This is a genomic window from Celeribacter ethanolicus (genome assembly GCF_001550095.1).
Lineage (GTDB): Bacteria > Pseudomonadota > Alphaproteobacteria > Rhodobacterales > Rhodobacteraceae > Celeribacter > Celeribacter ethanolicus.
The window spans coordinates 111,713-166,733 of the sequence record NZ_LRUC01000006.1; the positions used below are offsets into that span (position 1 = coordinate 111,713).

A 55,021-nucleotide genomic window follows, 5' to 3' on the forward strand; every position below is an offset into this window, starting at 1 on the left:
CTGGACGATGGGTTGGTAGGCCAGCATCACCTGTTTCTTGCGAAGCGCCTCCTGAACCATTTCCATCGTGTTGCGGTCCCGGTTGGCAACCGCCACGGAGAGCGGACTTCCGAATTCATTGTCGTCATAGCCAGAATCGATCATCCCGTCACCTTGTCTCGCTTTGGTCGTGCAAGGACCACTTTCGCGCGGTTGGGATAACGGCGGGTAAATTGGCGAATTTATCTAAAAAGAACGTCAAAATAGAATTAAATTGCCAAAGCCTTGTTTGCGCGACAGGTTTCGCATGAGACGAGGAAAGCGTCGCGTGATCGCTCGGATTTTCCAAGAATTCTATCTTCTTTCTCACTGTGACGTTTGGGTCGTCTTCTTTCGCCAGGGCGTGCCAAGCGACCGATCTGAAATTTTCAGATCCGCGGCACGGATTAACCAGATCGCAATCTCGTTCTGGTCCACTGCGATCAAACCGACAGAACAGGACTGGCGATGACGCTCCAATATTCCGACGCGCATATGGCGGAAAAGGCCGACGAAGCGGCTTTCGACATCGAAGAGCTCTTTTTTTCCCGCACGGACGCGCGCGGGGTGATTGCGGCTGGCAACGAGGTGTTTCGCCGGATTTCCGGGTATTCATGGGACGAACTCGTTGGCGCTCCACACAAGATTATCCGGCATTCGGATATGCCCAAGGGCGTGTTCTACATCCTTTGGGAACGCATCAAGCAGGGGATGGCCACCGGCGCTTATGTGAAAAACCGCGCCAAGGACGGGCGATATTACTGGGTCTATGCCGTCGTCTCCCCGATCGAGGGGGGCTTTGTCTCCGTTCGGATGAAACCGACGTCGGCGACATTCGAGGGAGCGAAGGCCGCCTACAAGGCTTTTCTGAAACTCGAACAGAGCGAGGGGTTAAGCCCCGAGGAGAGCGCGGTCGCCATTCGTGCCAGGCTTAAGGACCTCGGGTTTCCCAACTATGGCGCCTATAGTTCCTATGCTATTGCACAGGAAATGAGTGCCCGTGATGCGGCGTTGTCCCGGATGGAAGACGGCCGGTTGCGCAGCCTCAAGGAGTTGTTGCCGACCCTGGTCGAACTCGACAAGGAACAGCAGGCGCTGTTTGCGGCTTTTGCGAAAATCCGTGGCATTCCATCGAATATGCGAATCGTCGCGTCGCGTCTTGAGCCGGCGGGGGGGCCGATTTCGGCGATTTCGCAAAATTACCGGTTGATGTCGGATGAGGTTACCAATCATCTTGGCGGCTTTCGGGTCGAGAACGGCACGAGAAGCCTGTCCGAATCCGTCATGCTGCGGATCTACCGCGGGCTGTTCATGATGGCCGCCTCCCGGTTGCAGCGCGAAGTCAAGGAAGTGTCCATGGCCGCGCTGGGCAAACATGCGGAGCAGGACGGGTTCCAGACTGAAGTGGAGATCCTGACTACGATGCTCGACGATTACATGATCGAATCGGGCTCGGTGCTCGTGTCGGTGTTCAATGATGTCACCGCGCTGACACGTTCGGCCAAGGATCTGCGCCAGCTCGTCACGGGACTCGATTCGATCCGCGTTCTGTGCCGGGTCGAGGCGGGGCGTCTTGGCGCCCAATCGGCCTCACTCATGCCGGTGATCAATCAGCTCGATACGTTTCATGTCGAGATTGATGCGACGCTCGAGCGGATCATGTCGCTGGCCGAGCGGATCAAGGGGCTGGTCGAGGCGGCTATGCCGCGCACCTTCAATGGTTCTCTGCACTATCATTCTGCGACGGGGGCGTTGTCGCGCTGAGCGCATAGGAGGTGAGCAGTTCGGCGACGATGCTCTGGGCCGAGGGTGAGAACCACTCCGCATCCCCGGTCATGCGGGCAATCTCCTTGCCCTCGGGCGAAATCAGAATTGACACCGGCAGGCCAAGCACGCCCATGTCGCGGGCCATGGCGCCCTTGCCATCCATCCTGAGCGGCAGGGACTGGATGCCCGCCTTTTCATAGAAGGACCGGATCGCCGGAAGCGGGTTGTGCCCGGTCGCCACCGGCAACACCACCAGACCCTGATCGCCATAGGCGGCGGCAAGCTGATCGAGTGCCGGCATTTCCTTGCGGCAGGGGGCACACCATGTGGCCCAGAAGTTCAGCAGTACGAGTTTGCCCCGATAATCGGCAAGGGTTTCCTCCACGCCGTCCGCCGCGGTGAAGGGCAGGGGGCTCACGTGCTTAGCCGCATCATGAAAGCCGAGTTTTTGCAGGCTGCCTTCGCGCAGAGCCGCAGCTGCGCTCAGGTCCGTTGCGGAGGCGGGAATTGCACCGAGGCTCAGGGCCGTATAAAGGGTGGCGGCAATCAGCTTTTTCAACATGCGGGACACGTCCATGACCGATAAGAAATCCAACGCGATGTGGGGCGGGCGCTTCGCTGCCGGACCCGACGCCATCATGGAAGCCATCAACGCCTCCATTGATTTCGACAAGCGGCTGGCATCCCAGGACATCGCAGGCTCACGTGCTCATGCTTCGATGCTTGCGAAACAGGGCATCCTTACGGATACCGATGCGGAAGCCATTCGGGAAGGCCTGCTCACGGTTTTGTCAGAGATCGAGCGCGGCGAGTTCGTGTTTTCGACCGCTCTCGAAGACATTCACATGAATGTCGAGTCGCGTCTCAAGGACATTATCGGCGAGGCCGCGGGCCGTCTGCACACCGCACGTTCGCGCAACGATCAGGTGGCGACCGATTTCAAACTCTGGACGCGTGATCAATATGATGCCGCCATTTCGGGTCTCGACGCGCTCATTCGCGCGCTGATCGTACAGGCGGAAAAAGGTGCGGATTGGGTGATGCCGGGTTTCACCCACCTGCAAACCGCGCAACCCGTGACCTGGGGCCATCACATGATGGCCTATGTCGAGATGTTCGGCCGCGATATGTCCCGTTTCAAGGATGCCCGCGTGCGGATGAATGAAAGCCCGCTGGGCTCCGCCGCATTGGCGGGCACCGGCTTCCCGATCGACCGGCACATGACGGCGGAGGCGCTGGGCTTTGATCGTCCGACGGCGAACTCTCTCGATGCCGTGGCGGATCGCGATTTCGCGCTGGAATTCCTGTCCTGCGCCTCGATCTGCGCCATGCACCTGTCGCGCTTTGCCGAAGAGCTGGTGATCTGGTCCTCCGCGCAATTCCGCTTCGTGGCTCTGTCGGACCGGTTTTCCACCGGCTCCTCGATCATGCCGCAAAAGAAAAACCCCGACGCCGCCGAGCTGATCCGCGCCAAGATCGGGCGCATCTTCGGGGCGAACGTGGCGCTCATGACGGTGATGAAAGGTCTTCCGCTCGCCTATTCCAAGGACATGCAGGAAGACAAGGAGCAGGTCTTTGACGCCGCCGACAACCTGATGCTGGCGCTGGCCGCGATGACCGGGATGGTGTCGGACATGACCGCCAATGTCGACAATCTGCGCGCCGCCGCCGCTTCAGGCTTTTCGACCGCAACCGATCTCGCCGACTGGCTGGTGCGCGAGGCGGGGCTGCCGTTCCGGGATGCCCACCATGTCACTGGTGCGCTGGTCGCCATGGCCGAGAAAAAGGGCGTCGATCTGCCGGATCTGAGCCTTGAAGAGATGAAATCCGTTCACGAAGCGATCACCGAAAGCGTCTATGACGTCTTGACGGTTGAAAACTCGGTCGCTTCGCGCACAAGCTACGGGGGAACCGCACCCGCGCAGGTGCGTGCGCAGATTACCCGTTGGAAAGAGGTGCTCGGATGAAACGTGTTGTTATGGCTTTGGTTCTGTTGGCCGGGCTGACCGCCTGTGGCGTGAATGGTGAGCCGGTGGCACCGGAGGTGGGGGTGTCAACCACCGTGGGGGTGAACTCTCATGCCGGGGCCTATACCGACACGGCGATCAACATCCATTTCCCGGCGAACTGATTTTCGAGACCTGATCCGGGGCGCGCCTGCCCCTGAAAGTGAAAGACCCAGATGGACCATTTCCTCTACAAAGACGGCGTGCTCCATGCCGAAGACGTGGCCGTGAGCGATATTGCGGCCCAGGTCGGTACGCCGTTCTACGTCTATTCCACCGCGACGCTGACCCGGCATTTCAAACTGTTCGATGACGCACTGTCCGGCATGGACCATCTCGTCTGTTTCGCGATGAAATCGAATTCTAACCTCGCGGTGCTCAAGCTCATGTGCGAGCTGGGCTCCGGGGTCGATGTGGTGTCCATCGGCGAATATCTCAAGGCGAAGGCGGCGGGATTTCCGGGCGAACGCATCGTGTTTTCGGGGGTCGGCAAGACGCGCGAGGAAATGCGCATCGCCCTCGAAGGCGGCATTCGCCAGTTCAACGTCGAGAGCGAGCCGGAGCTTGCGGCGCTCAACGAGGTGGCGACCTCTCTCGGGATGAAGGCGCCCATCGCGCTGCGGGTGAACCCGGATGTGGATGCCAAGACCCATGCGAAAATCGCCACCGGCAAATCCGAGAACAAGTTCGGTATTCCGATCGCCACCTGTCGCGACGTGTACAAGCGTGCGGGTGAAATGCCGGGCATCGACGTGATCGGTATCGACGTGCATATCGGGTCGCAACTGACCCAGCTCGAGCCGTTCGAGTTGGCCTTCACCAAGGTCGCCGAACTGACCGAAGCGCTGCGGGCCGATGGTCATGACATCCGCCGTCTCGATCTGGGGGGCGGGCTCGGCATTCCTTACGAGCGTTCGAACTCCGCGCCGCCGCTGCCGGTAGAGTATACCGACGTGATCCGGCGCACCGTCGGGCATCTCGGCTGCGAGATCGAGATCGAGCCGGGGCGACTGATCTCCGGCAATGCCGGAATTCTCGTGTCCTCCGTGATTTATCTCAAACATGGCGAGGGCCGCGATTTCCTGATCGTCGATGCGGCGATGAACGACCTTGTGCGTCCCTCGATGTATGACGCCTATCACGACATCATCCCGGTGACGGAGCCCGAGGCCGGAGAGGATCAGACCCCGATGGACATCGTCGGTCCGGTCTGTGAAACCGGCGACACCTTTGCCAAGGCGCGCAACATGCCCGGTCTTGGCGAGGGCGATTTGGTCGCCTTCCGTTCGGCGGGAGCTTATGGCGCGGTGATGGCCTCGGAGTATAATTCCCGGCCGCTTATCCCCGAGGTTCTGGTGAAGGGCGATCAATTCGCTGTCATTCGCAAGCGTCCGAGCTTTGACGAGATGATAAACCGCGATACCATCCCTGCGTGGCTCTGAGCGCGGATCATCCCGATGCGCGCCCGAAGCCCCGGGCGAGACGTATGGAATTTGACCGACAGCTCCGAGACAGCCTTGGCCAGAGCCTTGCCCGACGGGTGAGGCACGCCTTGCGTGTGACACAGGCCGGGCTGTTGTACGAACGCTTGGGTACGGCCTTCTGGCCGCTGTTTTCGCTGCTCGTCTTTGTGGTCGGTCTGGCGCTTCTTGGGGTGCAGGAGGCCTTGCCGCCTTCTGGGCTTTGGGTCGCCGGAGGGCTGGTCGCCGTTCTGGCGCTTCTGTCCGTGATCTATGCGATACGCCATCTGCGCCTGCCCTATGCGGCGGAGGCCATGGCGCGGGTCGATGCGGACCTGCCGGGACGGCCCTTGCAGGCGCTGTCCGACACGCCGTTGATCGGGGCAGGAAACGACGCCTCCGAAGCGCTCTGGGCTGCGCATCGCAAGCGTATGGCGGAACGTCTGCGCGGCGTGCATGCCATCGCGCCGATGCTGCGGTTGTCCTCCGCCGATCCGTTCGCGCTGCGCCTCATTGCCCTGACGACTTTGGGGATGGGACTTGTGTTCGGATCGTTTGAAAAGGCCGGAAGCCTGCGCGATCTCGGGGGGAGCGGGCAGGAGATCGCCGTCGGTCCAACCTGGGAAGGCTGGGTGCGCCCGCCCGCCTATGCCGGCAAGCCGACGCTCTATCTCGGCGATCTCGATCCGGAATTCGAAGTACCGAAGGGCTCGGGCGTAACCCTGCGGTTTTACGGTGCGGATGGCACGCTGACGCTGCGTGAGACCGTCTCCGGCGATGACGACATGACCTTGCACGATTTCATCATCCGTCAGGCGGGCGAGATCGAGATCGACGGACCCACCGGTCGGCTCTGGGATGTGGCGCTGCAACCGGATCAGCCTCCCGTGGCCGAGCTTGTGGGCGAGATGACCCGCGCACCGTCGGGCGAGGCACGGCAGGAATTTCGGCTGAGCGACGATTTCGGTGTGGCGCGGGCCGAGTTGACGATCACCCGAGATCCGGAGGCCGTGGAAAAACGCTATGGCTTTGCCCTGCCGCCCGAGCCGCGCGAGGCGATCACTCTGCCGGTGATGTTGCCGCAAACCGGCGACCGTACCGAGATCGAGGGGCTGATTGCCGAAAATCTGGCTGAGCATCCTTTCGCGGGGCTGCCCGTGCGTTTGAGCCTCACGGCCTGGGATGCGGCCGGGCAGGAAAGCGCCGCCACGCTGGGGGAAAGTATCCTGCCGACGCGGCGGTTCTTCGATCCTCTGGCGGCGGCTATCGTGGACCAGCGCCGGGAGCTTTTGTGGAACCGCGACAACGCCGCGCGCACGGCGCAGGTGCTGCGCGCGGTGTCGGTGAACCCGACCGAGATGTTCGACGAGATGACGACTTATTTCCGTCTTCGCGAAACCATCGGCCAGATTGAGGGACGCGCGGGGCGCCTGACGGATGAGCAGCTCGACAGTATCGCGGCGAACCTCTGGGAGATCGCGCTGGAACTCGAAGACGGTCAGCTCAAGGAAGCGCTTGCCCGCCTGCACCGGGCGCAGGAGCGCCTGTCGCAGGCGATGCGCGACGGTGCGACGCCGGAAGAGATCGAACAGTTGATGCAGGAGCTGCGCGAGGCCACCCGCGATTACATGCAGCAACTGGCGGAACAGCAGGGCGATGAAAACGACGGCACCGACATGCCGGATCAGGGCCAGCAAGATGGGCAGGAGATCACCCAGGATCAGTTGCAGCAACTGATGGACCGCATTCAGGAGCTGATGGAGCAAGGCCGCATGGCCGAAGCGCAGCAGCTTATGGATATGCTGGCCGAAATGCTCGAGAACATGCGTGTCACCAAGGGCGAGGGCCAGGGCGGGCAGGGCCAGCAAGGCATGCAGGGCCTTCAGGACATGCTGCGCGATCAACAGCAGCTCAACGATGACACGTTTTCGGACCTTCAGGACCGGTTCGGGGAAAACAGCCAACAGGGGCAAACTCAGCGACCCGGACAACAGCCGGGACAGCAAGAAGGGCCATCGGGCGATGCAGAGACAAATCCGGGAGAGGACGGCACGCGACCCGGCGAGGCGCCGAACGGCCAGTCTCTTTCCGAACGTCAGCAGGCCCTTCGCGATCAGTTGCAACGTCAGCGTGGCAGTATTCCCGGCGGCCAGGGCGGCGGGGACGACAGTGTCGGCGGCTCGCTCGAACGGGCCGACCGGGCGATGGAAGAGGCCGAAGACGCGCTGCGCGAGGGGGATCTCAACGGCGCGCTCGGGCGCCAGGCCGAGGCGATGGAAGCACTCCGCGAGGGCATGCGTCGCCTTGGCGAACAACAGGCGCAGAGCCAGCAGAACGAGGACGGGCAACAGGGCGAGGCCGGTGGCCAGTCCGGCAGTGACGCGGCGCGGCGCGATCCGCTCGGGCGCAAACCTGGCGACGCGGGGCGTTTCGGCAGCGATGACGAGCTCTATCAGGGCGAAGATGTCTATCGTCGGGCGGAGGAACTTCTGGACGAAATCCGGCGCCGCTCAGGCGAACAACAGCGCCAGGCCGAAGAACGCGATTACCTGAACCGGCTACTGGATCAGTACTGATCGGGTCTCAGGCGCTGAGCTGGCTCAACAGGGCGTTGAGCCGCACGCTCGCTGCGGACAACAGGCGGTCGAGCCAGGCGCGGAAGCCGTTGGCTGCGGTGACATAGCTTTCCATGACGCCTGCAAGTGCGGGGACTTTTTCCGCAATCACCGGAGCCAGAACGTAAAGCGCCACGAGCATGATGGCCGCAAGCACCAGAACGAGGAACACGGAGCGGAAGCCAGAGCGTTCCGCACGGGCGCGGCGGGTGTCCTCGTCGGGCACCGTGCCGTCCTCATTGCGCTCGGAGGCCGCGCTGAGCGTCGAGTTGATTTCCTCGATGTCCGGCAAGAGATCGCGCCGCTTGCCGGTGGCCGCTGCGACGCTTCCCGCGACGATGCCGCTGTCGGCGGGGTCGAGGCCCCGAAGCCGCGCCATGCGGTCGCGCAGGCTTTTCTTGGCACTGTCCTGTGCCGGTTCTTCGAGCCCGAGATCGGGCTGGGTTTCAAGCGTTTCCCCCTGCGACTGGCGCATGGCCTGATCGAACTCGACCTCGGCGCGCAGGATGTCACGCACGCTGTCCTTGAGCGCAGAACTTTGTGCGGCGGGGCGAACAGAGGAGGTCTTAGCTGTCTCGTCTCTAGGTTCCGCGACTGTGTCTTCGGCTTCGAAAACGGGGGGGATCTCAGTGGGTTCGGGCGTCGGTTCTTCGATCGGCTCCGGAATGTGCAAATCTTCTTCGGGCTCGGCGACGACCGCGACGGTTTCGCTGTCCTCGACTGAGACGGAGGGTTCGAACTCCGGCGTCTCCTCGAATTCAGGGACGGTGTGCGCGGTCTCTTCCGGCGCGACATGACCCGGCACCGGGTCTTCGTGCGGAATCTCATATCCAAGCTCTTCGGCGAGGTCCTGATCGAGATGCGCGGGGCGCTGGAACCAGGTGTGACCGCAATTCGAGCACTGAACATCCCGACCCGCGTCGGGAATGACACGAGCATCGACCTCGTATTGAGCGCCACAATTGGGACAGATCAGCCGCATGTTTTCCCCTGCCACCGAGAGATTGTGCGCATGCTTGTGCGCGATTTTCCGTAATTCTTAACGCACATGTGCGAATTGTCCATGTTTTTGCGACAGTTGGATTGAAAGCTTTTGACCGGTGAGGCAAAACTGTCGCGAATACATAGAGGTTCGCAGAGGTGCCGTGTGATCGAGTTTCATGATGCTGGCTACGGCTACGGGGGGCGTGAGCTTCTGACAGAGATGTCCCTGACGCTGGCTCCGGGGTCGTTTCATTTCCTGACCGGGCCTTCGGGCACGGGCAAGACGACCTTTCTCAAGCTGTGTTATCGCGAACTGCAGGCGACCGCCGGGCGGGTCTCGATTTTTGACGAGGACACCCGGGGCATGGAGCGCGACGACGTGGCGCAACTTCGCCGCCGGATCGGGGTGGTGCATCAGGACTGCCAGTTCCTAGATCACCTGAGTGTTGCCGAGAATGTCGCCCTGCCGCTGACAGTGTCGGGTCAGCCGCGTGACGACGGCGATCTCTCCGATCTGCTGTCCTGGGTCGGCCTGTCGGAACAGATCAACGCCCGCCCGCCGGAGCTGTCCGGGGGGGAGCGTCAGCGTGCGGCTCTTGCCCGCGCGGTGATCATGTCGCCCGATGTGATCCTCGCGGATGAGCCCACCGGCAACGTCGATTGGGAGATGTCGCTGCGGCTCTTGCAACTGCTCATCGAACTGAACCGGATGGGGAAGACCGTGGTGATCGCGACCCACGACCTGCATCTGATCCGTCAGGCCAAATCCCAGGTCGCGGCCCGGGTGTTGCGCATTTCCAACCGGCGCATCCAGCAATCGGGGGCAGATCTGTGAAAACCATTCTTCTGCCCTTTCTGAATTTCAGCGAAAGCACTTCTGGGCGCGTGGTGCCGCCGTCGGGTTTCACGGCGCAGCTCACCGTGATCACCTCTGCCGCCATGGCGTTCCTCGCCGTCTTCGCGCTGGCGCTTTCCATGGCGACCGGGCGTCTGGCGGAGCGTTGGGGCAATGAGCTGGCGCGCGGCTCCACCGTGCGCATCTCCGCCCCCGCCGAGCAGGTCGACGCGCAGGTCGCAGCAGCTCTCAAGGTTTTGGAAACCACGCCGGGGGTCGCGGCGGCGCGATTGTTGTCGGAAGAGGAGGAGACTCTCCTTCTCGAGCCATGGTTCGGTCCCGATTTGCCACTCGACACGTTGCCCTTGCCCGCCCTGATTGATGTGCAGGAAACCTCCGACGGCTTTGATGCCGAAGGTTTGCGCCTGCGTCTTGCGGGCGAAGCGCCCGGCGCGGTGCTCGACGATCACAGCCGTTGGCGCAAACCCCTGCTGCGCGCCGCCGAACGTCTGCGGTTTCTGGGCGTGCTGTCTCTGATCCTGATTGCGGGGGTCACCGGCGGGATGATCACGCTTGCGGCCAATGCGGCCCTTGCCGCCAACGGCCAGGTGATCCGCACGCTGCGGCTTGTCGGTGCCACCGACCGTTTCATCGCCGGCGCTTTCGTGCGACGTTTTACCCTGCGGGGGCTGAGCGGGGCGCTCATCGGAACCTTCCTCGGTATGATCGCGGTCGCTCTTCTTCCGAGCGCGGATGAGGCGGGGAGTTTCCTCACCGGTCTGGGCTTTGTCGGTGCGCAATGGCTCTGGCCTCTGGCAATCCCGGTCCTGGCGGCGCTCGTGGCCTTCGCGGCCACCCGTGTCGCGGCCAGCCAAACCCTTCGGAGGTTGATGTGATGCCCTATCCGATCCAGTGGCTCCTCTCGCTGATCTTCGTGATCCAGATGTATCTGGCCATGGCGATCCTTGCGGTTTTCTTCACGCCCCTGGCGATGATCAAACGCGAATATGCCTATCTGGCCTGCTGGACCTATTGCCATTGGGTGCGTTTCTCGGCGCACTGGCTTGTGGGGCTCAAATCCGAAATCCGGGGCGAGGTGCCCAATGATGAGGTGCTGATCGGGGCCAAACACCAGAGTTTTTTCGACATCATCCTGATCGTCTCTGCCGTTCCGCGACCGAAATTCATCATGAAGAAGCAGCTCGTCTGGGCCCCCATTGTCGGCTATTACGCCAAACGCATCGGCTGCGTGGCGGTGGATCGCGGCAAGCGGGGGCAGGCAATCAAGAAGATGATCGCGGATGTCAAATCCGGTGCCGCCCTGCCGGGGCAGTTGATCATCTTCCCGCAAGGCACCCGTGTCGCCGCCGGTGCCCATCTGCCCTACAAGATCGGCACCGGTGTGCTTTATGAGCAGACCGGGCAGGACCTCGTGCCCGCCGCCACCAATGTCGGCGTGTTCTGGCCGCGTCACGGCATCTACCGGGCGCGGGGCACGGCAGTGGTCGAATTCCTGCCGCGCATTCCGGCGGGGCAAGAGATGAAAAAGGTCATGGCCGAGCTGGAGAAGGTGGTCGAAAGTGCCTCGGACCGGCTCATGCTCGATGCTGGCTTCACACTGCCGGCGAAAGGCTGAACGTCATCTTGTCGTGATCTTGTGCGGCTAAGGCGTGATCTTGTGCGGCTAAGGAGAGCGACATGAAACATCTGGCCGAGATTTCCGAACTGGAAGCCCTTTACGGCGTACCGGGTCCCGCTGCGACGGAAAAGGTCGCGCGACGCATGACGCCGGAGTTTCGGCCCTGGCTTGAACGGTGCCGGTTCTGCATCCTCTCCACTGTCGGCCCGGAGGGCACAGACGCCTCGCCGCGCGGCGACAAGGAGCCTGTGCTGCGGGAACTCGACCCGGGTACGCTCGCGATGCCCGACTGGATGGGCAACAACCGCATCGACAGTCTGCGCAACATCGTGCGCGATCCGCGTGCGTCCTTGATGCTGTTTGTTCCTGGCTCGAACAATGTCGTGCGGATGAATGGGCGGGCGTTCGTGACGGCGGACGAAGGGCTACGCCAGTCCTTCGAGGTGGGAGGCAAACATCCCCGCTCCGTGATCGTCTTCGAGATCGCTGAGATCTACACCCAATGCGCCCGAGCCCTGATGCGCGCCGGGCTTTGGGAGGGGCGCGACGACAGCGAGGGTCTGCCGAGCGTCGGTCAAATCCTCGAGGCACTCACCGTGGGTCGCGTCGGCGGCAAAGCCTATGACGAGGAATGGCCGGAGCGCGCCGCCAAGAGCATGTGGTAACGAAGAAGGCCATGCAATCGCACGGCCCCTTTCTCGGTGTTTCCTTTGTGCCCGAAATACTCAGGCCGCCCGTTAGGCCGCCAGGCCCTTCGATCCCATGTCGAGGAACTTCTTGCGGCGGTCCTTGAGGATGGTCTCCGGCTTTTTCTTTTGCAGCGGGGCGAGCATCGCCTCAATCGCCTTGCCGACGGCGGCAATCGTCGCCTCGCGGTCGCGTTGCGCGCCGCCGAGCGGTTCGGGGATGATCTGGTCGATCACGCCGAGTTTGTGCAGGTCCTGCGCGGTCAGGCGTAGCGCTTCGGCGGCCTCGCGCATCTTCTCTGCATCTTTCCAGAGGATCGAGGCGCAGCCCTCCGGGGAGATCACCGAATAGACCGAATGTTCCAGCATCGCGAGTTTGTTGGCGGAGGCAAAGGCCACAGCGCCGCCGGAGCCACCTTCGCCGATGATGACAGAGATCATCGGCACCTTGAGATTGAGACATTTCTCGGTCGAGCGTGCAATCGCTTCCGATTGGCCGCGCTCTTCCGCGCCCTTGCCCGGATAGGCGCCGGGGGTGTCGACCAGCGCGATCACCGGCAGGCCGAAGCGGTCGGCGAGATCCATCAGACGGATGGCCTTGCGATAGCCTTCGGGACGCGCCATGCCGAAGTTGCGTTCGATGCGGGATTTGGTGTCATGGCCTTTTTCCTGACCGATCACCACCACGGGCTGATCGTTGAACCGCGCCAGACCGCCCATGACGGCATGGTCATCGGCAAAGTTCCGGTCGCCGGCCAGCGGCGTGTATTCGGTAAACAGCGCCTCGATGTAATCCTTGCAATGCGGCCGGTCGGGGTGGCGCGCGACCTGGCATTTGCGCCAAGGCGTCAGACCTTTGTAAAGGTCCTTGAGCATATCCGCGGCTTTCTTGTCCAAAGCGGCGGCTTCTTTCTCGACATCCATCTCTTCGTTGGCGCGGGCCAATGCGCGCAGTTCCTCGGCTTTGCCCTCGATCTCGGCCAAAGGTTTTTCGAATTCGAGATAGTGAGTCATGCGGACCTCCGAACGGTTTCGACCCCGTATATGGCTATTTTCGCGCGCGGGTGCAACTCAGCAAGATTTGTGATCTGCTGAAACGGTATCTCTCCCGCCAAGGACATGTTGAAAGGATACGGGGATTAATGGCGCGGCACGCTTATGAAGATCGGCTCTTGCGGGTGCTTGATCATGTCTATGCCCATCTCGATGGCGATCTTTCGCTCGACACTTTGGCGGATGTCGCGGCCCTGTCGCGGTTTCATTTCCACCGGGTGTTTTCGGCGATGACCGGAGAGACGGTGGCGGGGTTCATCCGGCGGGTGCGGCTTTACAAAGCCTCACATCTTCTTGTGCGCAGCGAAGACGGGATCGAGCGCATCGCGCAGCTTTGCGGCTACCCCAATCCGCGCAGTTTCGCCCGTGCCTTTCAGGATGCCTTTGGACTGACGCCCACCGCTTTTCGGGCGCGCGGCGTCGAGATGCCGCCTCTGCGGCTCACGGAAAAAGGAGACTACGTTATGTATGAAATTAAGGTGGAAGACCGCGCGCCGGCGTCTTTTGCAGGTGTGGCGCATCGGGGTGATTACACGGAGATCGGGCAGGCCTTCGAGGTGGCCGCCAAAACCGCCCTGTCGCGCGGTATGGGGCCGGTGCTCGGGCCGATGGTCGGCGTGTATTTTTCCAACCCCGGCGAGGTGCCGGTCGAGGAGATGCGGAGCATGGCAGGGTTTATCCTGACGGGGGACGCGACGCTTGAGGCCCCGCTCGACCCCTTTGCGCTAACGGGCGGGCGTTACGCCGTGTTGCGCCATGTCGGGCCTTATACCGGGTTGCGTCAGGCCTATGATTATCTTTATGGCAAATGGTTGCCCGAAAGTGGTGAGGAGCCGCGCGACGGGCCGCCGTTCGAAATCTATGAAAACACCCCGATGGACACCGCGCCGGAGGATTTGGTGACGCTGATCTGCGCGCCGATCCAGTGATCCAATAGAAACGCCCCGAAGCCTGAGCCTCGGGGCGTTATCGCCTCAACGGCCGTGCCTCCCCGCACGGTCGGAGGGATTTCAGGAGTTCGCGATCAACTCGGATTGGGCCACGATGACCTCGGCCTGTTTGATCGAGGCGATGTCGACCAAACGGCCTTTGTAAACGGTCGCGCCTTCGCCATTGGCCTTGGCCTGTTCCATCGCGGCGAGGATTTCGCGGGCCTCGGTGACGGCCTCTTCGGAGGGGGTGAACACTTCGTTGGCCAGCGCGATCTGTTTCGGGTGGATCGCCCATTTGCCGACCATGCCGAGCGTTGCGGAACGCCGTGCCTGCGCCCGGTAGCCCTCGTCATCGGAGAAATCGCCGAACGGCCCATCGACCGGCAGCACGCCGTGGGTGCGACAGGCGGCGACGATGGCGGCCTGTGCCCAATGCCACGGATCGGAATAATGCCGCGTGTCGCCGTGCAGCATGTAGTAATTCTCCTGCGTGCCGCCGATGCCGGTGGTTTGCATGCCCATGGAGGCCGCGAAATCCGCCGCTCCAAGGCTCATGGCGACGAGACGCGGAGAGCTGGCGGCGATCTCTTCGACATGGGCGATGCCAGCGGCGGATTCGATGATGACTTCGAAATTGATCTTCTTTGTGCGGCCCTTGGCGCGCTCGATCGCGGTGACCAGCGCGTCGACCGCATAGATGTCCTCGGCGCAACCGACTTTCGGGATCATGATCTGATCGAGCCGCTCACCTGCCTGTTCCAAGAGGTCCACGACATCGCGATACCAATAGGGTGTGTCGAGCGAGTTGATCCGCACGGCGAGGGTTTTTTTGCCCCAATCAATCGTGTTGATCGCCTCGATGATATTGGCGCGGGCCACGTCCTTGTCGGAGGGCGCCACGGAATCTTCGAGATCGAGATTGATCACATCCGCTGCGGAGGCAGCCATTTTCGGGAAGAGTTTCGTGTTCGATCCTGGGCCGAACAGCTGGCAGCGGTTCGGGCGATCCACGGGGGTGGGTTGGAGTCGGAAGGACATTGGTGCTCCTCTCGCAATGATATTTCCAAAACGTCGAATGCATTGTTATTATCTTGCGCAATCTGTGGCAAGGAGGTTTTTGCGCCTGCGGCATATCCCGTCTCTTGCCTAAAAATAAAGTTTTCAAACTGCCTATTTCCTAAACAATGAAATTTATGTCCCGGTTTATTGGCTTTTTATGGGATATTCTCCCATTCTGTCAGTCTCTCTGACGCAAAATCCGAAGCACCTTTCATCGAATCTCGGTCACTGTGGGACAAACGCAACCGGAGTGCTGCACCATGATCGAAACACCGTATCTTCTTTTCCTCGGCGACGCCCCTGACCAATTGGCCGCGAAAGTGGCGCAAGGGATCAAGGATTGGCGCCCCGAATTCGCCCTCGGCCAGTTCCGCATGGAAGGCTGCAAGGCCGATATGAAACTGCCCGACATGGACCTAAAGGCCGCGAAAGAGGCGGGTGCGAAGACCCTGGTCATCGGTGTCGCCAACCGCGGCGGCGTGATCAGTCAGGCGTGGAAAAAGGTTCTGATCGACGCGCTCGAAGAGGGGTTCGACATTGCCTCCGGCCTGCACAACCTGCTGCGCGAGGAAGAAGACCTTGTCGCCGTCGCCAAGACCTTTGGTCGCACGCTGCATGACGTGCGCATCCCCTCTGTGAAATACCCGATCGCCAATGGCGTGAAGCGCAGCGGCAAGCGTTGCCTCGCGGTCGGCACCGATTGTTCCGTGGGCAAGATGTACACGGCTCTGGCGATGGACAAATCCATGCGCGAAAAGGGCATGAAGTCGACCTTCCGCGCCACCGGCCAGACCGGCATTCTGATCACCGGCGATGGCGTGCCGCTCGATGCTGTGATCGCGGATTTTATGGCGGGCTCCATCGAATATCTGACGCCGGACAACGATGCGGATCACTGGGACCTGATCGAAGGGCAGGGCAGCCTGTTCCACGTGTCCTACTCGGGCGTGACCATGGCCTTGGTGCATGGCGGTCAGCCGGATGCGCTGATCCTGTGCCATGAGCCGACCCGCGAGCATATGCGCGGTTTGCCGGGATTTGCCCTTCCGTCGCTCGAAGCGTTGAGTGACACCGCTCTGAATTTGGCGAAAGTCGCGAACCCGGACTGTAAGGTGGTTGGCATCTCGATCAACACCCAGCACCTGTCCGATGACGAGGCGCTGGCCTATCTCGCCAAGGTCGAAGAAGACATGGGTCTGCCGACGGTCGATCCGTTCCGTCAGGGTGCCGGCCGTCTGGCCGATGCGCTTGCCGCGTTGTAAGACGCAGAAGACAAGACAGGCAAGACCAGCGGAATTCGGAGGGCCTCATGACCAAGCTGACCGTCACGCAAGAGAACTTTCGTCTCGCGGAAGTGTTCACCATTTCCCGCGGATCGCGCACGGAGGCCAAGGTGGTCACGGTGCGCGCGACCGACGGGGTGCATGAGGGCTGGGGCGAATGCGTGCCCTATGCGCGCTATGGCGAAAGTCTCGACTCTGTGACGGCGCAGATCGAGGCCCTTCCCGAAGACATCACGCGTGCGACGCTGCAGGAGGTGCTTGAACCGGGGGCCGCGCGCAATGCGGTCGACTGTGCGCTTTGGGATCTGGCGGCGAAGCAGGCGGGCAAGCGGGTTTGGGACATGCTGGACCTGCCCGCCCCGATCCCGATGATCACGGCCTATACGCTGTCGCTTGCGTCTCCCGAAGAGATGCAGGCCTCTGCCGCCAAACATGCGCACCGGCCTTTGTTGAAAATCAAACTCGGCACGCCCGACGACATGGCGCGTTTGGAAGCCGTGCGTCGCGGCGCGCCGAAATCGGACATCATCGTCGATGCCAACGAGGGCTGGAGTGCCGAGGTCTATGCCGATCTCGCGCCGCATCTGGTGCGACTTGGCGTGAAGCTTGTGGAGCAACCCTTGCCTGCCGGGCAGGACGACATGTTGGCGGAGATTGAGAGGCCCCTTCCGGTCTGCGCCGACGAATCCTGTCACGACCGGGCGAGCCTGCCGGATCTCAAGGGCAAATACGATGTGATCAACATCAAGCTCGACAAGACCGGCGGGCTCACCGAGGCCCTGGAGCTGCGCAAGGCGGCCCGTGCCGAAGGCTATGGCATCATGGTCGGCTGCATGGTCGGCACCTCTCTGGCGATGGCGCCTGCCGTGATCGTGGCGCAGGGCGCGCGCGTGGTGGACCTTGACGGGCCTTTGCTTTTGGCGGAAGACCGTGCCGAGCCTTTGAAATACGACGCGGACGGGGTACACCCGCCGGCGCGCGCCCTCTGGGGCTGATGTCATTTAAGGAGAATGAAATGACCCGCACCGTCTATGTGAACGGCGAGTACCTGCCGGAAACCGAAGCCAAAGTGTCGATTTTCGACCGTGGGTTCCTGATGGGCGATGCCGTCTACGAGGTGACCTCGGTTCTGGATGGCAAGCTGATCGACTTCGAGGGGCACAAGAACCGCCTCGAACGCTCGCTGAAAGAGCTGGACATGACCGCGCCGGTCACGATGGACGAGCTTCTGGAAATTCACCGCAAACTGGTTGAGCTCAATGAGATCGACGAGGGTGGCGTGTACTTGCAAATCTCCCGTGGCGCCGATGACGACCGGGCGTTCGAATACCCCGATCCGGAGAAGGTCAAACCGACGCTGGTGCTCTTCACCCAGAAGAAGAACCTGCGCAACTCCGCCTCCGCCGACAAAGGCTACAAGGTGATTTCCATCGAGGAAATGCGCTGGGCCCGTCGCGACATCAAGACCGTGCAACTCCTGGGTGCCTCGATGGCGAAAATGGCGGCGCACAAGGTTGGCTGCGATGACGCGTGGTTCGTTGAGGACGGCTATGTGACCGAGGGCAGCTCGAACAACGCCTATATTGTCAAGGACGGCAAGATCATCACCCGTCAGCTTTCGAACAAGCTTCTGGCCGGGATCACCCGTGCTGCCGTGCTGCGCTTTGCCGCCGAGGCGCAGATGCAGATCGAAGAACGTCTCTTCACCATCGAAGAAGCACAAGCTGCGGACGAGGCTTTCTCCACCTCCGCCACCGCCTTCGTTCAGCCGATCGTCGAGATCGACGGGGCAACGCTGGGCGATGGCACGCCGGGTCCGGTGGCCAAACGTCTGCGCGAGATTTATCTCGAAGAGGCGATGAAACTCGCGGTGTAAACCGGGGTTCCATTCGGATTGAAAAGGCCCGCTCAGCGGGCCTTTTTTCGGTCAGTCGATCTTGCCGCTGATGCAGCCGTCCCGGCTGATGTCCTTGCGACCTTGCCTGTCACGCAGGCGGTCGACATCCTCGAACCTGGCGCAAAACCGATAGTCGCCGCCCGCCTGCGGCAGGTAGCGATAGCCTTCCTCCGGCAAGATTGCGTGCTCCGACAGATTGATGGAACAGGTCGTTGTATCCTCGAGCGTTGTGGGGAGGGAGGAACCGCCCTTGGCACGGGCGAGGCAGATCAATTGGCTCTGATAGGCGATCAGATCCCAATAGCGCTGGTCGTCGCGTCGTTCACTCCGTCCGGCTTCCGGCCCGCCGACGGCCAGGATGCCAGCCAGCAGAACGCCTGCGACAAGCAGTGTAAGCGCCAGTTGCGGCCAGCGCTCAGGCACCATCTTCGGCGTCCTTCATGGCACCCTGGAAATAACCGAATACGGTTCCGGCAACGGCGCCCACGAGCAGAAGCTTGAGAATGAATTCCAATGTCATATCCCCGTTCAAAAGCGCGTAGATTGCGCTCAGAACATCGCCCAGAAGCGCCAGGGATGAGAGAAACAGGGCGATGTAGCCGAACCATTTGCGCACGGCGGAGCGTTTGCGGCTCGGGTCTCGGGCGAGGCTGCGGATTTCCGTCCGTTGCATCAGCATGAACAGCGGGAAGAAGACGATGAGCGCCGAAATCGACCAGCGCATCGAGCGGTTGCTCCATGAGGAGGTATCCATGTCCGACATCCAGCGTTCGATCAGGTCAAACCCGAGATCGACAATGTGCCATGCGGTCATGCCGAGCGCCACGAACATCAACGCGTAGAAAAACGCCTCTTTCGCGGAAACATAGGGGCGCGGGCGGGGGATCGGCGGGGTAAAGGAGCTTTCTGCCCATGTTGCGAGCGCATCTTCGACCTCGGTTCTGGCCCAGCCAGCCTCCGAGAGTGCCATCGTGATCTCGTCGCGGCTGCGGCCCGAAATCAGCGCTTCGCGGACGAATTGTGCGAGCTGATCGGCGGGCTTCATTTTTGCTTGTCCGTGCCGACATTCTCGGCAAAGGCCTTGGTGAACGCCTCCTGTTTGGCGGCATCCGCCTCCGTCTGGTTCCGGGCTTTCCAGTCCTCATAGGGCATGCCGTAGTACAGTTCGCGCGCCTCGTCCTTGGTCATCTCGATGCCGCGCGCATTGGCCGCTTCCTGAACCCAGCGCGACAGGCAATTCCGACAGAAACCTGCGAGGTTCATCATGTCGATGTTCTGCACATCGGGACGTTTGGTCATGAGGTGATCGCGCAGCGTGCGAAACGCGGCGGCTTCGATCTCCACCATGGTTTTGTCGTCAATCTCCTGCATCGCTTACCCTTTCACGCGTTTGGCATAGGCCAGTTTATTCATATCCCGCACATCGACGGACAGGCTGCCGACCGTCGGCAGGACCTGATCCATCGCTTGCAACACGATATCCGACAAGCGCGCCTTTGTCTCGTCATCGCGACCTTCGAGCAGATAGAGCGTTGCATGGGCAAAGGTCGCGGGCTCCGTGCCGATCTTGAAGAACGGTTGCGGCCGGGCGCGGACCTTGAGCGCCGGGGCGTTGATTTCGACGTCTAAAATCAGCGTTTCGAACACGGTTTCGCAAAGCTGCGACATGTTGTGGCTCTGCTCTAAACCTTCGGCGAAGTCGATAACGACATGGGGCATGGTTACAATCCTGTCTCTGTCAGAGTGTCTTGAAGAATGGGGGCGAGAAGCGCGGCCCAATGGGCCTGTTGCGCCGCAGTTTCGATCAGATCGGAGCGGATTTCGATCAAAAGATTAAGCCGTCCGTGGTGCAGCGCATGGCGGTCTATGGCGTCGCCGGGCAGGTGGCCGTCATAGGGTTCATTGTCGCCGATGACCAAACGCTCGCCGATCTTTTCCGCCTCGGCCTGTAGCGTCTTGGAGGCTTCAAGAGCTGAGATGAACGGATCGGTAAAGCGCCGGTCATAGGCCGACAGAATGCCGACCTGCCAGGGGCGGCGCGGGCGGTTTTTTAGTTGCGGTGTGAAACTGTGCACCGCACAGATCACTACGTTATCACGGGTCTCGCAAAGTGCCTCATAGGCCGCGTGATAGGGGCGATGAAACAGCGCCAGCCGCCGCTCCACCTCCGCATCATCGGCGTGCCGGTTGCGCGGAATGAGCGTGCCGTCATAGAGCTTCATCACCAGTGTCGGATCGTCCTCACCCCGGTTCGGGTCGATCACCAGGCGGGAAAAATCCGTATGAATCATCGGACTGTCCAAGAGGTGCCCCAACTCCCGGCTTACTCCCAAGGCGCCGACATCATAGGCGATATGCCGTGCCATATCCTCCGGGCCGATGCCGAGATCGGGGCCGATTGCCGGCGGCACCCGGTTCGTTGCGTGGTCGCAGGTGATCAGCCAGCGCCCCGGTCTGTCGGGGCCGTCGATGCGAAATGGGGGATGATCGGTCATTTTTGCGTCACCTTTGCCTGTCACGACTGCAATACGCGCTTTGCGCAGGCAGGGCCAGTTGTGCCAGCGTCTTCTTTGCGTCATAGAGAAGGTGGCCCACCGCGAAACGTAAAAAGACCGAAAGGACATCAGGCCGTTATGAGACGCCTTCGGAATGTGAAAATCGTGGCCACACTGGGCCCGTCCTCCAATGATTACGACACCATCCGCGCGCTTTCCGAAGCGGGCGCCGATGTGTTCCGACTGAACATGAGCCATGGCGATCACGAGGAAATCCGTGCCCGCCACGCCATCATCCGCAAGATCGAGACCGATCTTGGCCGCCCCATCGCGATTCTCGCGGATTTGCAGGGACCGAAGCTGCGGGTCGGGAAATTTGCCCATGGCGCGCACGATCTCGAAGAAGGCGACAAGTTCCGCCTCGATCTCGACGATGCGCCGGGCAATGGCGACCGGGTGCAACTGCCGCATCCTGAAATTTTCGCCGCGTTGAAACCGGGCGCGACGCTTCTGGTCAACGACGGGAAAATCCGTCTCAAGGTCGAAGAGTGCGGCCCCGATTATGCCGATTGTGTCGTGACCGTGGGTGGGACGATTTCCAACCGCAAGGGCGTGAACGTGCCGGATGTGGTGCTGCCGCTGGCCGCGCTGTCGCCGAAGGACCGCAAGGATCTCGAATTCGTCTGCGAGCTGGGCGTCGACTGGGTCGCGCTGTCTTTCGTGCAGCGCCCGGAAGACATGCTGGAGGCCAAGGAGCTTGTGAAAGGCCGTGCCTCGGTGCTGGCGAAGATCGAAAAGCCCTCTGCCGTCGAAGCGTTCGAGAGCATTCTCGCCGTGTCCGACGGCATCATGGTGGCCCGTGGCGATTTGGGCGTCGAACTGCCGGTGCAGGCCGTTCCGCCGATCCAGAAACGCCTGACGCGCCGGTGTCGTGCAGCGGCCAAGCCGGTGATCGTGGCGACGCAGATGCTCGAAAGCATGATCGAAAGCCCGATGCCGACCCGCGCCGAAGTGTCCGACGTGGCAACCGCCATCTATGAGGGCGCCGATGCGATCATGTTGTCGGCTGAATCTGCGGCGGGCAATTACCCGGTTGAGGCGGTCACGACGATGAACAACGTCGCCATGTCGGTGGAAAACGATCCGGTGTATCGCGATGTGCTCGACGCCTCGCGGGCGGGGATCAAGAAACAGACGGTTGCGGACGCCATCGTGTCCGCGGCGCGCGAGATCGCCGAGACCACCGACGTGAAAGCCATCGTGTGCTACTCCGAGAGCGGCACCACCGCGGCGCTGACCGCGCGTGAACGTCCGCATGTGCCGATCATTGCCATGACGTCGCGCCGCAACACCGCGCGCAAGCTCTGCCTCTACTGGGGCATGCATTGCGTGATGACCGGTGAGGTCGAGCGCTTCAAGATGGCCGTGGTCAATGCGGCGCGGGCTGCGCGGACTTCGGGTTTTGCGACCGAGGCCGACAAGATCGTCGTGGTCGCGGGCATCCCGTTCAACCATGCTGGTTCGACCAACATTCTGCGGGTCGCGCCCTGTGAAGAGCGGCTGATCTTCAACACCGACCCGGAATAACCGGGGAACAGGGCCGCGATGGACACCGATCTTTTCCTCGTGTTGGGATCGCTTCTGTGCTGTCTGGCCCTGACCTCGGCGGCAAGCGCCTTTTCCGAAAGCCGCCGTCCCCGCACCGCCATCTGGCTTGTGCTGATCGGGGGCGGCATGGTGCTTTCGGCTTTGCTCTTGCGTCCCGGGGGATACGCATTTGCGGAGTTCCCCGAGGCCCTGATCCGGGTGCTCGGCAGATTTTTCTGAGAAACCGCACGCGCAAGGCTTGCAAATACAAGGGATCGGCTGTAATGGCAGCCGCTCATGGGACGCGTCCGGCGGTATGGCATGCCGAGTCGCGTTGAAAACCACCCCATAAAGGAGATGGAAATGCCTAAGATGAAGACGAAGTCGAGCGCGAAGAAGCGCTTCAAAATGACCGCCACCGGCAAGGTCAAAGCGGGTCAGGCCGGCAAACGCCACGGCATGATCAAACGCACCACCAAGTTCATCCGTGACGCTCGTGGCACCACGACGCTCTCCGCGCCCGACGCGAAGATCGTCAAAGGCTACATGCCGTACAACCGCTAATCAGGAGTAGAGACACATGTCCCGCACCAAAGGTGGTACCGTTACCCACGCCCGTCACAAAAAAGTTCTGAAGGCCGCCAAAGGTTACTACGGCGCCCGTTCCCGGAATTTCCGCACCGCGACCCAGGCCGTCGACAAGGCGAACCAATACGCGACCCGCGACCGTAAGGCCCGCAAGCGTAACTTCCGCGCCCTGTGGATCCAGCGGATCAACGCCGCCGTGCGTTCGCATGACGAAGCGCTGACCTACTCCAAATTCATCAACGGCCTGTCGCTGGCTGGCATCGAAGTTGACCGTAAGGTTCTCTCCGATCTCGCCATCAACGAGCCGGAAGCATTTGGTGCCATCGTCGAAAAGGCGAAGGCCGCGCTCGCGTAAGCTCCCCCACAAGGGAACGAACATTTTTGAAGCCGCGGACCTCATGGGGTCTCGCGGCTTCTTGTCTTTTGGGTCTCCCGTGGTATCGAGGCGGGGACCAATGAATACGAGGGGTTCAGATGGACGATCTGAAGAACAAATACCTCACCGCGATCTTGCAGGCCGGTGACGAGGCGACGCTGGAAGACATCCGTCTGCAAGCGGTCGGCAAAAAGGGCGAAGTGGCGCTCAAGATGCGTGAACTGGGCAAGATGAGTCCGGAAGAGCGTCAGGTCATGGGGCCGCAACTCAACGCCCTCAAGGACGAGATCAACTCCGCGCTGGCCGCCAAGAAGGTCGCGCTGGAAGACGCCGCTCTGGATGCACGTCTGGCCGAGGAATGGCTCGATGTCACGCTTCCGGGCCGTCAGCGTCCGCAAGGGACCATCCACCCGATCTCCCGCGTCTCCGAGGAAATCTACGCGATCTTCGCCGATCTCGGCTTTGCCGTCGCCGAAGGCCCGCAGATCGAGGACGATTTCCACAACTTCGACGCGCTCAACATCGCGCCGAACCACCCGGCGCGCCAGGAGCATGATACCTTCTACATGCACCGCGCCGAAGGCGACGAGCGTGCGCCGAATGTGCTTCGGACCCACACCTCGCCGGTGCAAATCCGCTCGATGATTGCCCAAGGCGCGCCGATCCGCATCATCGCGCCGGGCCGTGTGTATCGTTCGGACTACGACCAGACCCACACGCCGATGTTCCACCAGGTCGAAGGCATGGCCATCGACAAGGACATCTCCATGGCGAACCTGAAATGGGTGCTCGAAGAGTTCTACACCGCGTTTTTCGGCACCAAGGTCAAAACCCGCTTCCGCGCCTCGCACTTCCCCTTCACGGAACCCTCCGCTGAGGTGGATGTGCAGTGCAAATGGGAAAACGGCACCGTGACCGTGGGTGAGGGCGACGATTGGCTCGAAGTCCTGGGCTCCGGCATGATGCACCCCAAAGTCCTGACCGCCGGCTGCATCGACCCGAAAGAATGGCAAGGCTTTGCCTTCGGCATGGGGATCGACCGTCTGGCGATGCTGAAATACGGCATCCCGGATTTGCGGGCGTTCTTTGACTCCGACCTGCGCTGGCTGCGTCACTACGGGTTTAGTGCGCTCGGCACGCCGACGCTGGCGGGGGGGATTCACGGGTAATGCCTAAAAGAGACCTCAATCGAATTAGGGAGCTACTTCTAAAGGCAGAAGCGCGCCCGCTCGAACCCGATGATGATTTTAACGACGGTTATCTATGCTTTGATGAGACCGAGATTAGTCCTGAAGATGGCTATCAGCTTCTTTTAATGAAAGATGCTGGTCTAATTGAGGGGCGCGATGCGAGTACCGGATTGTTTCGCATCACCAATGTTGGTCATGACTACCTTGATGCAATTCGTAATGAAGGCATTTGGTCCGATACCAAAAATGCTGTTGCTGAAACAGGTGGAAGCGTGACGCTAGAAGTCGTGAAAAGTCTCGCAACCGGCTTTCTGAAAAAGAAAATCTCCCAACACACGGGGATCGAACTATGAAATTCACACTCTCCTGGCTCAAAGAGCATCTGGAAACCGAGGCCTCCCTCGATGACATCCTTTACGCGCTGACCGATCTCGGGCTTGAGGTCGAAGGCGTCGAGAACCCGCGCGACAAGCTTAAAGGCTTTAAACTCGTGAAGGTCAAAGAGGCCGAGAAGCACCCCGACGCCGACAAGTTGCGGGTCTGTCAGGTCGAGACGGACGAGGGGATGACCCAGATCGTCTGTGGCGCGCCCAATGCCCGGGCTGGGATCACCGCCGTTTTGGCGAAACCCGGCATGTATATTCCCGGCCTCGACATTACGATTTCCGTCGGCAAAATCCGCGGCGTGGAGAGCCATGGCATGATGGCGTCTGAGCGCGAGCTGGAGCTGTCGGACGAGCACAACGGCATCATCGAGCTGGAAGATGGCGAGATCGGCATGGAGTTCGCCGACTGGCTGGCGAAACATCAGCCCGCCAAGGTCGACCCTGTGATCGAGATCGCCATCACCCCGAACCGCCCCGATGCGCTTGGTGTCCACGGCATCGCCCGCGATCTCGCGGCGCGGGGGCTTGGCACGTTGAAACCGCTCAAGGTCGAGATGGTCGAGGGCAAATTTCCGAACCCAATCTCGGTGGAGATCACAGAGGCCGCGCAAGACGGTTGCCACGTCTTTGCCGGGCGTCTGATCAAAGGCGTGAAAAACGGCCCCTCGCCGAAATGGTTGCAGGATCGCCTGACCGCCATCGGTCTGCGCCCGATTTCGATTCTGGTCGATGTCACCAACTTCTTCACCTATGACCGCAACCGCCCGCTGCACGTCTTTGACGCGGCGACGGTGGAGGGCGGTCTGGTGATCGACCGCGCGAAAGGCGGCGAGGAGTTGCTGGCGCTCGACGAGAAGACCTACAAAATGCCTGAAGGCGCGATGTGCATCTTCTCCGGTGGCAAGGTCGAGAGCATCGGCGGCATCATGGGCGGCGAGGAGACCGGCTGTACGGACGAGACCACGGATGTGTTTGTTGAGGCGGCGTTCTGGAACAACCTCGACATCGCCAAGGGTGGTCGTGCGCTCAAGATCAACTCGGATGCGCGCTATCGCAACGAACGCGGCATCGACCCGGCCTACAACATGCAGGCGCTGGACGATGCGACGGCGATGATCCTTGAGCTGTGCGGGGGCGAGGCCTCTGAGGCCGTGATCGCCGGCGAGGTGCCGGATGTGTCCCGCGCCTACCACCTCGACACAGACCGGGTGCAGAGCCTTGTCGGCATGGACATCCCGGCGGAACGTCAGGTTGCCATCCTCGAAAGCCTTGGCTTCGTGATGGACGGCGATATGGCGCAAGTGCCGAGCTGGCGTCCGGACGTCTTGGGCGAGGCCGATCTGGTCGAAGAAGTCGCCCGTGTCGAAAGCCTGACGCACCTTGAACCGAAGCCGATGAAACGCCCCTCCGGCGTGGCCAAGCAAATCCTGACGCCGATGCAGGTGCGCGAGAGCGCGGCCCGTCATCAGGCGGCGGGCCTTGGGTTCAATGAATGCGTGACCTACAGCTTCATTGACCAGAAGTCGGCGGAACTCTTCGGTGGAGGCACCGATGCGGTACGTCTGGAAAACCCGATCAGCTCTGAGATGAGCCACATGCGCCCGGACCTTTTGCCCGGTCTTCTGACGGCGGCGACGCGCAATCAGGCGCGCGGTTTTGCGGACCTGAACCTGTTCGAATGCGGCCCTGCCTTCTTCGGTGGCGAACCGGGCGAGCAGCGTGCGCAAATCTCCGGTCTGCGGGTCGGCGCGACGGGGGCGAAAGACGTGCATGGCGAGCGTCGTACCTACGATCTTTATGACGCGAAAGCCGATGCGGAGGCCGTTTTGGCGGCGATTGGTGCGCCCGCCAAAGCGCAAATCCTGCGCGATACCTCGCCGTGGTTCCATCCGGGCCGCTCGGGCAAAATCTGCCTCGGTCCGAAAAAGGTTCTGGCCGAATTCGGCGAGCTGCACCCGAAGGTTCTCAAGGAGATGGGCGTCAAAGGCACTGCCGTGGCCTTTACCGTTTACCTCGAAGAGGCCCCGATGCCGCGCGGCGCCAAGATTGCACGCTCTGCCTTCTTCACCAACGACCTGCAAGCCGTTGAGCGCGACTTTGCCTTTGTCGTCGACAAGGATGTGCGGTCGCTCGATGTGGTGAATGCCGCGGGTGGGGCCGACAAGGCGCTGATCGAAGATGTGCGCGTCTTTGACGAGTTCATCGGTGGCTCTCTGGGCGAAGGTAAAAAATCGCTCGCGATTACCGTGCGTATTCAGCCGACCGAGGGCACTCTGAAAGAGAAAGACCTCGAAGAACTGTCCGCGAAGATCATCGCCAAGGTGGAAAAAGCGACCGGCGGAACGCTGCGCGGTTAAGTTCAGAATGGATGGAGAATTGAAAAACGGCGCCTATTTGGCGCCGTTTTTTATTGGTTATTTTGCAACGGGATGATCACATAGGGGACGTCGCGGGTTTTCACGTCTTCGAAGCGATAAGGGAGTGTGGCGACGCTCAGAGGGCCGGGCTCTGACACGGCGGGGATCAATCCGTGTGTGGTGAGTTTGCCCATGATCCTGTCCGGATCGGTGATGCCGATGACGACGATCCGTTCGAGATCGTCAGGGATCGTGCCGCCGGGATGCGAGGGCAGGGCGGTCCAGGACGGGCGCAGATATTTGAGATTGCCCGGATAGTAGAAGTTGAAACTGACGACGGCGGGCGGCGTGGCCCCTTCGGGCAGATCCTGCTCGATGGCTTCGGCGAGGCTCTCGATGTCGAGCGAGTCGCTACCCGCACCGCGCAGTCGGGTGTCTGCGATGGCGATGATGATCAAGAGTGCGAGCAGGGCGCAAAAGCGGAAGAAATTGCGCAGTAGGCGGGGCGTGAGTGTCGGCGCGACCCAGAGCATGAGCCCGAATGCCAGAGGGATCAGCAGAGGGATAAGCCAGCGGGCCTGGACGTCGGTGACGCCGAAGCCGACGACGGGAAGGGCGATGACGACAAGCCCCAAAGCACCGGAAGCGAGCATCCAGCGCGACAGGGTCGGCAGCCGACCGAGAGCGAAGAGGCGGCGGCCATAAGGCAGGCGCAGAGCGACAAGCGTAAGCAGGAGGAGGGCGAGCCCGGCCAGTGTCTCCGCGAGCATGGTCGTGAGCCCAAGAAGCGGTGGAGGCAGCCCCTCGAAGGTGGGCGGATGATAGAGCGTATCACTGGCGGCCGTGGTCATGCCGAGATGGGTCACGGCCCAGCCCATCGGCAGGGCCAGAAGCGCGACAGCGACGAGCAGCGTGAGCCAGAGATCGCGACGCCACAGCGCCTGACGGATTTCGGGAAACCAACCCGCAGTAAGCAAAAGGGGCAGCGGAAAGAGCCAGAAATTGTATTTTGTGATCCCGCCCAGCCCGAGGGCCACGCCCAGGAGGAGCGCATGGGACAGGCGATGGTCGCCGTTTTTTGCTGCGGCAATACGTCGGGCCATGACATTCAGCGTCGCGCCAATGAGCGCCAGCATGGCAATGCTGTGCGAACCCGCGCGCTGACCCTCCCAGGAGACGTTGGGCAAAAGCAAAAGCGCCAGCGTCACGGCGATGGCGATACGTACCGGCAGAAGGCGGCGAAACCCGTCGAAGCTCAGCGCATAGGTCAGGAACAGCAGAATGTTCTTGGGCAGGGCGATGGCGAATGTGGTGGTGCCGAAAAGGTCGAAGGTGAGCGCCTGAAGCCAGTTGTAAAGCGGCGTCTGTGGCCCGTAGCCGAGGCGATAGTCCTGCGCGAGCACGAACATCTCCGCCTCGTCGAATTCGAACGTGCCGCCCAACACAGTACGCAGCACGGTTTGCACGGTGAAATAGCCGAATAGCAAGAGGAAAAAGATCCTCGACAGTCTGGCGTCCTCGGATGTCTGCATTGGTTTTCCTTATCGTGCCGTGCCGTGGAGCAGGCGGAGGGGCAGCGTTTTCTCACCATGGTGGAACGGCAGCGCGATCTGCTGTTCTGCGCCATAGTCCGCCTCGGTCGCATAGGGCCAGCCGACCCGTGCGGCAAGCTGCGACAGACCTTGCTCTGCTCGCATGTTGCGGCTCAGAAGCAGGAGTTGAGTGGCCTCTTCCATGCGTGCTCCTGCCGGTAGATCGGAGAGAATGCGCCAATCCGGGTGGATGCGGGCCAGATTGCCGCCGACATAGAAGTCCGCGACGATCAGCGTGTCCTCCGGCAGGTCCATGTCCTCAATCATCTGAACGAGAGGCATGAAATCGAGATCGCGCCGGGCGCCGTCCTTGTAGCGATCGAGAGACAACCCGGCAAAGACCAGAACGGCCAGAAGCGCGAGGGTGCCGAGATAACCAAGGGTTGCCGCGCGGGAGAGGCGCGCCGAAAGGTGCAGGTACAGCGCAATCACCAGCGGCAGAACGATGGGCAGGAGCCAGCGCGGGGTGATGTGACCGACATCCGCGACCCAGACGAGGATCAGCCCGGCGAGGGCAAGAACCATGCCGGTTCTCTGGAACAGGGATACGGACCAATGTGCGGAGGTCTCGGCGGTCTGGCGACGCGACAGGACCCACAACACCGCCGCAACGAGCGTGGGCAGGATCAGAAGCACCACGAGCCCTTGAAGGTATAGCGACACGCCTTCGGGAATGAGCCGCGCGGCCTCTTCGGAAAGCTCCATCTTGCCGACCGAGGACAGGGCCAAATCAGGGTTGGCACGCATCCAGAGATAGGGTCCGGCCACGATGGCGGCGGCGATCACCGGGGCAATGAGCGCGCGCAGGGACAGCAGGCGCTGCCGGGCCTCGGGGATGGTCAATGCCGCAAGCACAAGTCCCGCGGGAATGGCCCAGAAATTGTATTTCGCAATGCCGCCGAGCCCCATGGCCAGCCCGAACAGTGCCCAGTGCCGCCATTGCCCGGTGCGCAGAGACCAGAGAAACCCGGCGATGGTCGCCGAGATCGTGGCCAGAAGCATGTTGGAATGGGTCGTTGCGCGCTCGGCTTCCCAGGCGATGTCGGGAATGAGGAACAGTGACAAGGCACTCAAGGCCGCGACCCGGGCGGGCACAAAGGCGCGCAGCCCGACGAAGAGCAGCGCATAGGTGGCCCAGAGCAGCAGGTTTTTGAGCAGGGAGAGCGCAAAGAGCGTCTCGCCGAAGATGGTGAATAACCCGGTCTGCAACCAGTTGTAGAGTGGCAGTTGCGGACCGTATCCCCAGCGCAGACCGGGCGTCATCAACAGCATTTCCGCCTCATCCGTCTCCAGTGCGCCGCCGAGGACCAGCCGCAGGGCGATCTGGGCGACGAAATAGAGCGTGAGGATCAGGAAAAACAGTCGCGTGGTCCGGGCTTCGGCCAGATATCCGGCCAGTGCGCCGGTCGCGCGGTCGGGGGGCAGATTGGTCATGGGGTGTGCACTCGCGTCGTAACTCTGCGCACACCCTAACTTTTGTCCGGAGAAGGGTCTATCGCCTTACGCCGGGCGCGCGGGGATGTTTTTCGCGCGATCCACCGCGGGGCGGGCATAAAAGCGCTCGACATAGGCCGGGACGTTCTTGAGATCGTGATAGCCCACGACCTCTTGCGCGCCATAGAAGTCGAGCGCGTTGAGCCAGGGCGCAATGGCCATATCGGCGATGGAATAGTCGTCCATGATCCAGTCGCGGCCCTCGAGGCGCTGTTCCAGCACATTTAAGAGGCGTTTGCTTTCGTTGATATACCGGTCGCGCGCGGTCGGGTCTTCCATCGCGGCGCCTGCGAATTTGTAGAAGAACCCGAGCTGGCCAAACATCGGCCCGACGCCGCCCATCTGGAACATCAGCCACTGGATCGTCTCATAGCGCGTCTTCGGGTCTTTCGAGAGGAATTTTCCGGTTTTCTCGGCGAGATAGATCAGGATCGCCCCGCTTTCGAACAGCTCAATCTGTTCCCCGTCCGGCCCGTTCGGGTCGATGATCGCCGGGATCTTGTTGTTCGGGTTGAGCGCCAGAAACTCGGGGCTTTTCACATCCGCATCGGCGAGGGTCACGAGATGCGCTTCATAGTCGATGCCCATTTCTTCGAGCGCGGCGGAGACCTTGACTCCATTCGGTGTCGGAAAGGAATAGAGCTGAAGCTTTTCGGGGTGTCGGGCGGGCCAGCGCGCAGTGATCGGGTGAGTGAGAGTTGCCATAAGTTTTCCCTGATGCGTTCGAATTGACACATAACCTATGGCGTCCGGCCCGGAAAAAAACCATTCCGCATGTGCGGCATTGTGCTATGCAATGTGCAGCGCCGCGCCCAAAGCATGCGGCCTTGTGTGGGACAGAAGTGGAACTTCGAAATGCTTAAAGAATTCAAGGCGTTTATCGCCAAGGGCAATGTCATGGACATGGCCGTCGGGATCATTGTCGGTGCGGCCTTCACCGCCATCGTGAAATCCATGGTTGACGATCTGATCAATCCGATCATCGGGGTCTTCACCGGCGGGCTCGATTTCACGAACCGCTATGTGGTGATTTCCGGCGAGGTCGCGCCGGGTATGTCGCTGGAGGCCGCACGCGAAGCGGGGGCTGCGATCTTTGCCTATGGCTCTTTCATCATGGCCGTGATCAACTTCCTGATCATCGCCGTCGTGGTCTTCCTGCTGGTCAAGTTCGTGAACAAGGTGAAGGATTCCGCCGTCAAGGAAGAAGAGGCTGCGCCCGAGGCACCGAAGGGGCCGTCCGAACTCGACGTGCTGCTCGAAATTCGCGACTCTTTGAAGAAATAAGTCCGCGACGACCGAATGCCGAATGGAGAAAGGCCCGCATCCGGGAGGGTGCGGGCCTTTTCCGCGGTGTGCTGCACCGCAAGGGACACATATCCATGATACGTGGTCTCGCATGTCTTCCGTCGCTCTTGTCGTAAGAAAACAATCGTGGGAGATTGTTGCATCCTGATGGATTGAAGCGGGAGAAAGCTGCGCGATGATCAGACTTGACGACACTGACCGCCGGATTTTGCGGATCTTGCAGCGACGCGGGCGGATTTCCAATGCCGATCTGGCGCAGGAGGCCAATGTGTCGAGCTCGGCCTGTCACCGGCGGGTGCAGCGGCTGGAGGCGGAGGGGATCATCCGCGATTATGTGGCGCTTCTCGATCCGCGTCATCTCGACCGCCGGGCGACCGTGTTTGTCGAAGTGACCCTGACCAGCCAGGCAGATGACATTCTGGCCGCCTTCGAGAAAGCCGTGCGCAACATGCCGGACGTGCTGGAGTGTCACCTCATGGCGGGCAAGGCGGATTATATCCTCAAGGTGGTGGCCGCCGACACCGATCATTTCGCCGAAGTGCATCGCCAGCTCGTGCGTTTGCCGGGGGTGCAGACCATGCAATCCTCTTTTGCCATGCGCACCGTCTTCAAAACGACGGCCCTCCCGGTTTGACAATGCAGCCGCAGGATCACGATTTGGCGAAATCGTCTGCCCTATGGTAAGCCTGTCGGACGCCGCGTTTGGGAGGAGGCGGCCAGGATGCGCACAAACCACGCTGAACACATCATTTCCACCGTCGAATCGGGCTCCGTCGGCACGCGTCTGACGGCCAGTTGGCGGCGGTCTTTGCAAAAGCACGGGCTGGATCCGAGCCGCGATCCCGGGCCGCGCCGTTTCTCTGACGCGGAGATCGCGGAGCGCCGGGCCCGTCTCGAGGGCTTCATGGGCCTCGCCGCACCCAAGCTCGATCAGCTCTTTCAGATGGTCGGAAACACCGGCTGTTCCGTTTTGATGACGGATCGCGACGGGGTGGTGCTCGATCAGCGTTCGAAGGATGCCGATGCGGAGACGTTCAGGGCCTGGGGGCTCTGGACCGGGGCGGATTGGTCGGAGGAGGCCGAGGGCACCAACGGCATCGGCACCTGTATCACCGAGGCTCGTGCGCTGACGATCCATCGTGGCGAACATTTCATGAGCCGCAACACGGTGATGTCCTGCATGGATGCGCCGATCTTCGGCCCCGATGGCGAATTGATCGCGGCGCTCGACGTGTCGTCCTGTCGCGCCGATCAGACCGAAGCCTATGCGCGCCTGATCGCAGGCGTGGTGTCTCAGACCGCGAAGCAGATCGAAACCGAAGCCTTCCGTGCGGCATTCCCGAAAGCCCGCATCATCGCGGCCCCCGAGGAGCGCCCGGAAGGTGCCGTACTTCTGGCCGTCGATCAGGACGATCTGATCATCGGAGCAACCCGTGCGGCCCGGCGTGCCTATGGGCTGGGCTTCGGAAGCCAGATCGCGCCACGCCCGGCCTCAGATATTCTCGGTCGCGACGATTCCGCCTCCGCTCTGGAGCGGGCCGAGCGGGCGGCGCTCAAACGCGCGATTGCGCGGGCGGGCGGGAATCTCTCGGCGGCGGCGCGCGAGCTTGGGATCGGGCGGGCCACGCTCTATCGGCGGATGAACAGGCTCGGTCTAAATGATACGGGTGCAAACTGACCGGAACCTGTCTCAACCTGTCTCAGAGGTGAGACATTGCCGCGCTGCGGCGTCGGTTTCCGGGGATTGCGCCGCCCTTATGTGAGCGTTCACATTTCCTCCTATAGCGTGACGTGGAGGACGTCATGCAACAACGAGGAGGAACTCAATGAACGTTCAGGCCGAGGCAAGCGCACACTACGCTTCCCCTTTCAAAACCCGCTATGACAACTTCATCGGCGGCAAGTTCACCCCGCCTGTGAACGGCAAATATTTCGACAACACGACCCCGATCACCGGAGAGAAGGTCTGTGAAGTCGCCCGCTCCGACGCGGCAGATATCGAACTGGCGCTCGACGCGGCTCATGCGGCGCGCGAAGCCTGGGGCAAAACCTCTGCGGGCGAGCGCTCCAACATCCTGCTGAAAATCGCAGACCGGATCGAGGAGCACCTCGAACATATCGCGACCGCCGAGACCTGGGACAACGGCAAGCCGATCCGCGAAACCATGGCCGCAGACATTCCGCTTTCGGTCGACCATTTCCGTTACTTCGCCGGTGTTCTGCGCAGCCAAGAAGGCACCATGTCCGAGATCGACCACGATACCGTGGCCTATCACTTCCACGAACCTCTGGGCGTTGTCGGCCAGATCATTCCGTGGAACTTCTCCATCCTGATGGCTGCCTGGAAACTGGCGCCGGCTCTGGCTGCGGGCAACTGTATCGTGCTGAAACCGGCGGAACAGACCCCGGCTGCGATCATGGTTCTGATCGAGCATATCGCCGATCTGCTTCCGGCGGGTGTTTTGAACATCGTCAACGGCTATGGTGCCGAAGTGGGCGCGCCGCTGGCACGTTCGCCGCGCATCGCGAAGATCGCCTTCACCGGTTCCACCGCGACCGGTCGGATGATCATGCAATACGCCACCGAAAACCTGATCCCGGTGACGCTTGAGCTCGGTGGCAAATCGCCGAACATCTTCTTCTCCGACGTGATGGCCGAAGATGACGCCTATCTCGACAAGGCGGTCGAAGGTTTTGTGCTCTTTGCCTTCAACCAGGGCGAGGTCTGCACCTGCCCGTCGCGTGCGCTCATTCAGGAAGACATCTACGACGAATTCATCGAGCGCTGTATCGCCCGTGTGAAAGCGATCAAACAAGGCGATCCGCGTGACATCAATACCATGGTGGGCGCTCAGGCCAGCTCCGAGCAGCAGGAGAAAATCCTGTCCTATCTGACCATCGGTCGCGAAGAAGGCGCCGAAGTTCTGGTCGGTGGCGATGCCGCACGGTTCAACGGCGATCTGGCAGGCGGTTATTACATCCAGCCGACGATCCTGAAAGGCCACAACAAGATGCGCGTCTTCCAGGAAGAAATCTTTGGTCCGGTTGTTTCCGTGACGACCTTCAAGGACGAAGAAGAGGCGCTCCATATCGCCAACGATACGATGTATGGCCTCGGCGCCGGCGTCTGGACCCGTGACGGGACCCGCGCCTATCGCTTCGGGCGCCATATCGAGGCGGGGCGTGTCTGGGTCAACAACTACCACGCCTACCCGGCCCACGCGGCCTTCGGTGGCTACAAACAATCCGGCATCGGGCGCGAGACCCACAAAATGATGCTCGATCACTACCAGCAGACGAAAAACATGCTCGTCTCCTACAACCCGAATAAGCTGGGGTTCTTCTGAGAAACCTCTGCTCTGGTTAAGCCCGGTTGAGGGCTTACCCCTTGCGGGGTGCGTGTTCTCCTCCCCCTTTGGGCCACGCCCCCGCGCCCTTCCGCCCGAAAGCCGGAAGTCGAACGCTCTGCTCTCACTGCGATCGCAGGACAGGGCAGGGCGTTTCTGCCTCATGACACGATAGGAGGTTTGCCATGCCCGTCGCCCGTGTGATCGCCACAGAAGCCGCCCTCGATCTCCTGTCCGAGATCACCGCCGAACACGGCCCGGTCGTCTTCGTGCAATCCGGAGGCTGTTGCGACGGCTCTTCCCCCATGTGCTACCGCAAGGGCGACTACCTGATCGGCATGCGCGACGTGAAACTGGGGGAGGTTGAGGGCGCAGCGGTCTGGATTTCCGCTTCGCTCTTCGAGATCTGGAAACACAGCCAGATGATCCTCGATGCGGGCCCCGGTCATGGCGCGGGATTTTCGCTTGATACCGGGCGGGGGCGCTGTTTTCTGTCGAAAGCGCGGGTGTTCAGCGATGCGGAATGGGCAGAGCTCGCAGCCAGCGAGGCTTGACGCCTCCCTTCCGCGTCCCTTCCACCTGCGTTAACCTTAATCTGATTAACCTTAACGTCTGTTTAGCCCCTCAGATCTTTCCTTTGCTGTAAAAATACTCAAAAAGCGGACGAAACCGCAGGGGCTGAGCCTCGACCCCCTGTAGACTCCTGCGAACAAACCCGCTAAAGAACGCTATCTTGCGCCCGCGTTTGGGCGCCCATACGGATTTTCCCCTGATGCTGACGCCTCTCTCCGAAGCCCTCGCCGAGCGCGGGTTCGACACCCTGACCGACGTGCAAACCGCCGTCACCGCCCCCGAACTTGCGGAGGCGGATCTTTTGGTGTCGGCCCAGACGGGGTCGGGCAAAACCGTGGGCTTCGGCCTTGCCATCGCCTCGACGCTTCTCGGAGACGCAGAGCGTTTCGATCATGCCGGAAGCCCGCTCGCGCTTGTCGTTGCCCCGACCCGAGAGCTTGCCATGCAGGTCGCCCGCGAACTGGGCTGGCTTTATGCCAAAACCGGCGCGCGGATTTCGACCTGTATCGGCGGTATGGATGCCCGCACCGAGCGGCGTAGCCTTGAGCGTGGCGCGCATATCGTCGTCGGTACACCGGGCCGTCTGCGCGATCACATCACGCGCGGCGCACTGGACCTGTCGGACATCCGCGCGATTGTGCTCGACGAGGCGGACGAGATGCTCGATCTCGGCTTCCGCGAAGATCTGGAATTCATGCTGGGCGAAGCGCCGGAAACCCGTCGTACGCTGTTGTTCTCGGCCACGGTTTCCAAGTCTATCGCCGAAATTGCCAAGACCTATCAACGTGATGCCGTTCGCGTCACCACGATCAGCGAACGCGAACAGCACAGCGACATCACCTATCAGGTAATCCAATGCGCGCCGCGCGATGCCGAGCATGCGATCATCAACCTTCTGCGCTATCACGACAGCCAGACCTCCATCGTCTTTGCCAACACCCGCGCCGCGGTGGCGCGTCTGACGGCGCGGTTCGCGAACCGGGGTTTTGCCGTGGTGAGCCTTTCCGGCGAACTGTCGCAGGACGAGCGCAGCCATGCGTTGCAGGCGCTCCGCGATGGCCGTGCGCGCGTCTGTGTGGCCACCGACGTGGCCGCGCGTGGCATCGACCTGCCCAATCTGGAGCTGGTGATCCACGCCGATCTGCCGACCAACACCGAAGGTCTGTTGCACCGCTCCGGTCGGACGGGCCGGGCCGGGCGCAAAGGGATTTCGGCTCTGATCGCCCCGGATAATGTTTCGAAAAAAGCTGCGCGCCTGTTGAAATGGGCGAAGATCGAAGCGGAATGGATTCATGCACCGACCGCCGAGGAGATTCTCGCGCTCGACGAGAGCCGGTTGATGGAAGATGCGGCTTGGGCGGGGGAGCTGTCCGAGGACGATCAGGCCTTTGCCGCGAAGCTTCTTGAAAAATTCAGCCCGGAACAGGTGGCGACCGCCTGTCTGCGTCTGTATCGCGCGGGCCTCTCGGCCCCCGAAGAGCTGAACGTCCATACGGCGCAGCGCCCGCAGGATGCGCGCGCGGCTTTCGGCCCGTCGAAATGGGTGTCCCTGTCGGTCGGGCGGGATGGCAATGCGGAGCCGCGCTGGTTGTTGCCGCTGTTGTGCCGGGCCGGAAATCTTGAGAAAACTCAAATCGGTAAGATCCGCATGCAAGACACGGAGACCTTCGTGGAATTGCAGGAAGCGGCGCTTTCGGGGTTCCTTGATCGGCTCGGGGCGGGCAACGTGCTTGAGGACGGGATCACGGTCACGGCGCTTGCGGGCGAGCCGGAGATGCAGCGCGGGCGGCGCAGCCCTGCCGGGCGGCCGCAAAAAGCTTTTCCGTCCAAGGGCAAACCGCGTTTCGAGAAGCCGCGCGGCAATACCTCCGCTGGAGATTATCTGAGCGAAACTGCGCCGCAAGAGCGCCCGCGTTCGGAGAAACCGAAGTTCGAGCGGCCTGTGCGCAAGGAACGCGACGACGCGGTGCATGCGCCTGCGAAGCCGAAGAAACCGCATCGCAAGGGCGGCAGTTTTGCTGCGGAAAACGGCGGGGATAAGCCGTCGGCAAAACGTCGGACAAACGTCGGACATGCGTCGGGCAAGCCCATGGGCAAACCGGGCGGCAAACCGACAGGTAAACCGGGCGCAAAACCGGAGGGGAAATTCAAACGTCCCGGCGGCCCGAAGCCCTTCCGCAAAGGCGCGAAAGGTGGCGACGCCACGCCGCGTCGCAAGGGCTGAGGCACAGCCGGACTGGAAGACAAAAACAAACCCCCGGAGCGAGAGCTGCCGGGGGTTGTATTTTTATCTGTCCCCGAAAGGACCGTTCGAAACGTCGAACTCGCTCTAATTAGAGCATGCCTTCGCGCTGAGCTTTTTTACGAGCCAGCTTGCGGGCACGGCGGACGGCCTCGGCCTTCTCGCGCGCTTTCTTCACGGACGGCTTCTCGAAATGTTGCTTGAGCTTCATTTCACGGAAAACGCCTTCGCGTTGAAGTTTTTTCTTCAGAGCCCGGAGGGCCTGATCGACGTTGTTGTCACGAACGCTAACCTGCATGTGGTGTCACCACCTTCCTAAGTTAGATTTGCAAAAATTGCAGGAGGTGGCCGTATAGCAAAGACACTCTAGCTTGTCTACTATGCCCGAGACCCTGAAGGAGGACAAAGACATGCCGACCACCGCTTATCCCGATCCGACCCGTGAAAAACTGCTCGATGCGGCATTGATCCATGTGGTTTTCGACGGCTGGGGGCCGGACAGCTTCAAGGCGGCAGTGGCTGATTCGGGTGTGTCCGAGGCGCTGGCCAGGGTGGCGGCCCCGCGCGGATCGGTCGATCTGGCGGCGGCCTATCACAAACGGGGCGACCGTGAGATGGTCAAGGCGCTGGCGGAAGCCGACATGTCGCAGATGCGGTTCCGCGACAAGATCGCCCATGCCGTCTGGCTGCGGCTTCAGGCGGTGGACCGCGAAGTGGTGCGGCGCGGCATGTCGCTTTTCTCGCTGCCGCATCTGGCGCCAGAGGGCACGAAACTGGTCTGGGAAACGGCGGATGCGATCTGGACCGCGCTGGGCGACACATCGGAGGATGTGAACTGGTACACGAAACGCGCGACGCTGTCCGGGGTGTTTGCCTCCGTGGTGCTGTTCTGGCTGGGCGATGACAGCGATGGCTTTGCCGACACCAAGGCGTTTCTCGACCGGCGCATCGACGATGTGATGCAGGTTGAGAAGGCAAAGGCGAAGGTGCGTGACAACAAGCTCCTGTCGGCGATGTTTGCCCTGCCGAACGCGGCGCTTTCGATGGTGAAGGCACCTGCGGGAGCACGGCGCGCGGATGTGCCGGGGACGCAAAAAGAGGGGGCGGAGGTGACGCAATGAGCCAAACCGTGAACCTGCCCGAAACCATGCGCGCCGTTGAGATTTCCGAACCGGGTGGGCCGGAGGTGCTGAAACCCTGCACCCGCCCTGTGCCGAGGCCGCGCGCCGATGAGATCGTGATCAAACTGGCCTATGCCGGGGTGAACCGGCCCGATGCGCTGCAACGCGCCGGGCTTTACAACCCGCCGCCGGGGGCCTCCGACCTGCCGGGTCTTGAGGGCGCGGGGGAGGTCGTGGCCGTGGGGGCGTCCGTGTCGGGTTGGGCGGTCGGCGATCAGGTTTGCGCGCTCCTGCCCGGCGGTGGCTATGCCGAATACGTCGCGACGCCCGCAGCGCATGCGCTTCCTGTCCCCAACGGCCTGTCTCTGAAACAGGCGGCTTGCCTGCCGGAGACGTTTTTCACCGTCTGGTCGAACGTGTTCATGCGCGGCGGCTTGCAGGCCGGGGAGCGTTTCCTGGTCCATGGCGGGTCCTCGGGCATCGGGACGACGGCGATCCAGCTTGCCCGGGCCTTTGGTGCACGGGTGTTTGCGACCGCCGGGTCGGAAGCGAAATGCAAGGCCTGTCTCGATCTCGGCGCGGAGCGTGCGATCAATTATCGCGACGAGGATTTTGTTGAGGTGGCGAAGGCTGAGGGCGGGATGAACCTCATTCTCGATATGGTCGGGGGAAGCTATATCCCCCGCAATATCAAGGCGCTTGCGATGGAAGGCCGTTTGGTGAACATCGCCTTCCTGCAAGGTTCCAAAGCCGAGGTGAACTTTGCACAAATCATGATGCGGCGTCTGACCGTGACGGGATCAACACTGCGTCCGCAATCCGATGAGGCCAAGGCGAAGATCGCCGAGGCGCTTTTGGCAAAGGTCTGGCCGCTGATCGAAGCGGGTCAGGTCGGGCCGGTGATGGACAGCGCTTATGCCTTGGACGAGGCCGGGCGCGCGCATGCGCATATGGAAAGCGGGGCGCATATCGGCAAGATCGTTCTGGAGATGTGAGTATTTTGGCAGCAAAGGAGACGGGTGGCTGTTTCCTTTGCTGCTTCAAATACTCAGTCGATGGCCTCCAAAAGCGCATCGTCCAGCGTGCAATCCCGGATCGTATCCGCACCGCATTTGCGCGGTTCGAGATCGCGGGTCAGGCAGATGCGGACTTCCTGGATGCGGTAATTTTTGCAGGTCACGGTGATCTCGTTGGCCTCAAGACCGGGGTTGTCGCGGAGGAAGGCCTCTTCGACGACGGAAGCCGGGAGTTTCACGTCGTTCTTGAGTTTGCGGAACACCTCGGGGCGGGTGAACTTGTCATAGGCTTCCCGGGACAGAGAGAGGAAGTCCTGGGCTGTGAGGCCGGAGCATCGCCCGTGTTTCTTCCATTGATACCAGGCCGCGCCCGAGGTGCCCATGATGTCCTCCATGGCGGCGGTCTCGCGTTTCGACGGATCCTGTGCGGAGGTGTGGCAATAGGACGGCCAGCCGCGTTCATATTGCGGCCAGAGACCATGGAGCACCCAGCCGAAATCGCCGTCGCATTGCGGCGAGTTGCGGGCGTCGCCTTCGAGCGCGCACCATGTGGGCGACCAAGAGAGCGACAGCACGTAATAGTCGAAATCGCCCGCCTGTTCGCCCTCGGCAAAGCCGGGCGTGGCGGTCAGAAGACCAAGGCAGGTTAGGGCGGTCACGATCCGTTGACGCATTTTCTCTTTCCTCCGATTGCGATCCGCACTATACAGCGGCGAAGTTCCCCGACAACGAGAACCGTCCCCATCGGGGAAAGCCCTTTCAGGCGACGGGAAAGTTGTATCCGGGGAGAGCCGCATTTTTAAGGAGTGTGACCCATGGCAAAACCGATTATGGCGAAAGCCACCGCTGTTTGGCTGGTCGACAACACCACGCTGAGCTTCAAACAGATCGCCGATTTCTGCGGTCTGCATGAGCTCGAGGTGCAGGGCATCGCCGATGGCGAGGTCGCCGGTGGCGTGCGCGGGTTCGATCCGATCGCCAACAACCAGTTGACGGCCGAAGAAATCAAGTCGGCGGAAGAAAACCCGCTGCAAAGGCTGAAGCTCAAGTTCAACGCCGCAGCCCAGGGCGAAGAGAAGCGCCGTGGCCCGCGCTATACGCCGCTGTCGAAACGTCAGGACCGTCCGAATTCGATCCTCTGGCTGGTGAAATTCCACCCGGAATTGTCCGACGGCCAGATCGCGAAACTGGTGGGCACCACCAAGCCGACGATCCAGTCGATCCGCGAGCGCACCCACTGGAACATCGCCAACATGCAGCCCATCGACCCGGTGGCTCTGGGGCTGTGTAAACAGTCCGAGTTGGATGCGGCCGTTCAGAAAGCCTCGAAAAACCGCGACGCGTCGATGAGCGACGACGAACGACGCAAGCTTCTGTCGACCGAGGATTCGCTCGAGATGGATACGGAGCCGAAGATTCCGACCGCGATTGCGGGGCTTGAAACCTTCTCGCTCACCGCCGATGACGATGACAAAGAAGACGAGCTGCCGGATGCCGACAGCTTCTTCAACCTGCCGGACCGTGACGACGAGGACGATGACGAATAATCGTCGCGTCGAACGACATGAGAAACCCGGGGCCGCAGGCTCCGGGTTTTTTCGTTTATGGGATCAGAAGCTTTTGCGGGCGGTCAGCGCGGCGGTGATGGTGCCGTCGTCGAGATAGTCGAGCTCGCCGCCGACCGGCACACCCTGGGCCAGAGAGCTGACCGTGCAGCGTCCGGACAGCTCGTCGGCGATGTAATGGGCGGTGGTCTGGCCGTCGACCGTAGCACCGAGGGCAAGGATCACTTCGCGCACCTGTTCGTCGCCGACGCGGGTCACGAGCGCCGGGATGCGCAGGTCCTCTGGCCCGATGCCGTCGAGCGCCGAGAGCGTTCCGCCCAGAACATGATAGCGGCCCTTGAACACGCCCGCGCGCTCCATGGCCCAGAGATCGGAGACATCTTCGACCACGCAAATCTCGCCATTGGCGCGTCGCTCGTCCGCGCAGATGTCACAGAGATCAGCCGTGCCGATATTGCCGCAGCGCACACATTCGCGGGCCTGATCGGCGACCATTTGCATGGATTGGGCGAGGGGCTGCATCAGCCGCCCGCGTTTCTTGATCAGATGCAGAACGGCGCGGCGTGCGGACCGCGGCCCAAGCCCTGGCAAGCGCGCCATGAGATCAATCAGATCCTCGATGTCCTGACGACCGCTCACGGTTTAGAACGGCAGTTTGAAATCGGCGGGAAGACCCAGACCCTCGGTCAGGGCCTTCATCTCGCTTTCGGCCTTTTCGGAGGCTTTCGCTTGCGCATCCTTGATGGCGGCGAGGATCAGATCCTCGACCACTTCTTTCTCGGAGGGCTGGAAAATCGTCGGGTCGATGTCGAGGCCGGTCAATTGGCCTTTCGCGGTGGCGGTCGCCTTCACCAGACCCGCACCGGATTCGCCCGTCACGGTCATGGTTTCGAGCTTTTCCTGAAGCTCGGCCATATCCTTTTGCATTTGCTGGGCTTTTTTCATCATCCCGGCCATATCGCCGAGACCGCCAAGGCCTTTGAACATCTGTTACTCCATAGTTCCTGTGAGGGCGTTCACTCTTCGAACGGGTCCCATTCGTCTTCGACTTCCTGCAACGCATCGAGGGCGGCCTCTTGGGCGATGGCCTCCGGCGTGCGTATTTTCGTGATTTCCGCGCCGGGAAACAGCTCGAACACTTTCGCGACCATCGGATGTTCCATGGCCTTGGCCCGGAGTGCGCGCTCCTCGGCTTCGGTCACTTCGCGCAGTGTCTGCGTGCCCTCGGGGGCCTTTGCCAGCGTCACGCCCCAGTTCTGGCCGGTAAAGGCAAAGAGGCGGCTGCGCAGGCGCTGCGGGAATTCGGGATCAGCGTCGGGCGTCATCTCGAACTCGAGGAAGCCGGGGCGATAACTCACGAGGCGGACATAGGATTCCATGTCGATCTTGAGTTTCATGTCGCGGTGCTCGCCGACAAGATCGACGAGGGACTGAAAGCTCACGTAGCGGGCAAGGGCCATGTCCGGGGCCTGAGCCGGAGCGGTGGCTGCGGTGCCCGCCCTCATGGTCGGGGCATGAACCGGACCGCGCGGTGCCATCGTGCCGCCAGCGGCTCCACCCTGAGCATTGGTCGAGCCGCCGCCCGAAGGCGCGCCACCACCCGCCGGGCCAGACGGCGGGCGCGGCGGCGGGTTTTGTTCGGTGAGCTTGCGCACCAGATCTTCGGGCATCGGCAGGTCGGCGACATGGGTGAGCCGGATGATCGCCATTTCGGATGCCATCATTGCATTGGGCGCGGCGGAGACTTCTTCGATCGCTTTCAGAAGCATCTGCCACATGCGGGACAGCACCCGCATGGGCAGTTTTTCGGCCATGGCGAGGCCACGGGCGCGCTCGTCCGGGCCGATGGTCGGGTCTTCGGCGGCGGCGGGGGTGATCTTGATCACCGAGACCCAATGGGTGATCTCGGCGAGATCGCGCAGCACGGCAAGAGGGTCGGCCCCGTCGGCATATTGACCGCCGAGTTCCCCGAGCGCGGCTGCGGCATCGCCCATCATGATCATGTCGAAAAGATCAAGCACACGCCCCCGGTCGGCCAGCCCCAGCATGGCGCGGACCTGATCGACGGTGGTCTCGCCCGCACCGTGGGAAATCGCCTGATCCAACAGAGACAGCGCGTCGCGCACGGAGCCTTCGGCGGCACGGGTGATCAGCGCGAGGGCATCCTGCGCGACTTCAGAGCCCTCTTTTTCGGCGATGCCCGCAAGGTGATTCATCATCACCTCCGGCTCGATCCGGCGCAAATCGAACCGCTGGCAACGCGACAGAACCGTCACCGGCACTTTGCGAATCTCGGTTGTGGCGAAGATGAATTTGACGTGGGCGGGCGGCTCTTCGAGCGTCTTCAGGAGCGCGTTGAACGCACTCGTGGAGAGCATGTGCACCTCGTCGATGATGTAGATTTTGTAGCGTGCGGAGGCCGCCCGGTAATGCACCGAATCGATGATTTCGCGAATGTCACCCACACCGGTGCGCGACGCGGCGTCCATCTCCATCACGTCGACGTGACGCCCTTCGGAAATCGCGACGCAATGTTCGCAGACCCCGCAAGGTTCGGTTGTCGGCCCCCCCGTGCCATCTGCGCCGATGCAGTTCATCCCCTTGGCGATGATCCGCGCGGTAGAGGTTTTGCCGGTGCCGCGAATGCCGGTCATGATGAAGGCCTGCGCGATCCGGTCGGCGGCAAAGGCGTTTTTCAGGGTGCGGACCATGGCATCCTGACCGATCAGATCGGCAAAGGTTTCCGGGCGGTATTTGCGCGCCAGAACCTTGTAGCCGGTGGTGGTGTCGGTCATGCGGGGCCTCCTTGGTTGCGGCTAAGGTAAGGGCGGGGACGGGTCCCCGCAACCTCATTTCCAAGAGGATCACTCGCCGCGTTTGGCGCTTTTGGCTTTCTTTACGGATTTCACCATTTTGGAGAATTTTCGCCCGCGTTCGCGCGATTCCGCGATGGTCTCGGAGTTGCGTGCGTCCTCATCCACCAGCTTGCGCCAGCGTTCCAAACGGTTCGGGTCCAACTCTCCGGTCTCAATCGCGCGGCGCACCGCGCAGCCCGGCTCCGTCTGGTGTTGGCAGTCGGAAAATTTGCACTCTGTGGCCAGATCGGTGATGTCCTCGAACAGGGTCGCGATGCCCTCGGAGGCGTCATGCAGCGCGAGTTCGCGCATGCCGGGAGTATCAATTAGCCAGCCGCCCGCATGCATCCGGTGCATCGAGCGCGCCGTGGTGGTGTGCCGGCCCTTGGCGTCGTCTTCGCGGATGTCGCCGACCTCGATGTCCTCACCGGTGAGGCCACGTGCGATGGTGGATTTGCCCACGCCCGACGAGCCGACGAGAGCAATCGTCTGCCCCGTGCCGCAATAGCGCTCAAGCCGGGCGATGTCCTCCGGCGATTTGGCGTTGATCAACAGCACTTCGGCGCCCTCATAGAGGGCCTTGGCGCGGTCTTCGTAGATCTCCGCAGGCATGTCCTCGGGCTTGTCGGCCTTGGTGATGACGATCACCGGGGTGGCTTCTGCCTCGATGGCGATGGCAAGATAACGTTCGAGCCGTGCTTCGTTGAAATCGTGGTTGCAGGACGTGGTGATGAACAGCGTGTCGATATTGGCGGCGATGAGCTGGGCTTGCGCCGCGATGCCGGCGGCCTTGCGGGAGATCACGGTCTTGCGGTCGAGAACGCGGATCAGGCGCTCGCCGTCGGTGAGGACAAAATCGCCCACGGCCATGTCGGTCGCGACGTGATCGCCGGTCAGGGCGATGTCCAGACGCTCCAGAGCGGGAGTGAGTGCCACGACGGAGCGGCGGCGGACCTCGGAGAGGCGCACGGGGGTGAGAGAGTCGAATTCAGTGAGATCGAGCTGGCCGTTGAAGAACTGGGACCAGCCGAGGATGTTCAGATCGGAAATCATGATGTCTGCCTTGCAAAACACGAAAGGGCTTCCGCGCCGGACGGGCGGCGGAAGGGAACGGTTTCGGGCAGTCCGATGATGGGAAAGGCCTTAAGCGGCTGCCCGAGGGGCGGTAGCGACAATCATCAAATTCCTCCTCGGTTCGCATTAAGGTTAGGTGAGAGGCTGGACAACGACCCAAGCGGGGCTCGTTACGGCTGCTTCCTTCCGGACCTGACCGGGTTGGCGAGGCGCTCGCCCGCGCCAACCTCTCGACGCGTTACATAGTGGTCATGTGACGGGAAAGCAAGAGGGCGGTTCAGGTCCCGAGACGGGCGCGTTCCTCGCGCAGAAGCTCGGCCAGAAGGCGGAAGTCCTCGCTGCGCGCCGAGCTTTTGCGCCAGGCGAGCACCACCTCGCGGGGTTTGGTGCCAAAGAGTGGGGTCAGTTGGATGTCGGTGTTGCGGGTGACGCCTGCGTCGATGGCAAGCTGGGGCAGGAGGGTGATCCCGAGGCCCTGTTCCACCATGGCGACCAAAGTCGGGAGAGAGGTGGCGGCGAAGGTTTCGTCTTGTTTCGCATGGGTGTCGGGAAAGGCCGAAAGCGCGTGACGTTGCAGGCAATGGCCGCGTTCCAAAAGCAGCAGGGTTTCGTCATCGAGATCGGGACCGCCAATGGCCCTGTCGGAAATCAACCGATGCCCCGGCGCGGTGGCGAGTTGATAATCGTCTTCAAACAGGGGCTCCAGTTCCAGATCGCCGGTCTCGAAAGGCAGGGCGATGAGAATCACATCGAGCCGCCCGGCCCGCAGGCCCGCGATGAGGTGTTCGGTCAACTCCTCGCGCATGTAGAGCCGCAGGTCCGGATAGCTGTCGCGCAGACGCGGCAGCAGGCGGGGGAAGAGGAAGGGGCCGACCGTCGGAATGGTGCCGAGCTTCATCGTGCCGCGGAGCGTGCCGGATTGGGTCTGGGCCAGTTCGACGATGTCCTGCGCCTCGGCCAGCATCGCACGGGCGCGGGCGGCGATTTCTTCGCCCAGAGGGGTCATCAACACGGAGCGCTTGGTGCGCTCGGCCAGAGGCGCGCCGAGGATGTCTTCCAACTCGCGCAGCCCGGTCGACAGCGTCGATTGCGTCACAAGGCAGGTCTCGGCGGCCCGTCCGAAATGCAGCTCGTCGGCAAGGGCGACGAGAAAGCGGAGTTGGCGCAGGGTGGGGAGAATCATTAATCGAATTCCTCAATTACTTTGATCTTTTTTATTCGTTTCAACAATCAATTCGCAAGAGCTATCTCTTTTTCATCGACAGGGCGCGAGAGACAAACACCGGGCCCGAGACGACAGACATTGAAGAGAAACACTGAGAAAACAAAGGACTGAAAAAATGACCGATCAAGTTCAAGCCGCAGCAGGATCTCAAGTTGGCCCGCAACTGAACAAACCCGCCCCCGCCTTCAAGGCCGTGACCACCGATGGGGTCAAATCGCTCGAAGATTACAAAGGCAAATGGTTGATCCTGTTCTCCCACCCGGCCGATTTCACCCCGGTCTGCACCACGGAATTCATCGGCTTTGCCAACAAACAGGATGAGTTCAACGCCATGGGTGTGGAACTCCTGGGCCTGTCCATCGACAGCCACTATTCGCACATCGCCTGGATGCTCAACATCAAGGAAAACTGGGGCGTCGAGATCAAGTTCCCGATCATCGCCGACCTCTCGATGAGCGTGGCGAATGCTTATGGCATGATCCAGCCGGGCGCTTCCGACACGGCAGCGGTGCGGGCGACGTTTATCATCGACCCGAACGGTATCCTGCGCGCCATGGTTTATTACCCGATGAACGCGGGCCGCTCCGTGGACGAGATCCATCGCCTCGTGGTGGCGCTGCAAGCCGCCGATGAGAACAAATGTGCGATGCCGGAAAACTGGAAGCCGGGCGATCCGGTGATCGTGCCGACGCCGCCGACCGCTGCCGCCGCTCTGGCGAAACTCGCCGAAGCGCCCGAGGGGCAGAATGTCGTGGACTGGTACTTCGCGACGCGTCAGCTCTGATCTCAAACACATAAAGACCCACGCACAAAACGCGAAAGGGGCGCCAGACCGGCGCCCCTTTTTCTTGGTTCGGTCGGGTTACCCCTGCGGTCTCTCCGCCCAGCCCGCGAAGATTTTCTCCAACGCCACCACGATGTAGTAGAGCAGGATGCCGAGGAAGGCCAAAGCGATCAGCACCGCGAACATCAACGGGTAGTCGGCGTTGATCTTGCCGCTGTCGAACAGGTGCCCAAGGCCCTTGCCATGCGGCTCGACGATCTCCATCAGGTTGGTGCCGATGAAGGCGAGCGTGACCGCGACTTTCAATGCGCCGAAGAACTCTGGCAGGGTTTTCGGCAGGGCGATCTTCCAGAAAATTGTCCATTTCGACGCACCCAGAGAGCGCAGAATATCGCGATATTCCGGCTCCAAAGTCGACAGCCCGATGGAGACCGCGACCGAGATCGGGAAGAACGAAATCATGAAGGCGATCAGCACGGTGTTCAGATCGTGTTGGCCAATCAGAATGAGGGCGATCACCGGCACGACGGTGGCTTTGGGGATGGCGTTGAAACCGACCAAAAGCGGATAAAGCGCGTCGCGCATGGTGCGCGAAAAGCCCATGATCATGCCGATGAGCGTGCCGAAGACAACGGCGACCAGAAGCCCGACGACCGTGCGCCAGAGCGTTTGCCAGCCGTAAATCAGGAAAAGATTCCAGTATTTTGCATAGGCCGGGATCAGGTCGGAGGGGGATGCCATTTTGTAATTCGGCCATTGGTTGACCCAGACGATGAACTCCCAGAAGGCGAGGAAGATGACGATGGCGATGGTCGGCGTGGCGATCTTTTTGAAGGTTTTCATTATGCCGTCTCCTCGTCTTTCGCACGCCCTTGCGCGATCTCGATCTGATGGCGCAGGCGGTGCAGAATCTCGGTGGCTTCGGGCGTATAGATCACCTCAAGATCCGTGCGCCCGTCGAGTTTGACATTTTCGACATGCTGCGTCGTGGCCGGACGACCGGAGAGCACGATGACCTCATCGGCGAGATAGACGCTTTCGCGCAGGTCGTGGGTGATCAGCACGCCGGTAAAGGGTTCCTCGGCGCGGAGCGCATGCATGGTTTGCCACAGGTCTTCGCGGGTGAAGGCATCGAGCGCACCGAAGGGTTCGTCCATGATCAACACGTCGGGCTTGTGCACGATGGCACGACAGAGCGAGGCGCGTTGGCGCATGCCGCCGGACAGCTCGGAGGGGCGTTTGTCCTCGAACCCTTCGAGGCCGACGAGGGCCAAAAGCTCGCGCCCACGCTCTTCCTTCTGTTTCTTGGTCATCTTGTTCGGCACGATTTCGAGCGGCAACAACACGTTTTGCAGGATCGTGCGCCATTCGAGCATGACCGGGTTCTGAAACGCCATGCCAACGGTCGAGCGCGGGGAGGTGACGCGCTCGCCATGGAGCCAGACCTCGCCCTGATCGGGTTTCATGAGGCCCGCGACGAGTTTCGTCAGGGTGGATTTGCCACAACCCGACGGGCCGACGACAGCGCAGAAATCGCCTTCGGGCACGGAGATGTTGAGATCGTCGAGAACGGGCAGGGGGCCGTTGTCGGTCTTGTAGGCGTGGGTGACGCCCTTGATATCTATGAGGTTTGCCATTTTGGTTCGGTCTTGCCTTTTGCCCGCATGAAAACGGGCGCGAGCCGAAAGACCCGCGCCCGCCAAAGTCTCGGGACGAGATTACTTCAGCATGCGCGCGTCGGTGGCGGGCAGGTAGTCTTCAGTGAAATAGAGGCTTGCGTCCGGCTCGGCCTTGAATTCATAGACCATTTTGAGCTGATCGAGGGAGCCTGCGAAACGCTCGGCGTCGATCCCGCCCATGCCGTTTGCCGCGACATAATCGGTGTAGACGTTGCCTTTGAGAGCAAGCTCAAGACGACGGGTTTCGAGATCGAGATCGGACGCAGGGTTGTATTTGATCATGTATTCGACGGAGGCTTTCGGATCGGCCATCGCGTCTTTCCAGCCATGCAGAACGGCAGCCACAAAGCCTTTGACGGCGTCCGGGTTTTCGGCGGCGAAGTCGGTGTTCACGATCAGGACGTTGCCGTAAAGGTTCACGCCGTAATCGGACATCATGATCGTCGAAATGTCATCTTCCGGCACGCCGAGACGCACGAGGTTCAGGAAGGACGAGAAGTTGAAGCCGGTGACGGCGTCGACCTTGCCTTCGGCCAGCATCGGTTCGCGGGTCGGGAAGCCGACGGGCTCGACGGTGATTTTCGACATGTCGAGATCGTTCTCAGCCGCGAAGATCGGGAATTGCGCCCAGGCACCATCCGGCGGCGGGGCGCCGAGGACTTTGCCTTCGAGGTCTTTCGGGGCTTCGACGCCCAGAGATTTGCGGCCCACGACGGCAAAGGCCGGGGCGTCATAGATCATCATCATGCCGATGACCGGCGCGCCGGGGTTCTGGTCGAGGAATTTCACGAGGCTGTTGATGTCCGCCATGCCAACGGGGAAAGCGCCGGTGGCGACTTTCGGAATGGCGTCGAGCGAACCTTGGCCTGCGGAGATTTCCACGGCCAGATCGGCGTCGGAGAAATAGCCCTTTTCAATCGCGGTGAAGAAGGGCGCGGCCGGGCCTTCGAATTTCCAGTCGAGTGCGAAGGGCATCGCGGTCTCGGCATAGGCGGCAGACGCGGTCAAAGCGAAGGCGGCCATGGTAAGGATGGATTTATGGAACATGAGACTCCCCTGTGTCGTTCGGGCACAGCATGGCGCGCGAAGAGCACACCCGCGAGCCTCCCGGAAAGGCGGGGTCGACAATTATGTATACAATCTTCCGGACTGCATAAAAAATCGGCACAGATTCTATTTTTGCCCATTTGGTAAACGAAAAAAGCGACCGCGCCGGTGTGACATGGCGCGGTCGCTTTCGATTTCAGGGGGATTGACCTCAGAGCGTGATGCGGAACCGGGCGAATCCGTCCGTGCCTTCGCCCGCGTCTTCGATGGTCAGACCTTCGAGGTCGGCCAGATGCGTGCGTGCCGCCGGGCCGGTTTCGAACAAGACGGTGGTGTCGCCCAGAGGCGCCAGAGACCAGTTGTTGTCGGCTTTCGGATTCACCGTGCCCTGATCGACGATATAGCGCACGATGATGTCACGGTTGGTGTCGGGGCCTTCGAAAATCACCGTGGAGCCGTCGGCGCCGGGGAAGGTGCCGCCGCCGCCTGCGCGGTAGTTGTTGGTCGCGACGATGAACTCCATATCGTTACTCACAGGCGCGCCGTTGAAGGTCAGGTTGACGATGCGCGAGGCGTCCGGGTTCAGCGGTTCGCCACTGGAGGTAAAGCGCGAGGGCTGCGAAATGTCGATCTGATAGGTCACGCCGTCGATCACGTCGAAATTGTAGGAGGCGAAGTCGGGGTTCAGGAGCACCGCGTCCTTCGCGCCCTTCTCGACCTGATTAAACATACCTGCGGAGCGTTCCAGCCAGCCTTTGAGCTGGGCGCCATTGATGCGTACGGCGCGGATGGTGTTCGGGTAGAGGTAGAGATCGGCGACGTTTTTGATCGCCACATCGCCCGGCGCGACATCGGTGTAATATTCGGGGCCACCACGACCACCGGCCTTGAACGGGGCCGCGGCAGAAAGGATCGGCAGGCCCTCGTGTTCGGTGCCTTTCATCATCTCGGCGATGTACCAAAGCTGAGCGTTGGACACGATCTGGACCGAGGGGTCATCGGCGACGAGCGCGAAATAGGAATGCAGGGGCGCGGCGGTCTTGCCGACGGCGCGGCGGACATATTCCAGCGTCTGGTCGTGAATGTCCTGCACGGAGGCCAGAACCGGTTCGACGCTTTCAACCAGCGGCGTGATGGAACGGTCTTCCTCGCGCTGCGAGATCGGGCGAGTCTCGACGGAGCTTGTCACCACACGCCATCCTCCGCCTTCATATTCCAGCAAGAGATCCATAACGCCCAGATGCGAGCCCCAATAGCCGCCCATCACGGCGGGTTTGCCATGGATCAGACCCTTCTCGGCATCCACCGCCGCATAACCGTCGAAGGTCGGCGAGGGGAAGACAAGGTGGGAGTGACCGGTCAGAAGCGCGTCGACACCGTCGATTTCCGCCAGCGGGACGGAGGCGTTTTCCATGCCCTCGGTGTGCTCGGCAGCGCCGATGCCGGAGTGGTTCAGCGCGATGATGATATCGGCGCCTTTCTCCTTCATCTCGGGCACATAGGCGCGGGCGGTTTCGACGATGTCGCGGGCATTCACGTTGCCTTCGAGGTTCTTGCGGTCCCACATCATGATCTGCGGCGGCACGAAGCCGATCAGCCCGACCTTGATCGCATGTGTCTCACCGGCGCCGTCGGTCAGTTCGCGGTCGAGAATGACATAGGGCGGCACGAGTGTGACGTCTTCGCGCGGGGCGGCGCCCATTTCCTTGATGACGTTGGCGGAAATCACCGGGTAGTTTGCGCCCGCCAGCGCTTTCATCAGGAAGTCGAGGCCGTAGTTGAATTCGTGGTTGCCGAGTGTCGAGGCGTCGAAGCCCACGGTGTTCATCGCGGTGATCACCGGGTGCATGTCGCCGTCTTTCATGCCGCGCTCATAGGCGATGTAATCGCCCATCGGGTTGCCCTGAAGGAAATCGCCGTTGTCCAGAAGCATGGAGTTGGTCGCCTCGGCGCGCACGGCATTGATATGCGCCGTGGTGCGTGCGAGCCCGACGGTGTCCACGGGCTTGTCCGCATAATAGTCATAGGGGAAGACGTGGACGTGCAAATCCGTAGTTTCCATGATCCGCAAATGCGCCTGGTTCGTACTGGCGCGCGCGGAAAAGGGGTGAAGAGCAATCAAGGCGGTTCCTGCGATTGTGCCCGACAGAAAGCCGCGGCGATTTATGTCTTTGTGTGAATGGTCCATGATGCATCTCCTTTTAGGTGAAGAGGTTGGCGCGACCATTCCCGGGCCACAAGACAAACGTGTGACAAGATTGAATTTACCAAGAGCTGCCGGGCCTGCAAACTATTTTGAGTTGCCTTTTTGATCTAGGTTACAACTTTAAATTGCATTTTACTCTGTTGTCGCATTCTGGCAACAGGAGTGTTGCGGCAGATGACGAGGCCCCGTTCCAGGACGGATGGCGGCACGTTGCGCTGGTTCTTGTCACAATTGCCGCTTATGTCCATGGCCCATGAACAAGACGATTGTGACACTTTCCGGTGGGACCCTGAACAGGGCGGCGCATCTGCGGGACAACCGGCCCGCAGGGGCGGATGCGAAACTCATGCCGCTCTGGCGCGGGCATCTGGCGATGCGTGGAGAAGCGCTTTGCCTTCTGGATGTCGATGAGGTCGATTTGCCGGAGGGGGGCGAAATCTTTCTTGGCCTATTGTCGGATGGTGTGCCGGTTTATGCGCGGGATATCGGCTCATTGTCGCTCGTGGGGGATGAGGCGCCCGCGCCCTGGTCGCAGGACGGATTCGAGGTCGAGACCCTGCCGGGGATGCAATTTTACGACCTGCGCGCGGTGATGACCCGGCTCACACCTTTGGAGGCGGAGCTGGCCGCGACCGGGCGGGCGCTGTTCGACTGGCATCGTCGCCATGGGTTCTGTGCCCATTGCGGAGAAAAGACCGCACCCGAACAAAGCGGCTGGCGGCGGGATTGTCCGGCTTGCGGGGCAGAGCATTATCCGCGCACCGACCCGGTGGTGATCATGCTGGTGACCCGTGGCAATGACGTGCTTTTGGGCCGCAATGCCAATTGGCCGGAGGGGATGTATTCGCTTCTGGCGGGCTTCGTCGAACCCGGAGAGCCGATCGAGGCGGCGGTGCGACGCGAGGTGTTCGAGGAGGCGGGCGTGCGGGTCGGGAAGGTGGACTATGTGACCAGCCAGCCCTGGCCGTTTCCGGCGTCCCTGATGCTGGGCTGCCGCGCGGAGGCGGTGAGCCGGGAGATCACCCTCGATCCCGCAGAACTGGAGGATGCGCGCTGGGTGCGGCGCGAGGAGATGGCGCTGGCGCTGGCGGGCCGTCACCCTGAGATCGCAGCGGCGAGAAAAGGCGCCCTCGCACAGGTTCTGCTCCGCAAGTGGGTTGCGGACGATTGGGAATAACGGGATAAGATTTCCCTCGGGGAAGGATCGGGTCAGAGGCAGGTGAGCAGGCATGAAATTTTCGACGCGTCAGGACATTGAGGCCCCGGCTGCTTTCGTTTTCGATCGGATAACCGATTTCGAAGGCATGGAGCGTCAGGCGATGCGTCGTGGCATGGATGTGGCGCGTAAACGACCGAGCCAGCCGCGCGGTCTGGGCGCGAGCTGGTCTCTCAAGGTGCCGTTTCGCGGCAAGCTGCGCGATCTGGATGCGGAAATCAGTGAGTTCGACGCGCCGCACCTGCTTGGCGCGACTGCCGTCTCAGGCGGGTTGCACATGCAGATGAACATCGAACTGGTGCCGTTGTCGCCGCAGCGTACGCGGTTGAGCTTCGGCTATGACGTGCGCCCGAAGACCCTGTCGGCGCGGATTCTGGTGCAGTCGGTGAAATTCGCCAAGGGCACGTTGCAGAAACGCTTCGAGAAGCGCGTCTCCAGCTATTGCGAGCACCTCTCCGAACAGTATCGAGGCGCGCCGAAGATCTGATCCCGCGCGCCTGATCGTCATCTGCTCGACCTCAGGAGCGACGCGGGTCCGCCGGGTAAACCCCGAGAATTTCGACCATTTCCGTGAAGTAACGCAACTCGTCGAGGGCGAGCTGTACGTTGCGGTCGCCCGGATGGCCTTCGATGTCGGCATAGAACTGGGTGGCGGTGAAGACGCCGTCGACCATGTAGCTTTCCAGCTTGGTCATGTTCACGCCATTGGTCGCGAAGCCGCCGAGCGCCTTGTAGAGTGCTGCGGGAATGTTGCGCACGCGGAACATGAAGGCGGTGACCATCTTTTCTGCGCGGCGGGTGTAATCCGGTTCCCGGGCCATGATGAGAAACCGCGTGGTGTTGAGCTTGTGGTCCTCGATATGGCGTTCGAGCACGTCGAGGCCGAGAATCTCGCCCGCAAGTTCGGAGGCGAACGCGCCGATGCTCGGGTCGTTGTCTTCCTTGATCGACCGGGCTGCGGCGGCATTATCGGACCAGTTGACGGTTTCGATGCCATGGGCGTGGATGAATTTGCGCGCCTGCCCCAGCAGCACCGACATGGCGCGGGCCTGTTTGATGTCGGCGGTTTTGCTGCCGGGCAGGCCGAGAAGGTTCACATGCACGCGGACGAAGGTTTCGCCGATGATGTGCAACCCGCTGTCGGGCAGGAGGTGATAGACGTCCTGCACCCGGCCATAGGTCGAATTTTCGATAGCGATCATGCCGATGTCGGCCCGTTCGGAGCGCACGGCCTCCATTGCGTCCTCGAAGGTCGGGCAGGGCAGGGGCTCGTAGTCCGGGCGGGCCTCATAGCAGGCCTGATGCGAATAGGAGCCCAGCTCCCCCTGAAATGCGATCCGCTTTGTCATTTTTGCCCCTTTTCGTACATTTCTTTTGCGCTAACCTGTATGGGCTCCGGTCTTATACCTTGAAATGAAGCAGGGGAAGCGGGTAGAGAGCGGGAGCGCGCGATGAACCCACAATGAA

The 55,021-nt window shown here is 61.5% G+C and carries 57 protein-coding genes and 1 other RNA gene (1 of these 58 only partly in view); 32 read left to right on the top strand and 26 right to left on the bottom strand.

Annotated elements, in window-relative coordinates:
• A protein-coding gene (locus tag NH195_RS02420; protein WP_066702550.1) for an EAL domain-containing protein crosses the window boundary here: on the bottom strand, window positions 1–144 show its beginning. Its footprint begins 684 nt before the window's first position; the window shows 144 of its 828 coding nt (coding positions 1–144); its start codon is at window positions 142–144; its stop codon lies off the left edge, out of view.
• 342 nt (window positions 145–486) lie between these two features.
• Here NH195_RS02420 and NH195_RS02425 point away from each other — a divergent pair, with 342 nt between their 5' ends.
• A complete protein-coding gene (locus tag NH195_RS02425; protein WP_066702552.1) occupies window positions 487–1,782 on the top strand; it encodes a PAS domain-containing protein in 1,296 nt (431 codons plus the stop codon).
• Here NH195_RS02425 and NH195_RS02430 read toward each other — a convergent pair.
• Window positions 1,733–2,347, bottom strand: a complete 615-nt coding sequence (locus tag NH195_RS02430; protein ID WP_066702554.1) for a TlpA disulfide reductase family protein — start codon at window positions 2,345–2,347, stop codon at window positions 1,733–1,735. The two genes, NH195_RS02425 and NH195_RS02430, sit on opposite strands and share 50 nt — an antisense overlap.
• A 13-nt stretch (window positions 2,348–2,360) precedes the next feature.
• Between NH195_RS02430 and argH the strand changes: the two genes are divergently transcribed.
• From argH to NH195_RS02445, 4 genes are read left to right on the top strand one after another with little or no spacing between them, the layout of a single operon-like run.
• Complete coding sequence (gene argH, locus NH195_RS02435) at window positions 2,361–3,752, top strand: argininosuccinate lyase (protein ID WP_066702964.1); 1,392 nt, start codon at window positions 2,361–2,363, stop codon at window positions 3,750–3,752.
• On the top strand, window positions 3,749–3,916 hold the full coding sequence (locus NH195_RS21510) for a hypothetical protein (RefSeq protein ID WP_198403408.1): 168 nt from the start codon (window positions 3,749–3,751) through the stop codon (window positions 3,914–3,916). The genes argH and NH195_RS21510 overlap by 4 nt, the downstream gene beginning before the upstream one ends.
• A gap of 51 nt (window positions 3,917–3,967) precedes the next feature.
• On the top strand, window positions 3,968–5,233 hold the full coding sequence (lysA, locus tag NH195_RS02440) for a diaminopimelate decarboxylase (protein WP_066702556.1): 1,266 nt from the start codon (window positions 3,968–3,970) through the stop codon (window positions 5,231–5,233).
• A 44-nt stretch (window positions 5,234–5,277) separates the two neighbouring features.
• Window positions 5,278–7,827 (top strand): DUF4175 domain-containing protein, encoded by a 2,550-nt coding sequence (locus NH195_RS02445; RefSeq protein WP_081423754.1) that lies wholly within the window; start codon window positions 5,278–5,280, stop codon window positions 7,825–7,827.
• 7 nt (window positions 7,828–7,834) lie between these two features.
• Here NH195_RS02445 and NH195_RS02450 read toward each other — a convergent pair whose 3' ends face one another.
• Window positions 7,835–8,848 (bottom strand): zinc-ribbon domain-containing protein, encoded by a 1,014-nt coding sequence (locus tag NH195_RS02450; protein ID WP_066702561.1) that lies wholly within the window; start codon window positions 8,846–8,848, stop codon window positions 7,835–7,837.
• Between the two features lie 165 nt (window positions 8,849–9,013).
• Between NH195_RS02450 and NH195_RS02455 the strand changes: the two genes are divergently transcribed.
• From NH195_RS02455 to NH195_RS02470, 4 genes are all read left to right on the top strand, one after another.
• Entirely contained in the window at window positions 9,014–9,685 is a 672-nt protein-coding gene (locus NH195_RS02455) for a cell division ATP-binding protein FtsE (protein ID WP_066702563.1), read from the top strand.
• Entirely contained in the window at window positions 9,682–10,581 is a 900-nt protein-coding gene (locus NH195_RS02460) for a cell division protein FtsX (protein WP_066702564.1), read from the top strand. Before NH195_RS02455 ends, NH195_RS02460 begins: the two co-directional genes overlap by 4 nt.
• Window positions 10,581–11,321 (top strand): lysophospholipid acyltransferase family protein, encoded by a 741-nt coding sequence (locus NH195_RS02465; protein WP_066702566.1) that lies wholly within the window; start codon window positions 10,581–10,583, stop codon window positions 11,319–11,321. The genes NH195_RS02460 and NH195_RS02465 overlap by 1 nt, the downstream gene beginning before the upstream one ends.
• Before the next feature lie 62 nt (window positions 11,322–11,383).
• Window positions 11,384–11,989 carry a pyridoxamine 5'-phosphate oxidase family protein gene (locus tag NH195_RS02470; RefSeq protein ID WP_066702568.1) on the top strand — a complete coding sequence of 202 codons (606 nt, stop codon included), beginning with the start codon at window positions 11,384–11,386 and terminating at the stop codon, window positions 11,987–11,989.
• 72 nt (window positions 11,990–12,061) lie between these two features.
• On the opposite strand, the gene NH195_RS02475 is transcribed toward NH195_RS02470, so the two are convergent.
• On the bottom strand, window positions 12,062–13,024 hold the full coding sequence (locus tag NH195_RS02475) for an acetyl-CoA carboxylase carboxyltransferase subunit alpha (protein ID WP_066702570.1): 963 nt from the start codon (window positions 13,022–13,024) through the stop codon (window positions 12,062–12,064).
• Between the two features lie 128 nt (window positions 13,025–13,152).
• On the opposite strand from NH195_RS02475, the gene NH195_RS02480 reads away from it, so the two are divergent.
• Window positions 13,153–13,992, top strand: a complete 840-nt coding sequence (locus NH195_RS02480) for an AraC family transcriptional regulator (RefSeq protein WP_066702572.1) — start codon at window positions 13,153–13,155, stop codon at window positions 13,990–13,992.
• 81 nt (window positions 13,993–14,073) lie between these two features.
• Here the strand turns inward: NH195_RS02480 and NH195_RS02485 are convergent, their stop codons facing one another.
• Window positions 14,074–15,033 carry an L-malyl-CoA/beta-methylmalyl-CoA lyase gene (locus NH195_RS02485; protein WP_066702574.1) on the bottom strand — a complete coding sequence of 320 codons (960 nt, stop codon included), beginning with the start codon at window positions 15,031–15,033 and terminating at the stop codon, window positions 14,074–14,076.
• 281 nt (window positions 15,034–15,314) lie between these two features.
• Here NH195_RS02485 and dgcN point away from each other — a divergent pair, with 281 nt between their 5' ends.
• From dgcN to NH195_RS02500, 3 genes are read left to right on the top strand one after another with little or no spacing between them, the layout of a single operon-like run.
• Window positions 15,315–16,316, top strand: coding sequence for an N-acetyltransferase DgcN (gene dgcN / locus NH195_RS02490; RefSeq protein ID WP_066702577.1), 1,002 nt, complete (start codon window positions 15,315–15,317; stop codon window positions 16,314–16,316).
• A 47-nt stretch (window positions 16,317–16,363) separates the two neighbouring features.
• On the top strand, window positions 16,364–17,332 hold the full coding sequence (gene dgcA / locus NH195_RS02495; protein ID WP_066702580.1) for an N-acetyl-D-Glu racemase DgcA: 969 nt from the start codon (window positions 16,364–16,366) through the stop codon (window positions 17,330–17,332).
• 20 nt (window positions 17,333–17,352) lie between these two features.
• Window positions 17,353–18,213 carry a D-amino-acid transaminase gene (locus NH195_RS02500; protein ID WP_066702582.1) on the top strand — a complete coding sequence of 287 codons (861 nt, stop codon included), beginning with the start codon at window positions 17,353–17,355 and terminating at the stop codon, window positions 18,211–18,213.
• A 51-nt stretch (window positions 18,214–18,264) separates the two neighbouring features.
• On the opposite strand, the gene NH195_RS02505 is transcribed toward NH195_RS02500, so the two are convergent.
• Genes NH195_RS02505 through NH195_RS02525 form a run of 5 tightly spaced genes read right to left on the bottom strand, consistent with a single transcriptional unit; the run spans window position 18,265 to window position 20,729 of the window.
• On the bottom strand, window positions 18,265–18,660 hold the full coding sequence (locus NH195_RS02505) for a hypothetical protein (protein WP_066702584.1): 396 nt from the start codon (window positions 18,658–18,660) through the stop codon (window positions 18,265–18,267).
• A complete protein-coding gene (locus NH195_RS02510; protein ID WP_066702586.1) occupies window positions 18,650–19,279 on the bottom strand; it encodes a DUF5671 domain-containing protein in 630 nt (209 codons plus the stop codon). Before NH195_RS02510 ends, NH195_RS02505 begins: the two co-directional genes overlap by 11 nt.
• Window positions 19,276–19,605: a DUF1244 domain-containing protein gene (locus NH195_RS02515; RefSeq protein WP_066702587.1), complete on the bottom strand. Its 330-nt coding sequence runs from the start codon at window positions 19,603–19,605 to the stop codon at window positions 19,276–19,278. The genes NH195_RS02510 and NH195_RS02515 overlap by 4 nt, the downstream gene beginning before the upstream one ends.
• 3 nt (window positions 19,606–19,608) lie before the next feature.
• Complete coding sequence (locus NH195_RS02520) at window positions 19,609–19,953, bottom strand: 5-carboxymethyl-2-hydroxymuconate Delta-isomerase (protein ID WP_066702588.1); 345 nt, start codon at window positions 19,951–19,953, stop codon at window positions 19,609–19,611.
• A 2-nt stretch (window positions 19,954–19,955) separates the two neighbouring features.
• On the bottom strand, window positions 19,956–20,729 hold the full coding sequence (locus tag NH195_RS02525; RefSeq protein WP_066702589.1) for an N-formylglutamate amidohydrolase: 774 nt from the start codon (window positions 20,727–20,729) through the stop codon (window positions 19,956–19,958).
• Window positions 20,730–20,867: 138 nt separating this feature from the next.
• Here NH195_RS02525 and pyk point away from each other — a divergent pair, with 138 nt between their 5' ends.
• The 7 genes from pyk to pheT all read left to right on the top strand — a co-directional run bounded on the left by pyk (window position 20,868) and on the right by pheT (window position 27,213).
• Complete coding sequence (gene pyk, locus NH195_RS02530; RefSeq protein ID WP_066702596.1) at window positions 20,868–22,316, top strand: pyruvate kinase; 1,449 nt, start codon at window positions 20,868–20,870, stop codon at window positions 22,314–22,316.
• An 18-nt stretch (window positions 22,317–22,334) separates the two neighbouring features.
• On the top strand, window positions 22,335–22,556 hold the full coding sequence (locus NH195_RS02535; RefSeq protein WP_066702599.1) for a hypothetical protein: 222 nt from the start codon (window positions 22,335–22,337) through the stop codon (window positions 22,554–22,556).
• A 123-nt stretch (window positions 22,557–22,679) separates the two neighbouring features.
• On the top strand, window positions 22,680–22,880 hold the full coding sequence (rpmI, locus tag NH195_RS02540; protein WP_066702600.1) for a 50S ribosomal protein L35: 201 nt from the start codon (window positions 22,680–22,682) through the stop codon (window positions 22,878–22,880).
• 16 nt (window positions 22,881–22,896) lie between these two features.
• Complete coding sequence (gene rplT, locus NH195_RS02545; RefSeq protein ID WP_066702601.1) at window positions 22,897–23,259, top strand: 50S ribosomal protein L20; 363 nt, start codon at window positions 22,897–22,899, stop codon at window positions 23,257–23,259.
• Between the two features lie 119 nt (window positions 23,260–23,378).
• Window positions 23,379–24,449, top strand: a complete 1,071-nt coding sequence (gene pheS, locus NH195_RS02550) for a phenylalanine--tRNA ligase subunit alpha (protein WP_066702603.1) — start codon at window positions 23,379–23,381, stop codon at window positions 24,447–24,449.
• Window positions 24,449–24,823 carry a DUF2513 domain-containing protein gene (locus NH195_RS02555; protein WP_066702606.1) on the top strand — a complete coding sequence of 125 codons (375 nt, stop codon included), beginning with the start codon at window positions 24,449–24,451 and terminating at the stop codon, window positions 24,821–24,823. Before pheS ends, NH195_RS02555 begins: the two co-directional genes overlap by 1 nt.
• Entirely contained in the window at window positions 24,820–27,213 is a 2,394-nt protein-coding gene (pheT, locus tag NH195_RS02560) for a phenylalanine--tRNA ligase subunit beta (protein WP_066702609.1), read from the top strand. Before NH195_RS02555 ends, pheT begins: the two co-directional genes overlap by 4 nt.
• Window positions 27,214–27,263: 50 nt before the next feature.
• Here pheT and NH195_RS02565 read toward each other — a convergent pair whose 3' ends face one another.
• The 3 genes from NH195_RS02565 to NH195_RS02575 all read right to left on the bottom strand — a co-directional run bounded on the left by NH195_RS02565 (window position 27,264) and on the right by NH195_RS02575 (window position 31,004).
• Window positions 27,264–28,745, bottom strand: coding sequence for an ArnT family glycosyltransferase (locus NH195_RS02565; protein ID WP_066702612.1), 1,482 nt, complete (start codon window positions 28,743–28,745; stop codon window positions 27,264–27,266).
• A gap of 9 nt (window positions 28,746–28,754) precedes the next feature.
• Entirely contained in the window at window positions 28,755–30,239 is a 1,485-nt protein-coding gene (locus NH195_RS02570; RefSeq protein ID WP_066702615.1) for a glycosyltransferase family 39 protein, read from the bottom strand.
• A 66-nt stretch (window positions 30,240–30,305) separates the two neighbouring features.
• Entirely contained in the window at window positions 30,306–31,004 is a 699-nt protein-coding gene (locus NH195_RS02575; RefSeq protein WP_066702617.1) for a glutathione S-transferase N-terminal domain-containing protein, read from the bottom strand.
• 150 nt (window positions 31,005–31,154) lie between these two features.
• On the opposite strand from NH195_RS02575, the gene mscL reads away from it, so the two are divergent.
• From mscL to NH195_RS02605, 6 genes are all read left to right on the top strand, one after another.
• On the top strand, window positions 31,155–31,583 hold the full coding sequence (gene mscL / locus NH195_RS02580; protein ID WP_066702620.1) for a large conductance mechanosensitive channel protein MscL: 429 nt from the start codon (window positions 31,155–31,157) through the stop codon (window positions 31,581–31,583).
• A gap of 199 nt (window positions 31,584–31,782) precedes the next feature.
• Window positions 31,783–32,238, top strand: a complete 456-nt coding sequence (locus NH195_RS02585) for an Lrp/AsnC family transcriptional regulator (protein WP_066702967.1) — start codon at window positions 31,783–31,785, stop codon at window positions 32,236–32,238.
• A gap of 87 nt (window positions 32,239–32,325) precedes the next feature.
• Window positions 32,326–33,282, top strand: a complete 957-nt coding sequence (locus NH195_RS02590) for a GAF domain-containing protein (protein ID WP_066702623.1) — start codon at window positions 32,326–32,328, stop codon at window positions 33,280–33,282.
• 148 nt (window positions 33,283–33,430) lie between these two features.
• On the top strand, window positions 33,431–34,951 hold the full coding sequence (gene adh, locus NH195_RS02595; protein ID WP_066702627.1) for an aldehyde dehydrogenase: 1,521 nt from the start codon (window positions 33,431–33,433) through the stop codon (window positions 34,949–34,951).
• A 185-nt stretch (window positions 34,952–35,136) separates the two neighbouring features.
• Window positions 35,137–35,505, top strand: a complete 369-nt coding sequence (locus NH195_RS02600) for a DUF779 domain-containing protein (RefSeq protein WP_066702631.1) — start codon at window positions 35,137–35,139, stop codon at window positions 35,503–35,505.
• Window positions 35,506–35,723: 218 nt separating this feature from the next.
• On the top strand, window positions 35,724–37,748 hold the full coding sequence (locus NH195_RS02605) for a DEAD/DEAH box helicase (protein WP_066702970.1): 2,025 nt from the start codon (window positions 35,724–35,726) through the stop codon (window positions 37,746–37,748).
• A gap of 109 nt (window positions 37,749–37,857) precedes the next feature.
• Here the strand turns inward: NH195_RS02605 and rpsU are convergent, their stop codons facing one another.
• Window positions 37,858–38,064 (bottom strand): 30S ribosomal protein S21, encoded by a 207-nt coding sequence (gene rpsU / locus NH195_RS02610; RefSeq protein WP_058263026.1) that lies wholly within the window; start codon window positions 38,062–38,064, stop codon window positions 37,858–37,860.
• Window positions 38,065–38,176: 112 nt separating this feature from the next.
• On the opposite strand from rpsU, the gene NH195_RS02615 reads away from it, so the two are divergent.
• Together NH195_RS02615 and NH195_RS02620 are read left to right on the top strand one after the other, a co-directional pair.
• On the top strand, window positions 38,177–38,887 hold the full coding sequence (locus tag NH195_RS02615; RefSeq protein ID WP_066702975.1) for a COQ9 family protein: 711 nt from the start codon (window positions 38,177–38,179) through the stop codon (window positions 38,885–38,887).
• 14 nt (window positions 38,888–38,901) lie between these two features.
• Window positions 38,902–39,882 carry an NAD(P)H-quinone oxidoreductase gene (locus tag NH195_RS02620; RefSeq protein WP_066702978.1) on the top strand — a complete coding sequence of 327 codons (981 nt, stop codon included), beginning with the start codon at window positions 38,902–38,904 and terminating at the stop codon, window positions 39,880–39,882.
• Between the two features lie 53 nt (window positions 39,883–39,935).
• Here the strand turns inward: NH195_RS02620 and NH195_RS02625 are convergent, their stop codons facing one another.
• Window positions 39,936–40,577 (bottom strand): ribonuclease T2 family protein, encoded by a 642-nt coding sequence (locus NH195_RS02625; protein WP_066702633.1) that lies wholly within the window; start codon window positions 40,575–40,577, stop codon window positions 39,936–39,938.
• 141 nt (window positions 40,578–40,718) lie between these two features.
• Between NH195_RS02625 and NH195_RS02630 the strand changes: the two genes are divergently transcribed.
• Entirely contained in the window at window positions 40,719–41,450 is a 732-nt protein-coding gene (locus NH195_RS02630; RefSeq protein ID WP_066702635.1) for a DUF1013 domain-containing protein, read from the top strand.
• A 63-nt stretch (window positions 41,451–41,513) separates the two neighbouring features.
• On the opposite strand, the gene recR is transcribed toward NH195_RS02630, so the two are convergent.
• The 6 genes from recR to NH195_RS02660 form a co-directional block, all read right to left on the bottom strand.
• Window positions 41,514–42,068 carry a recombination mediator RecR gene (gene recR, locus NH195_RS02635; protein WP_420795650.1) on the bottom strand — a complete coding sequence of 185 codons (555 nt, stop codon included), beginning with the start codon at window positions 42,066–42,068 and terminating at the stop codon, window positions 41,514–41,516.
• Between the two features lie 42 nt (window positions 42,069–42,110).
• Window positions 42,111–42,455 carry a YbaB/EbfC family nucleoid-associated protein gene (locus tag NH195_RS02640; protein ID WP_066702640.1) on the bottom strand — a complete coding sequence of 115 codons (345 nt, stop codon included), beginning with the start codon at window positions 42,453–42,455 and terminating at the stop codon, window positions 42,111–42,113.
• A 29-nt stretch (window positions 42,456–42,484) separates the two neighbouring features.
• A complete protein-coding gene (locus NH195_RS02645; protein ID WP_066702643.1) occupies window positions 42,485–44,263 on the bottom strand; it encodes a DNA polymerase III subunit gamma/tau in 1,779 nt (592 codons plus the stop codon).
• A gap of 69 nt (window positions 44,264–44,332) precedes the next feature.
• Entirely contained in the window at window positions 44,333–45,376 is a 1,044-nt protein-coding gene (gene rsgA, locus NH195_RS02650) for a ribosome small subunit-dependent GTPase A (RefSeq protein WP_066702646.1), read from the bottom strand.
• Between the two features lie 156 nt (window positions 45,377–45,532).
• Window positions 45,533–45,629, bottom strand: an RNA gene (ffs, locus tag NH195_RS02655) — signal recognition particle sRNA small type.
• Window positions 45,630–45,674: 45 nt separating this feature from the next.
• Window positions 45,675–46,580, bottom strand: coding sequence for a hydrogen peroxide-inducible genes activator (locus NH195_RS02660; protein WP_066702649.1), 906 nt, complete (start codon window positions 46,578–46,580; stop codon window positions 45,675–45,677).
• A 157-nt stretch (window positions 46,581–46,737) separates the two neighbouring features.
• Here NH195_RS02660 and NH195_RS02665 point away from each other — a divergent pair, with 157 nt between their 5' ends.
• Window positions 46,738–47,406 carry a peroxiredoxin gene (locus NH195_RS02665; protein WP_066702652.1) on the top strand — a complete coding sequence of 223 codons (669 nt, stop codon included), beginning with the start codon at window positions 46,738–46,740 and terminating at the stop codon, window positions 47,404–47,406.
• Window positions 47,407–47,484: 78 nt separating this feature from the next.
• On the opposite strand, the gene NH195_RS02670 is transcribed toward NH195_RS02665, so the two are convergent.
• The 4 genes from NH195_RS02670 to NH195_RS02685 form a co-directional block, all read right to left on the bottom strand.
• Entirely contained in the window at window positions 47,485–48,249 is a 765-nt protein-coding gene (locus NH195_RS02670; protein ID WP_066702654.1) for an ABC transporter permease, read from the bottom strand.
• Window positions 48,249–49,043, bottom strand: coding sequence for an ABC transporter ATP-binding protein (locus NH195_RS02675; RefSeq protein WP_066702657.1), 795 nt, complete (start codon window positions 49,041–49,043; stop codon window positions 48,249–48,251). Before NH195_RS02675 ends, NH195_RS02670 begins: the two co-directional genes overlap by 1 nt.
• Before the next feature lie 81 nt (window positions 49,044–49,124).
• The gene (locus NH195_RS02680) at window positions 49,125–50,132 is read right to left on the bottom strand and encodes an ABC transporter substrate-binding protein (protein ID WP_066702659.1); all 1,008 of its coding nucleotides are present in this window, start codon (window positions 50,130–50,132) and stop codon (window positions 49,125–49,127) included.
• 211 nt (window positions 50,133–50,343) lie between these two features.
• A complete protein-coding gene (locus NH195_RS02685; protein WP_066702661.1) occupies window positions 50,344–52,320 on the bottom strand; it encodes a bifunctional 2',3'-cyclic-nucleotide 2'-phosphodiesterase/3'-nucleotidase in 1,977 nt (658 codons plus the stop codon).
• Between the two features lie 271 nt (window positions 52,321–52,591).
• Between NH195_RS02685 and nudC the strand changes: the two genes are divergently transcribed.
• A complete protein-coding gene (nudC, locus tag NH195_RS02690; RefSeq protein WP_066702662.1) occupies window positions 52,592–53,515 on the top strand; it encodes an NAD(+) diphosphatase in 924 nt (307 codons plus the stop codon).
• Between the two features lie 52 nt (window positions 53,516–53,567).
• Window positions 53,568–54,041, top strand: coding sequence for an SRPBCC family protein (locus tag NH195_RS02695; RefSeq protein WP_066702664.1), 474 nt, complete (start codon window positions 53,568–53,570; stop codon window positions 54,039–54,041).
• Window positions 54,042–54,072: 31 nt separating this feature from the next.
• Here NH195_RS02695 and NH195_RS02700 read toward each other — a convergent pair whose 3' ends face one another.
• Window positions 54,073–54,903 (bottom strand): prephenate dehydratase, encoded by an 831-nt coding sequence (locus NH195_RS02700; RefSeq protein ID WP_066702667.1) that lies wholly within the window; start codon window positions 54,901–54,903, stop codon window positions 54,073–54,075.
• Window positions 54,904–55,021: the final 118 nt, after the last annotated feature.

Bases quoted from the DNA above. Each gene is read 5' to 3' on its own strand.
- NH195_RS02695 (WP_066702664.1), top strand. From the start codon at position 53,568: ATGAAATTTTCGACGCGTCAGGACATTGAGGCCCCGGCTGCTTTCGTT.
- dgcN (WP_066702577.1), top strand. From the start codon at position 15,315: ATGATCGAAACACCGTATCTTCTTTTCCTCGGCGACGCCCCTGACCAA.
- pheT (WP_066702609.1), top strand. From the start codon at position 24,820: ATGAAATTCACACTCTCCTGGCTCAAAGAGCATCTGGAAACCGAGGCC.
- recR (WP_420795650.1), bottom strand. From the start codon at position 42,068: ATGGCGCGCTTGCCAGGGCTTGGGCCGCGGTCCGCACGCCGCGCCGTT.
- NH195_RS02575 (WP_066702617.1), bottom strand. From the start codon at position 31,004: ATGGCAACTCTCACTCACCCGATCACTGCGCGCTGGCCCGCCCGACAC.
- NH195_RS02485 (WP_066702574.1), bottom strand. From the start codon at position 15,033: ATGTCCTTCCGACTCCAACCCACCCCCGTGGATCGCCCGAACCGCTGC.
- NH195_RS02675 (WP_066702657.1), bottom strand. From the start codon at position 49,043: ATGGCAAACCTCATAGATATCAAGGGCGTCACCCACGCCTACAAGACC.
- NH195_RS02590 (WP_066702623.1), top strand. From the start codon at position 32,326: ATGCGCACAAACCACGCTGAACACATCATTTCCACCGTCGAATCGGGC.
- NH195_RS02475 (WP_066702570.1), bottom strand. From the start codon at position 13,024: ATGACTCACTATCTCGAATTCGAAAAACCTTTGGCCGAGATCGAGGGC.
- NH195_RS02615 (WP_066702975.1), top strand. From the start codon at position 38,177: ATGCCGACCACCGCTTATCCCGATCCGACCCGTGAAAAACTGCTCGAT.
- NH195_RS02515 (WP_066702587.1), bottom strand. From the start codon at position 19,605: ATGCAGGAGATTGACGACAAAACCATGGTGGAGATCGAAGCCGCCGCG.
- NH195_RS02520 (WP_066702588.1), bottom strand. From the start codon at position 19,953: ATGCCCCATGTCGTTATCGACTTCGCCGAAGGTTTAGAGCAGAGCCAC.
- NH195_RS02660 (WP_066702649.1), bottom strand. From the start codon at position 46,580: ATGATTCTCCCCACCCTGCGCCAACTCCGCTTTCTCGTCGCCCTTGCC.
- NH195_RS21510 (WP_198403408.1), top strand. From the start codon at position 3,749: ATGAAACGTGTTGTTATGGCTTTGGTTCTGTTGGCCGGGCTGACCGCC.
- mscL (WP_066702620.1), top strand. From the start codon at position 31,155: ATGCTTAAAGAATTCAAGGCGTTTATCGCCAAGGGCAATGTCATGGAC.
- NH195_RS02505 (WP_066702584.1), bottom strand. From the start codon at position 18,660: ATGGTGCCTGAGCGCTGGCCGCAACTGGCGCTTACACTGCTTGTCGCA.
- NH195_RS02670 (WP_066702654.1), bottom strand. From the start codon at position 48,249: ATGAAAACCTTCAAAAAGATCGCCACGCCGACCATCGCCATCGTCATC.
- NH195_RS02470 (WP_066702568.1), top strand. From the start codon at position 11,384: ATGAAACATCTGGCCGAGATTTCCGAACTGGAAGCCCTTTACGGCGTA.
- NH195_RS02605 (WP_066702970.1), top strand. From the start codon at position 35,724: ATGCTGACGCCTCTCTCCGAAGCCCTCGCCGAGCGCGGGTTCGACACC.
- rpmI (WP_066702600.1), top strand. From the start codon at position 22,680: ATGCCTAAGATGAAGACGAAGTCGAGCGCGAAGAAGCGCTTCAAAATG.
- NH195_RS02555 (WP_066702606.1), top strand. From the start codon at position 24,449: ATGCCTAAAAGAGACCTCAATCGAATTAGGGAGCTACTTCTAAAGGCA.
- pyk (WP_066702596.1), top strand. From the start codon at position 20,868: ATGAGACGCCTTCGGAATGTGAAAATCGTGGCCACACTGGGCCCGTCC.
- NH195_RS02430 (WP_066702554.1), bottom strand. From the start codon at position 2,347: ATGTTGAAAAAGCTGATTGCCGCCACCCTTTATACGGCCCTGAGCCTC.
- NH195_RS02450 (WP_066702561.1), bottom strand. From the start codon at position 8,848: ATGCGGCTGATCTGTCCCAATTGTGGCGCTCAATACGAGGTCGATGCT.
- pheS (WP_066702603.1), top strand. From the start codon at position 23,379: ATGGACGATCTGAAGAACAAATACCTCACCGCGATCTTGCAGGCCGGT.
- argH (WP_066702964.1), top strand. From the start codon at position 2,361: ATGACCGATAAGAAATCCAACGCGATGTGGGGCGGGCGCTTCGCTGCC.
- NH195_RS02640 (WP_066702640.1), bottom strand. From the start codon at position 42,455: ATGTTCAAAGGCCTTGGCGGTCTCGGCGATATGGCCGGGATGATGAAA.
- NH195_RS02480 (WP_066702572.1), top strand. From the start codon at position 13,153: ATGGCGCGGCACGCTTATGAAGATCGGCTCTTGCGGGTGCTTGATCAT.
- NH195_RS02565 (WP_066702612.1), bottom strand. From the start codon at position 28,745: ATGCAGACATCCGAGGACGCCAGACTGTCGAGGATCTTTTTCCTCTTG.
- NH195_RS02535 (WP_066702599.1), top strand. From the start codon at position 22,335: ATGGACACCGATCTTTTCCTCGTGTTGGGATCGCTTCTGTGCTGTCTG.
- NH195_RS02465 (WP_066702566.1), top strand. From the start codon at position 10,581: ATGCCCTATCCGATCCAGTGGCTCCTCTCGCTGATCTTCGTGATCCAG.
- adh (WP_066702627.1), top strand. From the start codon at position 33,431: ATGAACGTTCAGGCCGAGGCAAGCGCACACTACGCTTCCCCTTTCAAA.
- nudC (WP_066702662.1), top strand. From the start codon at position 52,592: ATGAACAAGACGATTGTGACACTTTCCGGTGGGACCCTGAACAGGGCG.
- rsgA (WP_066702646.1), bottom strand. From the start codon at position 45,376: ATGATTTCCGATCTGAACATCCTCGGCTGGTCCCAGTTCTTCAACGGC.
- lysA (WP_066702556.1), top strand. From the start codon at position 3,968: ATGGACCATTTCCTCTACAAAGACGGCGTGCTCCATGCCGAAGACGTG.
- NH195_RS02510 (WP_066702586.1), bottom strand. From the start codon at position 19,279: ATGAAGCCCGCCGATCAGCTCGCACAATTCGTCCGCGAAGCGCTGATT.
- rplT (WP_066702601.1), top strand. From the start codon at position 22,897: ATGTCCCGCACCAAAGGTGGTACCGTTACCCACGCCCGTCACAAAAAA.
- NH195_RS02625 (WP_066702633.1), bottom strand. From the start codon at position 40,577: ATGCGTCAACGGATCGTGACCGCCCTAACCTGCCTTGGTCTTCTGACC.
- NH195_RS02665 (WP_066702652.1), top strand. From the start codon at position 46,738: ATGACCGATCAAGTTCAAGCCGCAGCAGGATCTCAAGTTGGCCCGCAA.
- NH195_RS02425 (WP_066702552.1), top strand. From the start codon at position 487: ATGACGCTCCAATATTCCGACGCGCATATGGCGGAAAAGGCCGACGAA.
- NH195_RS02680 (WP_066702659.1), bottom strand. From the start codon at position 50,132: ATGTTCCATAAATCCATCCTTACCATGGCCGCCTTCGCTTTGACCGCG.
- NH195_RS02630 (WP_066702635.1), top strand. From the start codon at position 40,719: ATGGCAAAACCGATTATGGCGAAAGCCACCGCTGTTTGGCTGGTCGAC.
- dgcA (WP_066702580.1), top strand. From the start codon at position 16,364: ATGACCAAGCTGACCGTCACGCAAGAGAACTTTCGTCTCGCGGAAGTG.
- NH195_RS02685 (WP_066702661.1), bottom strand. From the start codon at position 52,320: ATGGACCATTCACACAAAGACATAAATCGCCGCGGCTTTCTGTCGGGC.
- rpsU (WP_058263026.1), bottom strand. From the start codon at position 38,064: ATGCAGGTTAGCGTTCGTGACAACAACGTCGATCAGGCCCTCCGGGCT.
- NH195_RS02600 (WP_066702631.1), top strand. From the start codon at position 35,137: ATGCCCGTCGCCCGTGTGATCGCCACAGAAGCCGCCCTCGATCTCCTG.
- NH195_RS02525 (WP_066702589.1), bottom strand. From the start codon at position 20,729: ATGACCGATCATCCCCCATTTCGCATCGACGGCCCCGACAGACCGGGG.
- NH195_RS02445 (WP_081423754.1), top strand. From the start codon at position 5,278: ATGGAATTTGACCGACAGCTCCGAGACAGCCTTGGCCAGAGCCTTGCC.
- NH195_RS02570 (WP_066702615.1), bottom strand. From the start codon at position 30,239: ATGACCAATCTGCCCCCCGACCGCGCGACCGGCGCACTGGCCGGATAT.
- NH195_RS02645 (WP_066702643.1), bottom strand. From the start codon at position 44,263: ATGACCGACACCACCACCGGCTACAAGGTTCTGGCGCGCAAATACCGC.
- NH195_RS02500 (WP_066702582.1), top strand. From the start codon at position 17,353: ATGACCCGCACCGTCTATGTGAACGGCGAGTACCTGCCGGAAACCGAA.
- NH195_RS02700 (WP_066702667.1), bottom strand. From the start codon at position 54,903: ATGACAAAGCGGATCGCATTTCAGGGGGAGCTGGGCTCCTATTCGCAT.